At 59.3% G+C, this 55,625-nt stretch carries 60 protein-coding genes (2 of these 60 cut by a window edge); 29 read left to right on the top strand and 31 right to left on the bottom strand.

Annotated features, from left to right (window positions below; genetic code table 11):
• Window positions 1-424, bottom strand: the 5' portion of a protein-coding gene (locus GGD46_RS16760; RefSeq protein WP_184705842.1) for a helix-turn-helix domain-containing protein. It extends 497 nt beyond the left edge of the window; the window shows 424 of its 921 coding nt (coding positions 1-424); its start codon is at window positions 422-424; the stop codon falls past the left edge of the window.
• 262 nt (window positions 425-686) lie between these two features.
• On the opposite strand from GGD46_RS16760, the gene GGD46_RS16755 reads away from it, so the two are divergent.
• From GGD46_RS16755 to GGD46_RS16745, 3 genes are all read left to right on the top strand, one after another.
• Complete coding sequence (locus tag GGD46_RS16755; protein ID WP_184705840.1) at window positions 687-878, top strand: CopG family ribbon-helix-helix protein; 192 nt, start codon at window positions 687-689, stop codon at window positions 876-878.
• Window positions 866-1,126 (top strand): type II toxin-antitoxin system RelE/ParE family toxin, encoded by a 261-nt coding sequence (locus GGD46_RS16750; protein WP_184705838.1) that lies wholly within the window; start codon window positions 866-868, stop codon window positions 1,124-1,126. The genes GGD46_RS16755 and GGD46_RS16750 overlap by 13 nt, the downstream gene beginning before the upstream one ends.
• 180 nt (window positions 1,127-1,306) lie before the next feature.
• Entirely contained in the window at window positions 1,307-2,830 is a 1,524-nt protein-coding gene (locus tag GGD46_RS16745) for an amino acid adenylation domain-containing protein (RefSeq protein ID WP_184705836.1), read from the top strand.
• A gap of 67 nt (window positions 2,831-2,897) precedes the next feature.
• Here GGD46_RS16745 and GGD46_RS16740 read toward each other — a convergent pair whose 3' ends face one another.
• Window positions 2,898-3,302 carry a hypothetical protein gene (locus GGD46_RS16740; RefSeq protein WP_184705834.1) on the bottom strand — a complete coding sequence of 135 codons (405 nt, stop codon included), beginning with the start codon at window positions 3,300-3,302 and terminating at the stop codon, window positions 2,898-2,900.
• A gap of 290 nt (window positions 3,303-3,592) precedes the next feature.
• The gene (locus GGD46_RS16735; RefSeq protein ID WP_184705832.1) at window positions 3,593-4,222 is read right to left on the bottom strand and encodes a TetR family transcriptional regulator; all 630 of its coding nucleotides are present in this window, start codon (window positions 4,220-4,222) and stop codon (window positions 3,593-3,595) included.
• Between the two features lie 85 nt (window positions 4,223-4,307).
• Here GGD46_RS16735 and GGD46_RS16730 point away from each other — a divergent pair, with 85 nt between their 5' ends.
• The 3 genes from GGD46_RS16730 to rbsK all read left to right on the top strand — a co-directional run bounded on the left by GGD46_RS16730 (window position 4,308) and on the right by rbsK (window position 6,921).
• Window positions 4,308-4,964, top strand: coding sequence for an O-methyltransferase (locus GGD46_RS16730; RefSeq protein WP_184705830.1), 657 nt, complete (start codon window positions 4,308-4,310; stop codon window positions 4,962-4,964).
• Between the two features lie 252 nt (window positions 4,965-5,216).
• Entirely contained in the window at window positions 5,217-5,765 is a 549-nt protein-coding gene (locus GGD46_RS16725) for a VOC family protein (protein ID WP_184705827.1), read from the top strand.
• Between the two features lie 223 nt (window positions 5,766-5,988).
• A complete protein-coding gene (rbsK, locus tag GGD46_RS16720; RefSeq protein ID WP_184705825.1) occupies window positions 5,989-6,921 on the top strand; it encodes a ribokinase in 933 nt (310 codons plus the stop codon).
• A gap of 88 nt (window positions 6,922-7,009) precedes the next feature.
• Here the strand turns inward: rbsK and GGD46_RS16715 are convergent, their stop codons facing one another.
• Complete coding sequence (locus tag GGD46_RS16715; protein WP_184705824.1) at window positions 7,010-7,237, bottom strand: hypothetical protein; 228 nt, start codon at window positions 7,235-7,237, stop codon at window positions 7,010-7,012.
• A 206-nt stretch (window positions 7,238-7,443) separates the two neighbouring features.
• On the bottom strand, window positions 7,444-7,629 hold the full coding sequence (locus GGD46_RS16710) for a hypothetical protein (protein ID WP_184705822.1): 186 nt from the start codon (window positions 7,627-7,629) through the stop codon (window positions 7,444-7,446).
• 37 nt (window positions 7,630-7,666) lie between these two features.
• Between GGD46_RS16710 and GGD46_RS16705 the strand changes: the two genes are divergently transcribed.
• Window positions 7,667-8,182: a methylated-DNA--[protein]-cysteine S-methyltransferase gene (locus GGD46_RS16705; RefSeq protein ID WP_210325609.1), complete on the top strand. Its 516-nt coding sequence runs from the start codon at window positions 7,667-7,669 to the stop codon at window positions 8,180-8,182.
• Between the two features lie 496 nt (window positions 8,183-8,678).
• On the opposite strand, the gene GGD46_RS16695 is transcribed toward GGD46_RS16705, so the two are convergent.
• The 7 genes from GGD46_RS16695 to nadE form a co-directional block, all read right to left on the bottom strand.
• Window positions 8,679-8,921, bottom strand: a complete 243-nt coding sequence (locus tag GGD46_RS16695) for a hypothetical protein (RefSeq protein ID WP_184705817.1) — start codon at window positions 8,919-8,921, stop codon at window positions 8,679-8,681.
• A 137-nt stretch (window positions 8,922-9,058) separates the two neighbouring features.
• Complete coding sequence (gene alkB / locus GGD46_RS16690; protein ID WP_184705815.1) at window positions 9,059-9,709, bottom strand: DNA oxidative demethylase AlkB; 651 nt, start codon at window positions 9,707-9,709, stop codon at window positions 9,059-9,061.
• Window positions 9,702-10,340 (bottom strand): hypothetical protein, encoded by a 639-nt coding sequence (locus tag GGD46_RS16685; protein ID WP_184705813.1) that lies wholly within the window; start codon window positions 10,338-10,340, stop codon window positions 9,702-9,704. The genes alkB and GGD46_RS16685 overlap by 8 nt, the downstream gene beginning before the upstream one ends.
• Window positions 10,341-10,457: 117 nt before the next feature.
• Window positions 10,458-11,099: a DNA-3-methyladenine glycosylase gene (locus GGD46_RS16680; protein ID WP_184705811.1), complete on the bottom strand. Its 642-nt coding sequence runs from the start codon at window positions 11,097-11,099 to the stop codon at window positions 10,458-10,460.
• 129 nt (window positions 11,100-11,228) lie between these two features.
• Window positions 11,229-12,317, bottom strand: a complete 1,089-nt coding sequence (gene ada, locus GGD46_RS16675) for a bifunctional DNA-binding transcriptional regulator/O6-methylguanine-DNA methyltransferase Ada (protein ID WP_184705809.1) — start codon at window positions 12,315-12,317, stop codon at window positions 11,229-11,231.
• A 276-nt stretch (window positions 12,318-12,593) separates the two neighbouring features.
• Window positions 12,594-13,049: an ester cyclase gene (locus GGD46_RS16670; RefSeq protein ID WP_184705807.1), complete on the bottom strand. Its 456-nt coding sequence runs from the start codon at window positions 13,047-13,049 to the stop codon at window positions 12,594-12,596.
• Between the two features lie 246 nt (window positions 13,050-13,295).
• Window positions 13,296-14,111, bottom strand: coding sequence for an ammonia-dependent NAD(+) synthetase (nadE, locus tag GGD46_RS16665; RefSeq protein ID WP_184705805.1), 816 nt, complete (start codon window positions 14,109-14,111; stop codon window positions 13,296-13,298).
• Window positions 14,112-14,246: 135 nt separating this feature from the next.
• Between nadE and GGD46_RS16660 the strand changes: the two genes are divergently transcribed.
• The 6 genes from GGD46_RS16660 to GGD46_RS16640 all read left to right on the top strand — a co-directional run bounded on the left by GGD46_RS16660 (window position 14,247) and on the right by GGD46_RS16640 (window position 18,591).
• Window positions 14,247-14,639, top strand: a complete 393-nt coding sequence (locus GGD46_RS16660) for a hypothetical protein (protein WP_184705803.1) — start codon at window positions 14,247-14,249, stop codon at window positions 14,637-14,639.
• Between the two features lie 93 nt (window positions 14,640-14,732).
• The gene (locus GGD46_RS33800; protein WP_246806344.1) at window positions 14,733-14,960 is read left to right on the top strand and encodes a hypothetical protein; all 228 of its coding nucleotides are present in this window, start codon (window positions 14,733-14,735) and stop codon (window positions 14,958-14,960) included.
• Window positions 14,957-16,405 (top strand): TolC family protein, encoded by a 1,449-nt coding sequence (locus tag GGD46_RS16655; protein ID WP_184705801.1) that lies wholly within the window; start codon window positions 14,957-14,959, stop codon window positions 16,403-16,405. The genes GGD46_RS33800 and GGD46_RS16655 overlap by 4 nt, the downstream gene beginning before the upstream one ends.
• Before the next feature lie 13 nt (window positions 16,406-16,418).
• On the top strand, window positions 16,419-17,765 hold the full coding sequence (locus GGD46_RS16650; protein WP_184705799.1) for a multicopper oxidase family protein: 1,347 nt from the start codon (window positions 16,419-16,421) through the stop codon (window positions 17,763-17,765).
• A 35-nt stretch (window positions 17,766-17,800) separates the two neighbouring features.
• Window positions 17,801-18,280, top strand: coding sequence for a plastocyanin/azurin family copper-binding protein (locus tag GGD46_RS16645; RefSeq protein ID WP_184705797.1), 480 nt, complete (start codon window positions 17,801-17,803; stop codon window positions 18,278-18,280).
• 26 nt (window positions 18,281-18,306) lie between these two features.
• Window positions 18,307-18,591, top strand: coding sequence for a copper-binding protein (locus GGD46_RS16640; RefSeq protein ID WP_184705795.1), 285 nt, complete (start codon window positions 18,307-18,309; stop codon window positions 18,589-18,591).
• Between the two features lie 88 nt (window positions 18,592-18,679).
• Here GGD46_RS16640 and GGD46_RS16635 read toward each other — a convergent pair whose 3' ends face one another.
• From GGD46_RS16635 to GGD46_RS16615, 5 genes are all read right to left on the bottom strand, one after another.
• Window positions 18,680-19,957 carry an L-fuconate dehydratase gene (locus GGD46_RS16635; protein ID WP_184705793.1) on the bottom strand — a complete coding sequence of 426 codons (1,278 nt, stop codon included), beginning with the start codon at window positions 19,955-19,957 and terminating at the stop codon, window positions 18,680-18,682.
• Window positions 19,958-20,048: 91 nt separating this feature from the next.
• Complete coding sequence (locus tag GGD46_RS16630) at window positions 20,049-20,993, bottom strand: ABC transporter substrate-binding protein (RefSeq protein WP_184705791.1); 945 nt, start codon at window positions 20,991-20,993, stop codon at window positions 20,049-20,051.
• 92 nt (window positions 20,994-21,085) lie between these two features.
• Window positions 21,086-22,087, bottom strand: a complete 1,002-nt coding sequence (locus GGD46_RS16625; RefSeq protein ID WP_184705789.1) for an ABC transporter permease — start codon at window positions 22,085-22,087, stop codon at window positions 21,086-21,088.
• Window positions 22,084-23,604 carry a sugar ABC transporter ATP-binding protein gene (locus GGD46_RS16620; protein WP_184705787.1) on the bottom strand — a complete coding sequence of 507 codons (1,521 nt, stop codon included), beginning with the start codon at window positions 23,602-23,604 and terminating at the stop codon, window positions 22,084-22,086. The genes GGD46_RS16625 and GGD46_RS16620 overlap by 4 nt, the downstream gene beginning before the upstream one ends.
• 9 nt (window positions 23,605-23,613) lie before the next feature.
• Window positions 23,614-24,345, bottom strand: coding sequence for an SDR family oxidoreductase (locus GGD46_RS16615; RefSeq protein WP_184705785.1), 732 nt, complete (start codon window positions 24,343-24,345; stop codon window positions 23,614-23,616).
• A gap of 148 nt (window positions 24,346-24,493) precedes the next feature.
• Here GGD46_RS16615 and GGD46_RS16610 point away from each other — a divergent pair, with 148 nt between their 5' ends.
• The gene (locus tag GGD46_RS16610; RefSeq protein ID WP_184705783.1) at window positions 24,494-25,192 is read left to right on the top strand and encodes a FadR/GntR family transcriptional regulator; all 699 of its coding nucleotides are present in this window, start codon (window positions 24,494-24,496) and stop codon (window positions 25,190-25,192) included.
• Between the two features lie 172 nt (window positions 25,193-25,364).
• Here GGD46_RS16610 and GGD46_RS16605 read toward each other — a convergent pair whose 3' ends face one another.
• Both GGD46_RS16605 and GGD46_RS16600 read right to left on the bottom strand, forming a co-directional pair.
• A complete protein-coding gene (locus GGD46_RS16605; RefSeq protein ID WP_184705781.1) occupies window positions 25,365-26,369 on the bottom strand; it encodes a DUF4105 domain-containing protein in 1,005 nt (334 codons plus the stop codon).
• Between the two features lie 371 nt (window positions 26,370-26,740).
• Window positions 26,741-27,652: a LysR family transcriptional regulator gene (locus tag GGD46_RS16600; protein WP_184705779.1), complete on the bottom strand. Its 912-nt coding sequence runs from the start codon at window positions 27,650-27,652 to the stop codon at window positions 26,741-26,743.
• A gap of 115 nt (window positions 27,653-27,767) precedes the next feature.
• Here GGD46_RS16600 and GGD46_RS16595 point away from each other — a divergent pair, with 115 nt between their 5' ends.
• Together GGD46_RS16595 and GGD46_RS16590 are read left to right on the top strand one after the other, a co-directional pair.
• The gene (locus GGD46_RS16595; protein WP_184705777.1) at window positions 27,768-29,129 is read left to right on the top strand and encodes an MFS transporter; all 1,362 of its coding nucleotides are present in this window, start codon (window positions 27,768-27,770) and stop codon (window positions 29,127-29,129) included.
• Between the two features lie 34 nt (window positions 29,130-29,163).
• Entirely contained in the window at window positions 29,164-29,562 is a 399-nt protein-coding gene (locus GGD46_RS16590; RefSeq protein WP_184705775.1) for a DUF4440 domain-containing protein, read from the top strand.
• A gap of 162 nt (window positions 29,563-29,724) precedes the next feature.
• Here the strand turns inward: GGD46_RS16590 and GGD46_RS16585 are convergent, their stop codons facing one another.
• On the bottom strand, window positions 29,725-30,123 hold the full coding sequence (locus GGD46_RS16585; RefSeq protein ID WP_184705773.1) for a VOC family protein: 399 nt from the start codon (window positions 30,121-30,123) through the stop codon (window positions 29,725-29,727).
• A 94-nt stretch (window positions 30,124-30,217) separates the two neighbouring features.
• Here GGD46_RS16585 and GGD46_RS16580 point away from each other — a divergent pair, with 94 nt between their 5' ends.
• The 9 genes from GGD46_RS16580 to GGD46_RS16540 all read left to right on the top strand — a co-directional run bounded on the left by GGD46_RS16580 (window position 30,218) and on the right by GGD46_RS16540 (window position 39,555).
• Entirely contained in the window at window positions 30,218-30,931 is a 714-nt protein-coding gene (locus tag GGD46_RS16580; RefSeq protein ID WP_184705771.1) for a YafY family protein, read from the top strand.
• Between the two features lie 258 nt (window positions 30,932-31,189).
• Entirely contained in the window at window positions 31,190-32,224 is a 1,035-nt protein-coding gene (locus GGD46_RS16575) for an ABC transporter substrate-binding protein (protein ID WP_184705769.1), read from the top strand.
• Window positions 32,225-32,229: 5 nt separating this feature from the next.
• The gene (locus GGD46_RS16570; protein WP_184705767.1) at window positions 32,230-33,048 is read left to right on the top strand and encodes an ABC transporter ATP-binding protein; all 819 of its coding nucleotides are present in this window, start codon (window positions 32,230-32,232) and stop codon (window positions 33,046-33,048) included.
• Window positions 33,045-33,878 (top strand): ABC transporter permease, encoded by an 834-nt coding sequence (locus tag GGD46_RS16565; protein ID WP_184705765.1) that lies wholly within the window; start codon window positions 33,045-33,047, stop codon window positions 33,876-33,878. The genes GGD46_RS16570 and GGD46_RS16565 overlap by 4 nt, the downstream gene beginning before the upstream one ends.
• Window positions 33,879-33,903: 25 nt before the next feature.
• Complete coding sequence (locus tag GGD46_RS16560) at window positions 33,904-35,262, top strand: FAD-dependent oxidoreductase (protein WP_184705763.1); 1,359 nt, start codon at window positions 33,904-33,906, stop codon at window positions 35,260-35,262.
• The gene (locus GGD46_RS16555) at window positions 35,259-36,416 is read left to right on the top strand and encodes a CaiB/BaiF CoA-transferase family protein (protein ID WP_184705761.1); all 1,158 of its coding nucleotides are present in this window, start codon (window positions 35,259-35,261) and stop codon (window positions 36,414-36,416) included. Before GGD46_RS16560 ends, GGD46_RS16555 begins: the two co-directional genes overlap by 4 nt.
• Window positions 36,413-37,189, top strand: coding sequence for an enoyl-CoA hydratase-related protein (locus tag GGD46_RS16550; protein WP_184705759.1), 777 nt, complete (start codon window positions 36,413-36,415; stop codon window positions 37,187-37,189). Before GGD46_RS16555 ends, GGD46_RS16550 begins: the two co-directional genes overlap by 4 nt.
• 35 nt (window positions 37,190-37,224) lie before the next feature.
• Window positions 37,225-38,148 carry a LysR family transcriptional regulator gene (locus GGD46_RS16545; protein ID WP_184705757.1) on the top strand — a complete coding sequence of 308 codons (924 nt, stop codon included), beginning with the start codon at window positions 37,225-37,227 and terminating at the stop codon, window positions 38,146-38,148.
• A gap of 6 nt (window positions 38,149-38,154) precedes the next feature.
• Window positions 38,155-39,555, top strand: a complete 1,401-nt coding sequence (locus GGD46_RS16540) for an amidohydrolase family protein (RefSeq protein ID WP_184706230.1) — start codon at window positions 38,155-38,157, stop codon at window positions 39,553-39,555.
• An 18-nt stretch (window positions 39,556-39,573) separates the two neighbouring features.
• Here GGD46_RS16540 and GGD46_RS16535 read toward each other — a convergent pair whose 3' ends face one another.
• From GGD46_RS16535 to GGD46_RS16525, 3 genes are all read right to left on the bottom strand, one after another.
• Window positions 39,574-40,464: a dihydrodipicolinate synthase family protein gene (locus GGD46_RS16535; RefSeq protein WP_184705755.1), complete on the bottom strand. Its 891-nt coding sequence runs from the start codon at window positions 40,462-40,464 to the stop codon at window positions 39,574-39,576.
• Between the two features lie 20 nt (window positions 40,465-40,484).
• Window positions 40,485-40,826, bottom strand: coding sequence for a ferredoxin (fdxA, locus tag GGD46_RS16530; RefSeq protein ID WP_184705753.1), 342 nt, complete (start codon window positions 40,824-40,826; stop codon window positions 40,485-40,487).
• A gap of 288 nt (window positions 40,827-41,114) precedes the next feature.
• The gene (locus tag GGD46_RS16525; protein WP_184705751.1) at window positions 41,115-41,648 is read right to left on the bottom strand and encodes a dihydrofolate reductase family protein; all 534 of its coding nucleotides are present in this window, start codon (window positions 41,646-41,648) and stop codon (window positions 41,115-41,117) included.
• A gap of 46 nt (window positions 41,649-41,694) precedes the next feature.
• Between GGD46_RS16525 and GGD46_RS16520 the strand changes: the two genes are divergently transcribed.
• Window positions 41,695-42,249, top strand: a complete 555-nt coding sequence (locus GGD46_RS16520) for a TetR/AcrR family transcriptional regulator (protein ID WP_184705749.1) — start codon at window positions 41,695-41,697, stop codon at window positions 42,247-42,249.
• 84 nt (window positions 42,250-42,333) lie between these two features.
• Here GGD46_RS16520 and GGD46_RS16515 read toward each other — a convergent pair whose 3' ends face one another.
• A complete protein-coding gene (locus GGD46_RS16515) occupies window positions 42,334-42,912 on the bottom strand; it encodes a tyrosine phosphatase family protein (RefSeq protein ID WP_184705747.1) in 579 nt (192 codons plus the stop codon).
• 167 nt (window positions 42,913-43,079) lie between these two features.
• Window positions 43,080-45,185, bottom strand: coding sequence for a methyl-accepting chemotaxis protein (locus GGD46_RS16510; RefSeq protein WP_281414655.1), 2,106 nt, complete (start codon window positions 45,183-45,185; stop codon window positions 43,080-43,082).
• Window positions 45,186-45,632: 447 nt separating this feature from the next.
• On the opposite strand from GGD46_RS16510, the gene GGD46_RS16505 reads away from it, so the two are divergent.
• Window positions 45,633-46,784, top strand: coding sequence for a sensor domain-containing diguanylate cyclase (locus GGD46_RS16505; protein WP_313206306.1), 1,152 nt, complete (start codon window positions 45,633-45,635; stop codon window positions 46,782-46,784).
• A gap of 145 nt (window positions 46,785-46,929) precedes the next feature.
• Here GGD46_RS16505 and GGD46_RS16500 read toward each other — a convergent pair whose 3' ends face one another.
• Window positions 46,930-47,454 carry a hypothetical protein gene (locus GGD46_RS16500; RefSeq protein ID WP_184705745.1) on the bottom strand — a complete coding sequence of 175 codons (525 nt, stop codon included), beginning with the start codon at window positions 47,452-47,454 and terminating at the stop codon, window positions 46,930-46,932.
• 189 nt (window positions 47,455-47,643) lie between these two features.
• On the opposite strand from GGD46_RS16500, the gene GGD46_RS16495 reads away from it, so the two are divergent.
• On the top strand, window positions 47,644-48,309 hold the full coding sequence (locus tag GGD46_RS16495) for a TetR/AcrR family transcriptional regulator (RefSeq protein WP_184705743.1): 666 nt from the start codon (window positions 47,644-47,646) through the stop codon (window positions 48,307-48,309).
• A gap of 300 nt (window positions 48,310-48,609) precedes the next feature.
• Window positions 48,610-49,617: a cell division protein FtsZ gene (gene ftsZ / locus GGD46_RS16490; protein ID WP_184705741.1), complete on the top strand. Its 1,008-nt coding sequence runs from the start codon at window positions 48,610-48,612 to the stop codon at window positions 49,615-49,617.
• Between the two features lie 187 nt (window positions 49,618-49,804).
• Here the strand turns inward: ftsZ and GGD46_RS16485 are convergent, their stop codons facing one another.
• The 5 genes from GGD46_RS16485 to GGD46_RS16465 all read right to left on the bottom strand — a co-directional run.
• On the bottom strand, window positions 49,805-50,920 hold the full coding sequence (locus GGD46_RS16485; RefSeq protein ID WP_184705739.1) for a branched-chain amino acid ABC transporter substrate-binding protein: 1,116 nt from the start codon (window positions 50,918-50,920) through the stop codon (window positions 49,805-49,807).
• Window positions 50,921-51,260: 340 nt separating this feature from the next.
• Window positions 51,261-51,812 (bottom strand): hypothetical protein, encoded by a 552-nt coding sequence (locus GGD46_RS16480; protein WP_184705737.1) that lies wholly within the window; start codon window positions 51,810-51,812, stop codon window positions 51,261-51,263.
• Entirely contained in the window at window positions 51,805-54,636 is a 2,832-nt protein-coding gene (locus GGD46_RS16475; RefSeq protein WP_184705735.1) for a 2Fe-2S iron-sulfur cluster-binding protein, read from the bottom strand. Before GGD46_RS16475 ends, GGD46_RS16480 begins: the two co-directional genes overlap by 8 nt.
• Window positions 54,633-54,899, bottom strand: a complete 267-nt coding sequence (locus tag GGD46_RS16470; RefSeq protein ID WP_184706224.1) for a sarcosine oxidase subunit delta — start codon at window positions 54,897-54,899, stop codon at window positions 54,633-54,635. Before GGD46_RS16470 ends, GGD46_RS16475 begins: the two co-directional genes overlap by 4 nt.
• 9 nt (window positions 54,900-54,908) lie before the next feature.
• Window positions 54,909-55,625, bottom strand: partial view of a sarcosine oxidase subunit beta family protein gene (locus GGD46_RS16465; protein ID WP_184705733.1) — the 3' portion only. 537 nt of this gene lie beyond the right edge of the window; 717 of the gene's 1,254 nt are visible here — the last part of the coding sequence; its start codon lies beyond the right edge, outside the window — the gene reads right to left on this strand; it ends in the stop codon at window positions 54,909-54,911.

Raw genomic sequence — 55,625 nt, 5'->3', positions numbered from 1 at the left:
CTTCGCCAAAGCGATGCACCATCTCGTTGCGCGGCAAGTGGATCGAAACTTGGCTCGAACGAATGCCGCGATAGAGGAAACGCGAGGGACGGACGGAATCCACCAGAAACATGTCGCCGGGCTCCAGATCGGCCACCCTGCCATTTTGTTCGACACTGCACTGTCCGGTATCCTGAACGAGAAGAAAGAAGTGCTCGCCAGGATCCTGACGGATCGCCTTTGCGCCGCGCTCGACATGCTTGCTGGCATCGAGCCCGACGATTGCCGTCTCGAAAAGCCCCATGCGTCGGGTGGCGACATCTCCGGCGACGATGCCTGATGAGAGTGTCGGCTCAAGGGTAAACGCACCGCAGATCCTACGGATCTCCGCCTCGAGCACCTCGACCGGCACGGGTGTATGAACCGGCGTGAGCAATGACTGCATCGTCCCCTCCCTGGCCTATGCAGAATGTCTTGATCCGCTTTTAGCACAATTTTCTCGAAAACATCTGAATTTTTGTGCCGCTTCAGACCATGCGACAGACAGAAACGGCGGGAGGATGCATCAAGCGAGATTTCGGGAGCGGATTGGAGAAGATGAGAAAGAATCGGACGCGACAAGAACTGTGACTTGGAGCGATCTGGAGAGCGAGGAAAACGGGGACTAGTTTATTACTAGGTATTACCATGTGATATGGGGTTCGGAGATGGCGACGTCCTTGAAGATCGACGGTGGCTTGAAAAGCCGCGTCCAGCAGCTTGCCAACATACGCCGACGCTCGGCGCACTGGATCATGCTCGAAGCCATACAGCAATATGTAGACCGCGAAGAGGCCCGGGACTGGTTGAACAATTGGGGTACGGACGACGAAACAACGGTGCCTGAGTGCCACAAGTGATTGTCACCGAAGGCGCGGCGCAAGGGTTGGAGCGTTGCCGCCGCTTCCTGATCGGCAAGGCGCCGGAAGCAGCAAGGCGTGCCGGTCAGGCAATTGAACGGCAGCTCCTTCTCCTTGAGAGAATGCCTGAAATCGGCCGCCCCGTCGAAGTAGAGACACTGGAATGTCGTGAACTTCTAATCCCGTTCGGTGAATCCGGCTATGTCGTACTCTATCGCCATGAGCCAGCGAAGGAGGCGGGGTACTAGACACGGGTGTGCCAGGGACGACGGACCGGCTGCCGCGATTGCCGAACTGAAACGGCGGCTTGTCAATCTGCAAAGAGCGCGGCGGCGGCGGTTCGTCTATGGTCGCGCATGCATCTCGTCAGTCGCGCACCAATACATCTGGCCGCGACGTCGTGCCTCTCTCCAGGACCGGAGCCATATATGACACTCGACCAACGACTTCTTGTCGCAGCGAGACGATTTCGAGACAGGCCTGCAATCAACGTCGCCGGCGTTCGCGCCTCTTATGAGCAACTGTTTCTGTCGGCTATCGACATTAGCGAGGATTTGCGTCTCGCCGGCATCCGACCGGGCCAACTGGTTGCCCTATGTGCCGAAAGGACCTTCGCAGCCTACGCCTCCGTGCTGGGCATTCTGCTAGCCGGCTGCGGCTACGTACCCCTCAATGTCACTTTCCCCGCGAGCAGAAACAGGCAGATCCTGTCTTCGTCGCAGGCCGTTGCCCTGGTCGTTGATGAGACCGTCAAGGTAGAACTTGAAAAGCATGTCGGCGTCGCACCGCTAACCCTGCCGATATTGAAGGCCATGCTCATTCCAAGATCGGGCACGCCAGGCGCCGAACTCAACGACTTCAGGTCTCTTGGTGCGCTTGCCGGCCAAACAGTGGCCTATCTCCTGTTCACCTCCGGAACGACGGGCGTGCCGAAGGGCGTACCGATCAATGCCGGAAACCTCGAAGCCTATATCGATGCCGTTCATGAGCTCATGCCGGTCGACAGCAGTGATCGGCTGCTGCAAGCGGTCGACCTGACCTTTGATTTGTCTGTGCATGACATGATGATGTGCTGGCTGCATGGGGCTGAATTGTTCGTTGCGCCGCAAAACGGCGCCATTCTCGCCCCTCGCACAATTCGCGCCAACAACCTCACGGCTTGCCTGCTTGTACCTTCGGCGGCAGCCAAATCAGCCGAATTCGGGCTTATTGCGCCAGATGCCATGCCCTCCCTCAAATATAGTCTCTTTGCCGGCGAGGCCTTCCCCGTCTCCCTCAGCCGGAAATGGCAGGCGGCCGCACCAAATGCGACGATCTTCAATATGTATGGCCCCACCGAGGGCACAATTCACACCTCCTACTATCGTGTCGATCCGGAGAATTATTTCGACGGAGCCGTGACGCCGATCGGCTGGCCGATAGGAAAACAACGCCTTTCGATTAGAAGCGAAGATGGCGCCGAGGTCGCCCATGGCGAGACCGGTGAGATCTGGCTCAGCGGGCCGCAAATGACCGCAGGCTACTGGCAGGCCCCTGCGCTAGACGCGGAAAAATTCGTCTCCGATCGTGACGGGCGCTGGTATCGGACCGGTGATGCCGGACGGCTGGATGCGCGGCATGGGGTGATCTTTGCGGGCAGGCTCGATCGACAGATCAAGATTCGCGGATATCGCGTCGAACTTCAGGATATCGAGGCAGCCCTGGCATCCGCATCGCAGAGCGAGCGGGTAGCCGTTGTCACCTGGCCTCGCAGCGACGAAGGATCTGTCGAAGCCATCATTGGCTTTGTAGCGGGGGCGAAGCTCGATATCGGCAAAGTCAAAGAGAGGCTGTACCATCTGCTGCCTCCCTATATGCTTCCCGGCGAGATCCAGCTGATCGAAGACCTCCCCCTCAACGTCAACGGCAAGATCGACTATCGCCACCTCGAACAACGGCTGGCCGAAAGATAGCCCGCGCGACAGTGCAATAACCGGCACGCGGGATTCGAGGGCATCTGCTGAAGATGACAGGCTGAGACTACTGTACCAGCTTGCAGTTGGTCAGTCTGATCGTCATGGCCTCGGGCACATAACCTTCGTTCAGGCATTCGAAGGTAAGGGCATTCGAAGGCTCGAAGGGCTTTATCTCGCCGCCATCATACTTGCTCTTGAGAGGCGCCTGATCGGCCGGGCTGAACGAAAGGTCGAATTTCTGGCCATCGCTCTGGATGCCACCGAAGAAAGTCCCTTTGGGATCGGTGCCCATGCGCACGACATAACCGTCGAAAGCGAGTCGCTTGTGATCATATTTGGCTGCGGCAGCTTTCGCGTCCTTGAGATAGGCGCTGACCACCTGAAAATATGTCACGGTCTTGGTTGGCGCAGCCGCAAAGCCTGCCGATGGAAGGAGGCAAAGCAATGCGATCGAGAGAAGTCGCTTCATTACGTACTCACACTTCAGATTCTGGGTTGCCATCGGATCGGCGCAAATTCATCCGATCGATTCGCAAAACTACTATCACAGGGTTGCGCACGTTCGAAAGCACGCACCTATGCGTGCCAGCAACTGATCCAAGTCCTAACCACAGATATGGCCAATGATTACAAACATTCTGGGACAGGCATGGATCATGTTGGCACGAGATTCTGTGATGGGGTCATTGCCCGTCGCATGCGGCTTGCGGTTGGGTGCGCAAACTCCATCGCATCATGCAATGGCGTCGCTTTGCCAGCTTAGTATGGCTCCAGCGCGTCAACATAGGCGCAGAGCATGTCTGCCATGGCGCCGGCATAGGCATCGATCTCCTTCTGCGCCCTCAATCCTTGCGAATATTCCTTGCCGACCGTGGTCAGTGTTGTCGAAATCAAATCGCCGACAATGTCGCGGGCACTTTCGGATAAATTGGGAAGCAGCTCCAAGATGAAGCTGTCGAAAATACGATCTGCCTCGGCCCTGAGCGCCCGCGCCTCCGGGGCATCCCGGTAGAGCGGGGCTGCATCGGCAAGCGCCATACGCACAGACGCCTCCTCACACTCGGACCGAACAAACTCATGCACGAGGTGTCGCAACCTATCCTTTGGCGGCTTCGCGCTTTCGAGAACCCCACGGAGCATCTCGGTGGAACGTCGCCATTCGTCGCTTTGGAGCCGGAAGAGAATCGAAGCCTTGTTGGGAAAGTACTGGTAGAGCGAACCAATACTCACCCCTGCCCTTTCCGCGACGCGGGCCGTGGTGAAGCGTTGGGCGCCTTCCGCCGTCAAAACCTGAACAGCTGCCGTCAGAATGGCCGAAACGAGCTCGTTCGAGCGGCTCTGTTTTGGCTCTTTTCTCGTGGAAATTCGGGACGTTAGGCGCTCACCCATCAATCCGCTCACCAATGCGATTAGAAAATGCGAATGATTATTCGTATTTCTGCCTCCAGCACAACCCCATGCTATGGAGACCACCATGAACACCCTTTCTTCCGCTCCCTTCTGCTCCTTGCTTGATCGCTTGTTCGCAGAGGCCGATGCTGCCACGAGCCCCGCCATCAGAGCTTTCACTTCCGAAGAGCGGGCCGCGCTGACGACCAGCAAGACGCAATACCTCGATCTCTATGCGCAGCTGAAAGATCTTTGGTTGCCCGTCTCGCGCGAAACGGGCGAGCTTCTCTATATGCTGGTCCGGGCGACGGGCGCGCGAACAATCGTCGAGTTCGGAACTTCCTTCGGGATCTCTACCCTCTTTATTGCAGCGGCTTTGCGTGACAATGGCGGCGGCCGTGTGATCTCCAGCGAGTTCGAAATGAGCAAGATCGAGAGGGCGCAGCAAAACCTTGAGGACGCAGGTCTTGCCGATCTGGTCGAGATTCGCGCCGGAGATGCAATGGAGACGCTTCGACAGGACCTTCCGGAATCCATCGATCTGTTGCTGCTCGACGGCGCCAAGGCGCTTTATGCCGACATTTTTGAGCTGGTCGCACCGAAGTTGCGGACAGGCGCACTGGTCCTCGCCGACGACGCGGAAATGTGCCCCGAATATCTGAGCCTCATCCGCACCACGAAAGATCGCTATCTATCCCTTCCCTTTGCCGGCGACATTGAACTGTCCGTGAAGCTTGGCTGATATGACGTGCCCTCGCCCGATTAGGGCCTCAGGACGGTGCCCCGGCATGTCGTCCGTACACACGCCGCCGGCAGCTACAGAAACGATCATCAACCTTCCCAGATCACGCGATCCAACCGGAAGCTGGCCGCCCTCGCTCGGCAGTTGCACATTCGCCATTCAGGAGGAAATATAGGCGCAGATAAAACCGGTTCTCAAGCAAGGCGGCGCAGGCGCTGCCTTGGCCTTTGAGTTCCTTGATGGGAGAAAAGCATGACAAATACAGCGAGCCGAGGATTGCCAGGCCTTTTGGGGCAGGATCATACGGGGGTAACGGTTCCTGACCTCGACGAGGCGCTGGATTTTTTCGTACGGGTGCTCGGCTGCAAACATGCATATACCTTCGGCCCAATCGCCGATGAAGAAGGCGACTTCATGCATCAGGCACTGGGCACGCATCCGCGAGCCCGCATCAAGCGCGCTGCGCTCATCCGCATCGGCCACGGCTCCAATCTCGAGCTTTTTGAATATGAGGCACCCGACCAGCGTCACCTCGAACAAAAGAACAGCGATATAGGCGCCTTCCATGTCGGGCTCTATGTCGAAGACATCCAGGCCGCCAAGGCCTATCTCGACGCGCAGGGCATTGCGACACGTCTTGGTCCCCTTACCATGAATGAGGGGCCGCATGCCGGGCAAAGCATTCTCTATTTCCAATCGCCCTGGGGCCTGCAACTGGAAGCGATCAGCTATCCGAATGGCATGGCCTATGAAAGGACAGCCGACACCATCCTCTGGTCACCCAAGTCTCCGGGAGCATGATCCCCTGAGAGAGCTCAAGGCGGGATGGGCTACGTCCCTCCAACTATCGTGATATCGAACGCCTTGCGAACAGAATCTTTGGCGGGTCAACGAAGACCTTGGCTCGAGGATAACCGAACCAAGGAGTGGAGATCATATCTTGCGCCGGCGGCGCAGCACTGGCATGTCAAGATAAGGCGAGAGGGCGGCCCCACCTCGCCCTGAAGTTATGGGGAGGAAATTGATGGATCGCGCCGATGTGGTCGTGCTTGGGACTTTCGTGGCCGATTTGGCCTTCAAGGCAGAGCGTATGCCGGTCGTCGGCGAGACCCTGCTTGGCCGTGGCTTTGCCATGGGTCCTGGTGGCAAGGGATCAAACCAGGTCATAGCCGCAGCTCGTGCCGGCGCTAAGTCGGCGATGATAACCCGCATCGGTCGCGACGCTTTCGGGGAGATGGCGCGCAAGACCTGGGAACAGGATGGAGTCACGACGTCACACGTTTTGGTCGACGACATTAGCCCCACAGGCGCAGCATTTATTTTCGTGTCAGCCACGAATGGTGACAATGCGATTATCGTCGAAAGCGGCGCGGCGGCCAATCTGAGCGTCTCCGACATTCGCGCGGCCCAACCGCTGATCGCCAGTGCAAAAGTCTTCGTCACGCAGTTCGAACAGCCGATTGATGCCGCGGTCGAGGGGCTCAGACTTGCTCGCGAGCATGGTGTAACGACGGTGCTCAATCCGGCGCCGGCACTCCCCGTGGGTGACGCCATATATGGCTATTGCGATTTCGTCACGCCCAACGAAACCGAGGCCGCCACCTTGACGGGGATCGACACAAGCACCGACGAGGGCGCATTGAGGGCTGCGACAAGCCTCGTCGAGCGCGGGGCGCGCAATGTGGTTGTTACGCTGGGCGCAAAGGGCGCATTGCTTCACGGCGCGGTTGGAACGCATTTCGTGCCGGCTTTTGATATTTCTAACGTCGTTGACACAACCGGCGCCGGCGACGCCTTCAATGGCGGGTTTGCGGTCGCGCTGTCAGAGGGACGTCCTCCTCTCGAAGCGGTCCGATTTGGCGCAGCTGTGGCAGGCCTCTCGGTTCAGAAGCCAGGTACGGCACCATCGATGCCGAGGCGCTCCGAGGTCGATGCATTCCTGCGCGAAAGGTCGTGATGGGCTTGGCGACGTTCGGACATCGGCAGCGAGAGCCTGTGAGCCGAACCGTCTACTGTGATACGATCATTGGCGATGTCCTTAAGGCTCACAGCCGGAAATTGCGAACTGGGAATTCCACGATTCCAGCGGCGGCCGCATGGTCGGTCGCTACCTCTTCGTTGCGCTCCGCTTGTTCGCAGGCACGCCTCGCCTCTCCTGTCTGACCGATATTGGACAGGACTGTGGGCCGCATCATCATGCGCAACAACTCGGGGCGCAGCCCATCGCCGCGCTCTGCGGCAATCAAGTGCAGATTGTATAGCAGCATCGTCATTGTGATGTTCTCCCTCTATGGCAGACCGGCATCCGGTCAAACCGCACATACACTCTGAAGGGCTTGCCGCTTCTTCACGCGCGGTTGCTCCCATGTGTGAAGTGACACCCATCCGCGCATTCGTTGCGATCCGCAGCATACCTTCGGCAACCGTCACGCATTCGCGTACCGATTTGCGCCGAACCGGATGCACGTCGGAAGACGGCCTAAGCTTCCACGAGGGAAAGCACGATCTGAATCTTGCTTTCAAATTGAAAATTGCCGCGCCGGCAGAGTGGTGGCCGCCATTCAATATTCGATTTGAAAGCAAGGATCGGAGAGAGGTCCGCGACGTCAGCTTCTATGGGTGGAGCGCGATAAACCTGGAAGGCATTGACGATGCGCGAACTCATTCGCTTCGCCTGGGGGATCAGTTCCCTTGGAGATTTTGTGGCAGCGACTTCCGATAAGGGTATTGTGGCTCTCGAATTCGGTACGATGCGCAGCGCAATGGAAGATGCATTGCGCATGCGTTTTCCGGATGCGGACCTGGAGCGGCGCGAGGGGGAACTTGGTGACCTGATCGAGGCGCTGGCGAATGCGATCGAGGATCCAGCCGCCTGGTGCGACTTGCCCCTGGATCTGCGCGGGACGCCAGACGAGATCAAGGCTTGGCTTTTGCTGCGGGACATTCCTGCCGGTCAGACGACGAACTATGGTGCCATCGCCGCCAAACTCGGGACGCGGGACGCAAGAGAGGTCACGGCGTCGATTGCCAACAATCCGATTGCAGTTCTCGTGCCGTGCCATCGTGTCATCAAGAAAGATGGTTCGATTTCGGGATATCGCTGGGGTGTTCAGCGCAAACGTCGCCTCCTTCTGCGTGAGCGACAAGCCCCGGGGGAAACGGGTGCTTTCCGCACGCGCGGCACGGCACTTGAGAAAGGGAAGACGCCCACGAAATGACGATGCCAGATCCCCGAATGGCATCGACTTGAACGCCGATCTAAATGACACAGATGGGGCTGCGAGTAGACAAAGTGTATGGGAGCACCAAGCGGATGTGGAAAGCTGCATTTTTTATAATGATGAACATTGGCCTTGCGGCACCTGCCATGGCGATAGAGCGATATGATACTCGGTCGCATAGCTGCGAAGACGTTCAAGCGCTGTTGGCGCGCGATAAGCAGGCGATATTGCGCTTCACGTCGCGCGATGGCAGAACGACGATGTACGACCGCTACGTGGCGACTTCGGCCCAATGCGGCCCCGGCCTGTATGGTGTTCGCGTCACTATTCCCGCATCCAACGGCATGTGCCAGGTCGTGAGCTGCCGTTCGCTCAGTGAATTTGCGCCTTGAACGGCCAGTTTTCGCGCGGCGGCGGTCAGATCGACAATCTGAACCTCACCGTCAAAGGCGAGAAAACACTCAGGCACCATCTGAGGTCGGAGCACACTCCATCAGGCAAGTCGCAGGATTGTTGTTTCGGCAAGAACAAATATCTCCCCGGAGTTAAACCGAACCTCGATCTCTCCATTTTCGAGGATGTTCCATACTGCGCAACCATCTGCCGCGATTTGCACGACATAGGATAGAACCAGTGCCTTGCCCGGATTATCGGCGGCGAGCGTAACGAGAACATCAATGCCCTCTGCACTCTCCGGAGGCGCATGGTCACCCTGTGTATTGCCACGAAAAGGCATGTGTCGGCGTCCTTGTCACCACGATCGCCCGCCAGGCTCGAAGCATGTCTGACGGTGGTCTCCGTGGCACCGCATCTGGCCATAAGGCACGCCTGTCATCACCATGCTTGTGTCCTCAACGGAAAAAGCTCGAACTGCTACAATGCACCTCGAAAGGTCAAATTGACGCGCATTCTTCCAAGAACGTCATGCACCCCTTCCTTTAGCGCCGTCACGCCGTGATAACATAGCCGCGAGGCTCCGCCCCAGACGGCTACGTCACCGTGGCGCATAGCGAATTTCTTGACGGGATCGTCGCGCTTGAGTCCGCCGAACTGGAATATTGCCGGCAAGCCTAGAGATATCGACACGATCGGCTTTGCGAAATCGCGCTCGTCCCTGTCCTGATGCAGAGAAAGACGAGCCCCGGGCTCATAGCGATTGATGAGGCAGGCGTCGGGGCGAAATGCGGGATAGCCTGCCCGGGATGCGCAATGGACCGCCAGGTCGAGAAAACATGTCGGCATTGCTGGCCAGGGACGTCCCGTTTCGGGGTCGTTGCGATCGTAGCGATAGCCGGTCCGGTCGGTCACCCAGCCAGCCTCTCCACAATTCGTCATGGCCACCGACATGGTAAAGCCGCCCGGCGTCACCATGTGTCGAAACGGTGCCTGCAGGGTAATCTCGTCGAGTGCGGTAAGCACCTCCGTCTCAAACGCGAGAGCCGCGCTACGCAGCAGCACGGCCCCTTCCGCTAACGGCTCAAACGGAGGATCAGCAGGAGCGATAGTATCAAACAAATCAAGCATGACCTTGCTCATCGGAGTTGGTGGCGATCGTCGGATGAAAGAGCGGCACATAGCCTGCTCGTAACGCCTTGACTGTCGAAGGTGGCGTCAAAAGCCATTCGGCGCTTTTGAGGGTTTGCGGTCGGGCATATCCTTCGTTTGTCCAACGATATGCGCAGCCGCCATGCAACGTGAATGCTTCTTCTCCCTGCGCGATGACCGCACCGTTGGGCAGATCGGACAGCATTGTCACACGATGCAGGCGCTTGGCCCGACGATCGAGGCGTTCGGCATGCAACACCGCGTCTATTCTCCGGGCAGATGGAAATGCCTCGCCGGTACCGATTGCCCAACATGCACGATAGGCCTCGGCGGCAGGGCGCCTGCACAGAAAGCAGGGGCGATGACCGGCGGCAAGCGCGACCGCTTCGTCGAGGAAAAACAATTCGGTCCAGCTTCGTGTCGCCATAACCTCGCGATGCTGCCCCTTATAGCTACAGCTGCAGACCAGCCATGCTTTCGATGCCCAGCGCTTTCTAAGCAGGGTCCTCGTCGAAGGATCATGGATAATGCCACGATTGCCGGTGAACATGCCACGTTGCGAGATGGCGACGATGTCGCCAAATGGCGTCACGCGGTTTTGCAGGTGCATGGCATTCTTCCCTTGCTGGCACCTCGGATAGGATAATCATGATTGGGCCTTGCCATCCGCCGCTCGCGGTACATCGCCTGGCAAGCCGAGCAGGCAAATTTGCAATTGCCATAGGTCCTACTTCAGCACATTTCCACGTTCACGCGGCATACGCCAAAGATACCACGCGGCGACGGTGCGGTGTGGCGACCAGGCCTCCGACAGCTTGCGCAGTTCCTTGGGCTTGGGCTGCTCCGGTAGCGACTTCAGCGCGCGATAGCCTTCGCGCACGCCGAAATCGTCAGCAGGCAGGACATCCGTGCGTTCCAAAGAATACATCAGGAGCATCTCGACGGTCCAACGCCCGACGCCTTTGATACTGATCATCCGTTCGATGAGTGTCTCGTCATCCATCGTGACGGCAAGCTCATGACTGGGCACGATGCCCGTCAGCGCGCCTTCGGCAATCGCCTTGATCGTTGCAACCTTGCTCGCGGAAAAACCACAGGCCCTCATTCTATCGAAATCGGCGGCAATCAGCTCTTCCGGACGCGGGAACTCGCGATCGTCGAACAATGCTTTGAGACGCCCGATGATTGCATCACCGGCCTTGGCCGTCAGCTGTTGATAGGCGATTGCCCGCACCAGCGCCTCATAGGGCTCGCGAGCGGCCTTTGGATCGTGCAGGCAAGGCCCGACGAGACGAATGAGCCTCGCCCAGTCGTCGTCGAGATTTGCAAGAAATGTAGCCGAACGATCATAGTGCGAAAACAGATTCATCAGGTGCACCGACCTCCATATGTAAGGGCATTGGCCGACCGTCTGCGACAGAGGTGGACATGATTGGTTTCAGCTTCACATCATTTCGATATGAGGCCAGCCGCTTATTCGGGATAGGAGGTGTAATCCTCATACCGATGCCGTCTTCAGCGCTTCACGCTCAAGGAGCGCGCGCTTGCGATCCACACCCCAGGCATATCCGGAAAGCGCACCATCGTTGCGCACCACCCGGTGGCAGGGTATCGCCACGGCGAGATTGTTGGCAGCGCATGCGCCCGCGACCGCTCGTACGGCCTTCGGCGCGCCGATGCGGCGTGCAATCTCCGCGTAAGACACATGATTGCCAACGGGAATTTCCTGCAAGGCCTGCCAGACGCGCCGCTGAAACGCCGTCCCGCGCACGTCCAGGGGCAGATCCAGGCCGACAAGCGGATTCTCGACAAATCCCACGACCCGCGCGATCAGTGCCTCATAGTCGCGGTCAGCGCCGATCAGATGAGCTTTCGGGAAACGATCCTGCAAGTCGCGAACCAGCTCGTCAGGATCGTCACCCAAAAGGATCGAGGCGACGCCCTTTTTGCTCGAGGCAACCAGGATTGCCCCGAGCGACGTCTGTCCGACCGCAAACTTGATCTCCTCATTTTCGCCGCCACGACGATATTGTGTCGGTGTCATGCCAAGCATGCCCGTCGATTTTTCGTAAAAGCGACCACTCGAATTGAAGCCTGCATCATAGATCGCCTCGGTGACGCTATTGCCAATATCGAGACTCTCGCGAACCTTCTTGGCCCGGTCGGCTGCGGCGTAGTCCTTTGGTGTGAGGCCTGTCGTCGATTTGAAGAGGCGATGAAAGTAACTCGGGCTGCGGTCCAAGGCACCGGCCAGCGTCTCGAGGGAGGGCTCCTCTTCGCTGTCTTCGATCATACGGCAAGCCCTTGCGATGAGCGCCGCATTCCCAGATTCGAGCGATAGACCGTCGGGATTGCAGCGTTTGCACGGACGAAAACCCGTTGCCCGGGCGCTTTCCAGCGTGTCGTGGAGTGCGACATTCTTTGGGTTCGCCGCGCGGGATGGGCAAGATGGGCGGCAATAGACGCCTGTCGTCGAAACAGTGTACCAAAGCTCGCCATCCGCCGCCTTGTCGCGCGCCACGATGCGTGCCCAGCGTGGATCGTCTGCCACCGGAAGCCTCCGGGAAAGCGGGAAAATCGTCGCCATACTGATCATTGCCGTCTTTTCGTGTCGTTGCAGATTGAGTTCGACCCCAAGCCGTACCCATCACCGCAATCCTTGCTTTCAAATGGGACTGTCGACCACCCGATTCTTGCGACCAAGGCATATGGTTTGCGCGGGATGGAGGGAGCGCCGGATAGCCATTGCATCAATGTTCCCCAAGATTTTGCACCAGGCGCGACTTGCTGCTGAAGCCTCTCCCTGGATGGGTCGCTCTGCTTTGGAAATATGGCGCCGTGCCCGAGCAGCACGGCACCATGTTTACCCTCTGGTGGCACTGACAAGACCAAGCTGGGTCATCGCCGTCAGACCATCATCCAGGCCGATCTCTTCGACGATCTTGCCGTCGACGACCTTGAGGACGGTCGTACCGGTAAACCGCATCGTGCGACCGGTCGCTGAGGGCAGGACGCCGATCAGGAAATCACCGAATGCTGGACCGGTATGCGTGCCGCCGCCTTCCCACTGGCCAACCACATAGTCGCCTTCGGCGATCAAATCAGCGGTGCCCCAGAAGTTGAGGTCGGGGAACGCAGCCCGAAAGTCGGTCATGAACGCCTTGATGTCGTCGCGACCGCGACGCGGCTCATGCAGTGAGTACTTCAACAGCATGTCGGGCGCTGCGATCTCATCGATAACGGCAAGATTGACATCCTTGCCCCAGAACTCGGTAAACCAGCGGCCGACAATGGCCTTGTTATCATCTTGCCTGCTCATAATGACGGATCCCTTCGTCGATCTTGATGGATCATCGAAACCGCTCGATGACCTGACAAAAGGAATATGTGAGCAGGAAAGGCGCCGAACTCCGCTTCTTGCCCTTAAACGGAAATGTCGAAGCAAGCGCAGAGGTCAGCGTTGCGCCGCGGGCATTGGCGGCAGCAGTTTCGCACGCAAGGCCACTATGCAGTCTTGCTGGACTTGCCTTTGAGCCGCGCCCGTAAACTGGACGGCCTTGATCGATTAAGGGGTGACCGGGAGCGCACGTTTGTGCCGCGAGTTTCGATAGGTGGTCAGGATACGGTCGTATGCCCGTCCATCGATAGACCGCCCTTCCAGAAAGTCGTCGATCTGATCGTAGGTCACCCCATAGGCGTCCTCATCAGGCCGCAAAGGAGCATTCGTCTCCAGATCCGCCGTCGGCACCTTGAAAATCAGGCTGTCCGGTGCGCCCAGCACCTTGGCGACGGCTCGGACGCGGCGCTTATTCAGCCCGGCAAGCGGAAGGATGTCGGAAGCTCCGTCGCCGAACTTCGTGAAGAAGCCCATGAGCGCTTCGGCCGCGTGGTCTGTGCCAATGACGAGGCCACGAATGGCGCCAGCGATTGCGTATTGAGCAATCATCCGTTCGCGCGCCTTCACGTTCCCGTGATGAAAATCCTCACGCTCGCCTCCAAGAATACCCGGTGCGTCACGCTTGATCTCGGCAATCATGGCGTCGGCAGCCGGCTTGATGTTCACCGTTACGGACCGGTCGGGCCGGATTGTCGCCAGGGCGGCCTGCGCATCGGCTTCATCCGCCTGCACGCCATAAGGCAACCGCATCGCGACGAATTCGCAGGCATAACCGCTGTCACGCAGCCTGCTTACTGCCGCCTGCGCGAGAAGAGCCGCCGTGAGGCTGTCGATCCCGCCGCTGATGCCCAGAACATAGGCCCAGGCGCCGCTATTGCGTAGATAATCCGCCAGGAATGCCGTGCGTCGCTCGGCTTCCGCCCCGGCGTCAAACTGCGCGGCCACGCCCAGTTCTTCGATAATCGCGGCTTGCTCGTCCTGCATCCAGGTGCTCCCTCATGAAATTCAAGAGGCTTGATATCTTGAGGAACGGCTTCGGATCAAGTCATCGCGGCACACCACGAATCTTGGTCGCGGTCGATCTTGAAAACGGCAAGGTTTGATTGTAGCGATGTCGACATGGGAAAAGCCTATCGAATCGCACTGAGCAAATTGCTTCTTGTCGTGCGGCTAGCGATGATCGTATCGCTGGCGGGCTATACGCTGTCCAACGCAAATGCAGCCATGCATGGATCGGCATTTCCCGAGATCCGCGCCGAGAGGCAGATGGATCATGGCGATCATCGCACCACGCAGGCCGATCTTGCCGGCGACCATCATAGCGATGCATCCGATCTCGGTAAGAACAAGGCCGGCAAACAGGAATGTTGCAAGGATTTCTGCGTCAGCTTCGGCATTGTTTGCGGTGGTTATGAGGTCGGCGGATTTACCGTGTCTTCCGTCCGGCAATTCATCGACGATCGGCATATGCTTGGCGAGCAGCCCAATCTCGATCGCCCCCCGAATATCTAAATAGGATCTGCCCGCATCTGACGGGTTCGCATGGCCTTTGCGGAGAGTGTTTCCGCGGATGCCATTGGCAATTTCCTATCTGGATTTCTAAAGATGAGACCTTCCATTGTCGTGGTGGGGCTGCCTCTATTCGTGGGCGGCTGCGCATCCACTTTTCCTCCTGACGTCATCGCATCGGCGGGTGTCGAACAGACACGCTCTGTCACACCTGTCCGATATCAATCCCCGGTCTCGGGTTATGTTTTCCGCACACCGACCGATCCAAAACCGTGGCGCCGGCAGAATGATCAGCAGTCTCCGATGAAGGGAGATGCGTCATGATCCCAATTCGAAGACTTGTAGCGACTTTGGCATTCCCAATCATACTCGGCGGCTGCGTCAGCGGCGCCGAGTATGCCGGAAAGCAAGCTGGTTTTTCGACCGTGTCGGCGACAACCAGATCCGTAGTCGTAAAAGACGCCATCTGGGTGCAAAACCAGGAACAGGCAAAGGCACTGACTGCTCGCACCAAGGTGCTTCTGTCTCGCGAGAAGACGCTTGGCGTCGAAACGGCGGTTCAGATCGCGCTCATCAACAATAAGGGCCTTCAGGCCGCCTATGCCGATCTCGGCGACAGCGCCGCCGATGCGTGGCAGGCGACCATGCTACTCAATCCGACGGCTTCCGTTGGCCTGAAGGGCATTGGCACGCCTGAGCTTGAGGCGTTCAGGACAATCGAGGGGGCACTCACCGCCAATATCCTCGCGCTGATCACCAAGAAGCGGGATGTCGCGCTTGCCGACACACGTTTTGAGCAGGCGCAGCTGAATGCTGCGCTCGCGACGCTCGGCCTTGCCGCCAACACGCGTCGTGCCTGGATCACGGCGGTAGCGGCCGACGAGAATGTCGCCCAGTTGCAGATAGCACAGACATCCGCCGATGCGGCTTCCGAGCTTGCAGAAAAGCTCGGCGAAACCGGTGGAATGGCAAAAGGCGCCCAGGCGCGTGAGCATGCATTTGCAGCCGAACTCGCCGGCGAAACCGCTAAGGCGCGCCTGGCCGCACGGCTCGCAAAGGAAGACCTGACGCGGCTACTCGGACTTTGGGGAGCAGACACGAGCTATCGCCTGCCGAACCGGCTGCCATCCCTGCCAAAGACGATCGCCCAGCGCGATACGATCGAGGCGAATGCCCTTCGCAACCGTATCGATCTGAAGGTCGCTCGATTGGAGCTCGAGGCCTCCGCGCAGTCCTACGGCCTGACGGAAGCAACCCGCTATGTCACGGATCTGGAACTCGTGACCGGGCTTGAAGCAGAGCGAAGCCGCGAGGATGGGGTAAGGAAGGTCGATTTCTCCGGATCGGCGGAGATAGGCTTTGCCATTCCGATCTTCGACACCGGCAAAGCACGCATGCGGAAGGCAGAGCTCGCCTATATGCGCTCGGCCAACCAGCTCGCGGAAAAGGCTGTGACTATCCGCTCGCAAGCGCGATCGGCCTACCAGGCCTATCGATCGAGCCTCGATATTGCACGTCACTATCGCAACAACGTCGTGCCGCTACGCAGCCGTGTCGCGGAGCAATCACTGCTCACCTACAACGGCATGATCACAAATACGTTCGAGCTGCTCACCGATACGCGTGAGAAAATCAACGCCACCCTGCTGTCCGTCAACGCCAGACGCGACTTCTGGCTCGCAGACGCCAATCTCGCGCCCGCCATTTATGGCGGCGGACCTTCGTCGGCAGCCGCAGAACCGGCCATGGCCGCCGGCTCCGACGAGTAGAAAGGAAATCTCGATGTTCAACAGAAGACAATTGTTCGGAGCGGGAGCGGCATTGCTGGCCGCCGGCGCCTGGACCAAGACCTCCGCCATGGGCCTGCCGGATGCCGCCACCATGGCATCGGCCGACATGCAACCTCCCATCCACCCGACCTCGGGGCCGGACTACCAGCCGGTCGTCACGCTCAACGGTTGGACCCTGCCCCACCGCATGAATAACGGTGTCAAGGAATTCCATCTTGTGGCCGAGCCTGTCGAGCGGGAGATGGCCAACGGCATGACGGCCTATCTTTGGGGCTATAACGGCCAGTCGCCGGGCCCGACGATCGAAGCCGTCGAAGGTGACCGCGTGCGCATCTTCGTCACCAACAAGCTGCCGGAGCACACGACTATCCATTGGCACGGCATGATCCTTCCGTCGGGCATGGATGGGGTCGGTGGCCTGACGCAGCCGCATATCCCTGTCGGCAAGACCTTCGTCTATGAGTTCGATCTCGTGAAGTCTGGCACCTTCATGTATCACCCGCATTCGGACGAGATGGTCCAGATGGCTATGGGCATGATGGGCTTCTTCGTCATCCATCCGAAGGACCCGAAGTTCATGCGGGTCGACCGCGACTTCGTCTTCCTCCTCAATGCCTACGACATCGAACCCGGCTCCTACGTGCCGCGCGTCATGGAAATGACCGACTTCAACATGTGGTGCTGGAACAGCCGTGTCTTTCCCGACATCAGTCCGCTCGTCGTCTCAAAAAATGACCGCGTGCGTGTCCGCGTCGGCAACCTGACGATGACCAACCATCCGGTCCACATGCACGGCTATGATTTCGAGGTGACATGCACGGATGGAGGCTGGGTTCGACCGGAAGCGCGCTGGCCCGAGGTCAGCATCGACATACCCGTTGGCGCCATGCGGGCCTATGAATTCGACGCGAAATACTTGGGAGACTGGGCAATCCACTGCCACAAGTCACACCATACGATGAACGCCATGGGACATGATATTCCGACCTTCATCGGCACCGACAAATCGAAGCTCGCGAAAAAAATCCGTAAACTCCAGCCCGACTACATGCCCATGGGCACCAAGGGCATGGCCGATATGGGCGAAATGGAGATGCCCATACCCGAAAACACGATCCCGATGATGACCGGCTGGGGGCCGCATGGCCCGATCGAAATGGGCGGAATGTTCTCGGTAGTGAAAGTCCGCGAAGGCATCTCCGCGGACGATTACGCCGACCCGGGCTGGTACGAAAACCCTCCGGGAACGCAGGCCTGGGAATGGACCGGTGAACTGCCGGACCAGACCAGAGCAAAGGATGCCAAGACCCAGATTACCCCGAAGCCGCATCACGGATAACGGCCGGATATTTCACAACCATGAAAGGATCTCACATGAAGACATTCGCAATCGCAATCATCGTCGCAGCATTTGCCGGCCCGGCATTGGCATCGGGAACGCATGCTGGCGGTCATGAGGCAAAGATGGCCGTCGGCGAGCCCGGCGACAAGGCCAAGGTAACGCAGACCATCCGCGTCACCATGAAGGAAACCGATGACGGCAAGATGCTCCTTCAGCCGGCAGTCATCAAGGTCCGCAAGGGACAGACGATCAGGATCGCACTCAAGAATGCCGGCCAGTCCGACCACGAATTCGTGCTCGACCAGGAGGACAAGATCCTTGAGCACAAGGCCGTTATGGCGAAATTCCCCGAGATGGAACATGCCGACGCCAACTCGATGCGGTTGGCGCCCGGTGCATCTGGCGAAATCCTCTGGAAGTTCACCAGCGACGGCGAGTTCAAATTCGCCTGCCTTATCCCCGGCCACTATGAGGCGGGCATGCACGGCGACGTATCGGTATCCGCCAATTGAAACTTTGAGAGATAGGAGACATCAGTATGAAAAATCTGGTCAAAATTGCTCTTGCCGCCGCCCTCACCATCAGTGCCGCCGCAGGCGCCTATGCGCAGGAATTTACCAAGGGCGTGGTCACAAAGATCGATGCCAAGACGAACAAAGTCACGATCAAGCACGAGCAATTGAAGAACCTCGACATGCCAGCCATGACGATGGTGTTCCGCGCCGATGATCCCGCCATCCGCGCGAAACTGAAGAAGGGCGCGAGCATCGAATTCGTTGCCGAGCGAGTGGACGGTAAGCTAACGGTTACTCAAGTTAAATAACGTGCAGCGGCTGGGCGCCAACGGTGCCCAGCCGCATCCGGTTCCGATCAAGCGACTGGATAAGCCGTCAGTCCTGGCCGGATTGGCCTCAACCAGCCTTGAAGCGATAGTCTTCGCGCGACTGTGCCTTCATCTCGATCGAGAAACCCGGTGCAGCTGGCGGCATATAGGCTGCATCCTTGATCACGCATGGATGGAGGAAATGCTCGTGCAGATGATCGACATACTCGATGACCCTGCCCTCTTTCGTCCCGGAAACGCAGAGATAGTCGATCATCGACAGGTGCTGGACATACTCGCAAAGCCCGACGCCGCCGGCATGCGGCCAGACCGGCAATCCGTATTTGGCAGCGATCAGCAGGACAGCGAGAACCTCGTTGAGGCCGCCCATGCGGCAGGCGTCGATCTGCACGATGTCGATGGCGCCCTCGGCGATGAACTGCTTGAACATAATGCGGTTCTGGCACATCTCGCCGGTTGCGACCTTCATCGGCGCGATTGCCTGGCGGATCTTGCGATGCCCGGCAACGTCATCCGGGCTTGTTGGCTCTTCAATGAAGAGCGGCTTGGAGAATGCCAACTGGCTCAACCAATCGATCGCCTGCGGCACATCCCAAACCTGATTGGCATCGATCATCAGGTTGCGGTCGGGGCCGATAATCTCTCTGACGATCGTCAGGCGGCGGATGTCGTCCTCCAGATCGCGCCCGACCTTCATCTTGATGTGATTGAAGCCGGCATCGATCGCTTCCTTGCACAGACGCCGCAGTTTTTCCTCCGAATAGCCCAGCCAGCCCGCCGATGTCGTATAGCAGCGATATCCCTCGCGCTTTAAGGTCGCGATCCGGTCGGCCTTGCCGGCTTCCGCCCGCTTCAAAATATCGAGCGCCTCGTCCGGTGTCAGGACGTCGGTCAGATAGCGGAAATCCACGATCTTCAGGATTTCTTCAGGCGTCATATCGGCCACAAGCTGCCATACGGGCTTGCCTGCCTCTTTCGCCAGCAGATCCCAGATTGCGTTGACGACCGCACCAGCCGCAAGATGCATGGCTCCCTTGTCCGGACCGATCCAGCGCAACTGGCTGTCGCCTGTCAGCCGGCGCCAGGCTGCACCCGGATTTGCACGGACCTCGTCAAGATCGAGCCCGACGAGAAGATGACGCATGGCCTCAATCGCCGCGCAGCAGATCTCGTTGCCGCGGCCAATAGTGAAGGTCAGCCCATGTCCATCAAGACCGCGATCGGTTTCCAAGATGACATAAGCAGCCGAATAGTCAGGGTCCGGATTCATCGCGTCCGAACCGTCCAGATGCTGCGAGGTCGGAAAGCGTAGATCTAGCACCTTCAGATCGGTGATGACGGTCATAAATATCTCCTGGGGCGACGGCGACGCCCGGCACATCTGGCCGGATGCGGATAAAGAGGGGCACCGGCCCTGGCCGGCGCCCCGTTTGCGATTACTTGTAGAGAACGGCGGCGATCTTCGGATCGTCGATGTTCGACTTGTCGTACCAATAGAAGCCGGTATCGATATGTTTGGTCAGCTTCTCACCCTTGGTGGCTTTCACCGCCGCCTCGACGGTCTTGTAGCCGATACCGACCGGATTCTGGGTGATGGAGCCGGCGATCGTTCCATCCTTGATCGCATCGATCTGACCGGCACCGGAATCGTAGCCGATGACCACAACCTTGCTTTCGGCTTCCTTCTTGCCGATGGCGACGCCGAGCGCTGCGCCCTCATTGGTGCCGAAAATGCCCTTGAGCTTCGGATGCGCCTGGATGATCGCCTTGGTGATGTCGGCCGATTTCGTGTGGTCGCCGCCGCCATACTGGATGTCGACGATGGTGATCTTCGAATACTTGGCCGCAATCTCGCCCTTGAACCCTTCGACACGATCGACGCCTGTGGTGCTCGTCTGATCGTGCCCAACGATTGCGACTTCGCCCTCGCTGCCGATCAGCTCAGCCATCTTGTCGGCGGCAAGCGCTGCCGACGCCTTGCTGTCCGTCGAGGCCGTGGTCAGCGGATAATCGCTATCGACGCCGGAATCGAAGGCGATGATCGGAATACCTGCATCCTTGGCCTGCTGGACCAGCGGAATGGCGGCCTGGCTGTCGAGCGCCGCAAGGCCGAGAGCAGCGGGCTTCTTGGCAAGGGCCGCCTGGATCATGTCGAGCTGCTGGTTGATGGCGGATTCGCCCTCAGGTCCCTCATAGCTTACCGTTACGTCAAGGTCCTTGGCGGCCTGTTCGGCGCCCTGGCGCACGGCCTGCCAGAACTGATGCTGATAACCCTTCGAGATCAGTGCGATATAGGGCTTGTCAGCGGCCTGGGCCATGCCGACGGTGCCGAGGAAAGCGGCTGCGGACATAAGCCCGACAATAGTACGTCTAGTAATCATAACTCCTCCTGTGGGTTAAATTCGATGGGCTTGCATGCGGGCGTTCTGCCTCTTTTTGACTGTCTTAACTCTCGACGGGGGCAGTCGGGCGATCAGGCCTTCCTGCGCCAGAAGATGTCCGAATAAACAGCGAGAATGATGATGAGCCCGGTCACCATGACCTGCTTTTCGGAGGCCATGCCGTAGAGGCGCAACCCGTATTGCACCACGCTCATAACGAAGGCGCCGATCATGGTGCCGAGCACAGTCCCACGTCCTCCGGCAAGCGAGGTCCCGCCGATGACAACGGCGGCGATAGCATCGAGCTCGAAGCCCATGCCCTGTGCCGGCTGGGCAGAATTGCCGCGCGAGGCAATGAGCAGTCCTGCGATCGCACAGATGCCGCCGGCGACCGCGTAGACCGCCATTTTCCAGCGATCGACATTGACGCCCGACAGGCGCAGCGCCTCTTCGTTCGAGCCCAGCGCAAAGATGAAGCGGCCGAACAGCGTGTTGGCGAGGACGAAGGCGACCACGATCGCGACGATCGCCATAATCAAGGCGCTGTTGGCGATCGGCAGACCCGGAATGATGTCCTTGATGATCGAGCCGCTGGCAATCTGCTGGAATTCCGGCGACTGGGTAAAATAGATCGGCTTGGTGTTGGTGATCTGGAGCGAAAGCCCCTTGTAGATCAGCATCATGCCAAGCGTGGTGATGAAGGGAGGGATCTTGGCATAAGCAATCAGGAAGCCGGATATGCCACCGCACACCACGCCGGTGAGGATCGCGCCGACCACGCCAAGCGGCATCGGCAGGCCGAGCCAGGTGATGAACACACCGGCTGCAACCGCGCAGAAGGTCATCAACGTACCGATCGACAGGTCGATGCCGCCGGTGATGATGATCATGGTCGCGGCTATTGCAAGCGTGCCGTTGACGGCCGTCGAGGTGAGAATGTTGGTCAATGTGCTGACCTGAAGGAAATCCTCAGGCTTCACTGCGGCGAAGAGGACGATCAAGACGACCAAGCCACTGAAAGCCAGAAGCTTCTGTCTCGAATCGGAAAACCGTTCTTTCAGCGTTCTCTCGTCGCCGTCGACGTTCGAGGTCATTTGCTTCTTCCTTCTGTGATGGCGCCGTCGCGCAGCGTAGCCAGATGCATGATCTCCTCCTGGGAGGCCCCTGCCGGCAGAAACCCCGTCAGCCTGCCCTCGCACATGACGGCAATGCGATGGCTGAGCCGCAGGACCTCGGGCAATTCGGACGAAATGACGATGATCGCCTTGCCCTCTGCGGCAAGCTCGTTCAGCAGGCGATAGATTTCAGACTTGGCGCCGATGTCGATACCGCGTGTGGGCTCGTCGAAAATCAGAATGTCGCAATCGCGCAGCAACCATTTTGCAATAACCACCTTCTGCTGATTGCCGCCGGACAGGAAGCGTACTTCCTGGCGATCGGAAGGCGTCTTGATGGCGAGGTCGCCGATATAGCGCCTGGCGATGCGCTGCATCGCGCTTTCGTTCAGAAGGCCGCCGCTTCGCACAAAACGCGACATGCTTGCCATTGCGATATTGTTGCGGACGTCCATGCCGACCAACAGGCCGTAGCGCTTGCGGTCTTCTGAGAGATAGCCAATGCCGGCCCGCACCCCGTGTTGAGGCGAGCGGATGCGCACGGGCTTGCCATGCACCAGCACCTCTCCGGAAACCAGCCGGTCGGCGCCAAATACGGCCCTCGCGACTTCCGTGCGGCCAGCCCCCATCAAGCCGGCGAAGCCGAGAATCTCGCCACGTCGCAGCGTGAAGGAGACGTCGCGCACCATCGTTCCGCGATTGAGCCGCCGCGCCTCGAGTACGATCGGGCTTTGCGAAAGATCCGGCGGGGTTGCGAGCTCACTGGTGATTTCCCGCCCGACCATCATCGAGATGATCTTGCCGACCTCAGTGGTCTTGGCATCGACGGTATCGACGTAGGAGCCGTCACGCATGACGGTCACCCGATCAGCGATGCACTTTATTTCGTCCATCTTGTGGGAGATGTAGACAATGCCGACGCCTTCGCTCTTCAGCCGATTGATGATGTCGAAGAGGTCGTTGACCTCAGCATCATTCAGAGCCGCCGTCGGCTCATCCATGATCAGGATTCGCGACCGATAGGAGAGCGCCTTGGCGATCTCGACCATCTGCTGCTTGGCGATCGTCAGGCTCTCGACCATGGCCCTTGGGTCGAGATTGAGCCGCATCGAGCGAAATATGTCGCGGACCCGCTCATTGAGCTTGCGCTCATCGAGCAGCAGTCCGAAGGCACGACGGGATTCACGTCCGATCAGGATATTCTGGGCCGCCGTCAGATGCGGCATCAGAATAAGTTCCTGATGAATGATGCCGATGCCGGCGTCCCGCGCCTTTGCCGGTGAGTTGGTGTCGAACTTCTGACCGTCGATCGTTATCTCGCCTGCATCCGCCTGATAGATGCCGGCGAGTATCTTCATCATCGTCGACTTGCCGGCGCCATTTTCTCCCATAAGCGCATGCACTTCGCCGGGGCGCAGCTCGAAGCGGGCATGCTGGAGCGCACGCACGCCCGGGAATGTTTTGTCGATACCGGTCATGGAGACGAGAGCGTTCATCTTATCGCCTCAAGCCGTCCAGCCGCCATCGATGACATGGATTTGTCCAGTCGTGTAGGTCGCGCCGGCGAGATAGAGGGCAAGATCCGCAACCTCTTGCGCGGTCCCGATGCGGCCGATCGGCTGCCGGGCGATGAATGCGCGGCGGGCCGTCTCATAGTCGCCGGTCGCACGCAACCGCTCCTGTAGTGACGGGCTGTCAACCGTGCCGGGACAGATCGCGTTGCAGCGAATGCCGTGCGCGACATAGTCCCCGGCGATCGATTTGGTCAGCCCGATCACAGCTGCCTTACTGGCCGAATAGACAAAGCGGTTCGGAACGGCTTTCACCGACGATGCGACGGTCGCCATATTAATGATCGCGCCATCCTTGCGCTCGATCATGCCCGGCAATACCGCCTTGATCGTGCGCACCTGAGCTTTCAGGTTGAGATCGAGCGCGAAATCAAGTTCGGCCTCGGTGCTTTCAAGGATCGTCCCGCCATGAACCACGCCGGCGCAATTGAACAATATGTCGATGCGGCCGATCTCGGCGACTAAGGTGTCCACCGCCGCCGTATCCAGAACATTCAAGATCCGCGTTTCTATCCCGGATAGGCCGCCCAACTCGTCGAGCACATCCTTGTTGATATCGGTCGCATAGACGCGGCCGCCAGCGGCGGCAAAGGCCAGAGCGGCGGCGCGGCCAATACCTTGCGCTGCAGCCGTCACGAGACATGTCTTGCCCGTTAGATCCGTCATATCCGCTCCTCCGCCAGACAGCCTTTTCGTGTCGCTGACTGCTCAACTACGGTACAGCCACCTTGCTGTCAAGTGGCCTGACCACCAGGAAGGTAAGTTGACAGCGAACTTCGTTTCTTCCAAATATCTGCGATCAGCGGGACACCACATGACTATGAAACTTCAAGCCGTATCGAACCGGAAACTATATCTTCAAATTGCAGATCAGATTCGCGAGCAGATCGCCGACGGTACCGCACGGCAGGGCGATCAGCTTCCGTCCGAGCGCGAGCTTGCTTCGAGCCTCGGCGTATCCCGACCGACAGTGCGAGAGGCACTGATCGCGCTTGAAGTTGCCGGATTAATCGATGTACGCGTCGGCGTCGGCGCTTTCGTCAGCGCCCCGAACCAACCCGTCAACAGTCTTCCAGAAACCGGTCACTCGCCGCTTGAGGTCATGGCCGTGCGCCGCCTGCTGGAACCCGCGGCTGCCGCTTCAGCGGCTGAGAATATCGACGAAGCCGGAAAGGCAAGACTCGTCGCGATCGCCAAGCGGATGCGCGCGGAGACGAAGAGCGGCTCCTGGTCTCCCGAGAACGACCGCGCGCTGCACCTGACCGTGGCTGAGGGCAGCGGCAATGCGCTGCTACGCGAGTTGCTGGATCAATTGTGGAATTCCAGATCGGATGATGTCGACGAAAGGTTCCACCGGCATCTTGCCGATATGGAGAGTGTCCGCCAGCATATTATGGCCGACCATGATCGCGTCGTGAAAGCCATCGTCGCTGGCGATCGACAGGCGGCACGGGACGCCATGGACGCCCATCTCGCCTTTGTCGAAAACGCCATGCTGACCATCTGGGATTGAACCGCAGATTGGAGCCTGTCGGCACTGGCCTCTCCGGTTATTTTACAGAATGCGCTGCAATGCCGGTCAGTCTGCAACAGGCTGTTGTTGGTGACCGGCGAAAACAAAGGCGCTCGCGGCTGAGCAAGAGTGACAAAGCGAGACCGAACGCGCTCGCAAGGTGATCTCGCCGCTATTTGTTCGGGTCCGGCACTCCCTCTCTGATTTTTGCCGAAAAACCCGGCATCAGGCCAAACGCCTTTGCCCGCTCGTTGATGCGCGAACGCTCGCGTAGCTCCGCCAGCGGCAACCTGGTATCGACACGCTGCTGATCGTAGAGATAGCCGGGCAGATAACCATTGACCAGCAGACGCCAGTCGTTCGGCACATTGGCGCCGACGAGTCGTAAAATCCGAACGATTGCCGTCGTGCAATTGGTCGTGATCGAATTGTAGAATTGCGGTTCGGCGGCAAGCGCATTTGCGTCGTTGACATAGCCGACCAATATCGCCCGAATATCTTCGGGCGGCACCTTCAAGCGATAGAGATACACGTCCTCGCCGCGCACGTTGATGCGCAGGCCGATGACGTCGCGTTCGTCGGCTGCAATCACGATGAGTGTATCGGTCTTGAAAGCATCGGCAATCGGCGAATAGGATCCGCCCACCGGATACCTAACTTCAATGGACCAGGCAATCTGTTCACCGTCTTCGAAGCCGAAGCTCATCATCGTATGCGCCATGGTGGGGCCGGCCCAATAGGACATGAACAGGTCGACGCTGCGCAACTTCGACAGATCGTAGCTGCGCGTTTCCCATTTTTCGGTATGGTCGGTCTTGGAACGCCAGTCGAAATTGCGCACACCGGTCAGAACCAAGCGATCGCCTTCGATCTTGCCGGTTACTTGCTGCGCATCCTCCGGCTCGAAGGTGACGTCATGTGGCGGCGTGATGGTGCTCCACCAGATCAGAACCGCGGCAAATGTAGCGGCAAAGATGACAAAGACGAGCCAGCGCAGTCTCGTAAACAGGGCAATGAGTGTCAATAATCCGAAGATGCAAAAGAGCGCGGCAACGGCGATGGGGCCGGGTTGCGGCATCTGCAGGCGGTAAAAAGCTGCGAGCGCCGTCCAGATGCTTGCCAGGAGCACGGCCAGAAACAGGAACGTAACGACGACAAAAAGACCAAAGCGGCGCATGGAAACTCCGAGATGTGACATCGTCTTGTATTACCACGGCCACGCGACTTGCGTCGTAGGATCCGCAAGTGTTGCAGGGACGTGCCGAAAATGAAAGCTGGACGCCACAACAACCCTACGCGCTCTTTTGTGGACCATTCGCCGCCAGGGCGCAATTCCGACAACAGCTGTCCCCAGCAGATGAAAGCGTCGGCCTCAGCTGTGATGCGACCGAGGGGGCAGGACATCCGGCCATGCCTCGCCTAGCCAATTTCCTTGGATTTGATTGCCAACTGCCGGGCATCCGACGGAGTTTTTTGAGGCGTGCCGCCACCTGATCGGGAACCAGAACATGGTGTGGAGTAACGATCGCTTTGCGCGCCATGGCGAAGTCAACGGCCGACATGATCCTTGAGGAAGCGGAGCCAGGCCCGGATTTTCTGCGGAACCACGGGTACGGGCAGATGCATCGCGTAGATCTGCTGATCGGGGAAGCGATAGGATGGCAAGACGTCGACCAGCGCTCCGCTGCCAAGTTCCGGCGCGACGAACCAATCCGGCAGAAGCGCAAGCCCTGCGCCCGAGACCGTCAGTGCCTTGACCACCGATGCGTTATTGACCAGAAACCGAGACCTGCGCGGCACCTCGAACGGGCATTCGCGCCCGTGACTATCGAACATGGTCCAGCTCTTCACATGTTCGACGGTGGCATTGCTTATGTGCGGCAGCATACCCAACATCGCGGGAGTGTCGACAATGCCCCGCTCAAAACTGGCAATGAGCCCGGGCGAAGCAACTGGCCTCAGCCGATATGTTGCCAGGTGCACACCCGCATAGGGCGACGTCTGGAATTGTTCGTTGCGCCCCATGCGGATCGCCACATCGAAACGCTCTCGCAATAGATCGACATTCGTCGAGCCCGCTTCGAACTGGATATCGAGATCCGGATGAAGGGCGGCGAATTTCTGAAGCGCCGGAGCGATCACGGAGGCGCCATATTCCACCGTTGATGTCAGCCGCAAACTCCCGCTCAGTCCCGTTTGGGCCATGCGCGCCTCGGAAATCGCGTCGTCGGCTTCGTTGAGGATGCGAAGGCAGCGCGCATAGAATCGCTCACCCGCATCGGTAAGGGCAAGGCTGCGCGTGGTGCGATGGAGAAGCGTGACCCCCAATTCGCTTTCAAGCTGCTTGACATTGAAGCTGACGGCAGCTCTGGCCTGATTGAGCTTCCGGGCGGCAGCCGTGAACGATCCCGTTTCCACGACAGCACGGAAAACCGTCAGTCGATCAAGACTAACACCCATTGTTTTCCTCCAATTGGTAAGAATTTTCGACAGATGATGTCGAATTGTATCGCCTATGCGTGCAACAGGAAAGGAAATATCCGGGTAAGCGTGATCTCAATCAAAGGCTTTCCCCTTGTCTGTCCGCTCCCGCATAGCCACCCTTTACCTCCTGGGCTTCGCTGTCGATCTCGCCAACATGTTCATCTTCAACGCCGCTCTGCCAGCACTGCAACGAGAGCTCGACGCATCGGTCGCGCAGCTTGCCTGGGTCGGCACCATCTACATGCTCGGCCTGACGGTCGCGATTCCTGTGGGGAGCTGGCTCGCGCGCCGCGTCGGTGAGCGTCGCGTCTTCATCTCCTCGCTGCTCGTCGTGGCGGCAGGCGGCATCGGCGGAGGTACCGCCACCGGGATTGCAGCACTTCTCGCCTGGCGACTGGTACAGGGTTTGGGCGGCGGGCTGCTCGTACCGGTCGGTCAGAGCATGGCCTATCGGGCTTACCCACCGCAGGACCGCGCCCATCTGACGGCGGTGGTCATGACCGTTGCACTGCTGGTGCCGGCACTCTCACCCGCCATCGGTGGCATCGCCGTGGATCATCTGTCCTGGCGCTGGGTATTCATCTGCATTGCACCGCTTGCTGCGGCGATTGCTGCCCTGACCCTTGTCTGGGCGCCAACTGACAGACCAAGCGAATCCAGACCAGCGCTTGACATTGCCGGCTTCCTGCTGAGCGCCATCACCTTGTTCTGCCTGCCCCTTGGATTGACCCTCATTAGCCAAGCAGGAAGCGCCCCTCACGCTGCAGTCGCGCTTGCAGTCGCGATCGCAGCGGGCGCAGCCTATGTCCATCATGCGCTTCGCTCGCGCGAGCCGCTGCTCGATCTGCGCCTGCTGTCCGATCCGATGCTCAGAACCGGCAGCATAATCTATCTCTGCGTACCGGGCGTGTTCACGGGCGTGAACCTGGTCGCCTCGCTTTACCTGCAGAATCGTTTGGGTCTGACCGCCACCGAGACCGGAATGCTGATGCTTCCATGGGCCGGCGCATCCTTCGTCGCGATCATGTCAACCCGGCGGCTATTTGCGTCGCAAGGCCCAAGGCCACTCTTCCTCGCTGGAATTGTTGTCACGTCGCTTGGCGTACTGCTGTTGGCCACACCATTTGCCGGGCTGCCGATGGTGAGAATTTTATCCTTTGCCGCTATGGGCTTCGGAGCGAGCCTTTGCACGAGCACGGCGCAGACGGCGGCCTTCACGTCAGTCCGGACGGACCGGATGGCGGAGGCAAGCGCGCTTTGGAACATCAACCGGCAGCTCAGCTTCTCGCTCGGTGCAAGCGTGCTCGGCGGCTTGCTCGGGCTGCTTCTCGCAGGAAGCGACAATGCGGGCGATCCTGCGCCGTATCGGTCCTGCTTTGTGATTGCGGCCCTTCTGATCGTTCTTCCATTGCCCTTCGTTCTGCGCCTGCAATCCGGCGACGGGCACGCCTGATCATCGTCCAACCTCATCCGGCAAGGAGCCTGATATGACTGACACCAACAAACTGTTCGAGGAAATCATCGAGACCTGTGCGGCAATAGAAGCGTGGTTCACAGCGGAGGCGCAGCCCGCAGATCTCGCCCTGCTGCTCGACCGTTTCTCACCAGAGTTTCGCATGATCACCATGCAGGGGGGCGTTCTCGACAAACAGGCCGTGACCGATTTCTTTGGCCCGCTGCGCGGGAAAAGCCCAAAGCTGCGCATAGTGGTCGACGAAATCGAGATCGTCAGGCAATGGACTGACGGGGCTTGCCTCACCTATCGCGAAACGCAATCGGATGCAGATGGAATTCAAAGCGTCAGACGCTCGACCGTCGTGCTCGAAGCACTCCCCGACCAACCACCACGGTGGCGGCATCTGCAGGAAACACAGGTCTCGGCCTAGGTCAACTCGACGTGACCCTCCGACAGTGTTTGATGGTGGTCGAATGACGAGTATGCGACGGCAACCTTACGTATCGAACGCTGGCGGATTTGCTTGCATACTCGGTCGGAACATGAAGAGGGCGGCGCAACAGCCGCCCGCTTCTTCGACGATGGTCCGATGTCAACGGGTGGCAAAACGCTGCTTGGCGGCATCGGTGACGGGCGTGTAAAGACTGACAAGCGTGCCTTCCGGATCGCGCAATTGTGCCGCCTTGTTGCCCCATGGCATCATTTTCGGCTCGTGCACGATGTCGGCCCAGTCCTTTAGCCGCAGGAAATCGCGATCGACGTCATCGACCTGAAACTCGATGATCAGCGAGCGATTGGCTCGGGGCTCGGCACTTCCCTCCTTGAACAGGGCGACAGTCTCCGCGCTTCCGATCGCAAGCGCGGCGGCGGGGGTAACGATTTCAGCAAAGACGGGTGCCAGCCACTCGGCCTTCTGGCCGGTGAGTGCTTCATAGAAGCTGACGACCTTCTTGATGTCTGCTGCGATCAGGCGGGTGGATGCTAGTTTCATCGGCTACTCCTTCGGCGCGTAAGATGCTGGGCGCCTCGAAGACCCTTGTCGCACGGGCCTGTTGCCACCATACTGGCAGCAGGAGTCAGTAAGCATGCGTCGTGCCGATCGTTTGTTTCAAATCATCCAGATCTTGCGCAGGTCGAGCAGGCCGGTGACCGCTGCTGCACTGGCGGAGGAGCTCGAGATCTCGAAACGCACGGTTTATCGCGATGTAGCGGATCTCATGAGCCAGCGGGTTCCGATCGAGGGAGAAGCCGGCTTCGGATACATCCTCTCGTCCGATTTCGACATGCCACCGCTCATGCTGACACGCGAAGAGATCGAGGCGGTAATGCTCGGCGCACAATGGGTGGCGGGACGAGCCGACAAGGCTCTTGCCAACGCCGCTCGCGATGTCGCTGCGAAGATCGCCGCGATGGTTCCCGAACACCTGCGCCCCTACATTGTCGAACCGAGCGTCGGCGCCAAGCCCGCAATCCAGCAACCCGAAGAGGAGAGCATCGATCCGTCGCTGCTTCGGGCCGCCGTGCGCGAGGGGAGGAAACTTCGGCTGCGCTACCGATCGGACGCAGGTGAGGAAACGCTGAGAACCGTATGGCCCGTTATCCTCGGCTACGCGGAGACCAGCCGGATTCTGGTGGCGTGGTGCGAGCTGCGCCAGGGTTTTCGCCATTTCCGCACCGATCGGATCCTTGCAGCTGACATGCTCGAGGAAGGGCATGGCCTTCGTCCCGGCGAGCTGCGCCGCCGCTGGTCTTCCTGGCGAGATGCGAGCCTACAGCAATCCAAACGCACCGCAGATTGAGTGGCAGGAGCAATCGCCGATCCGGCCCCCTTGCAAGTCTCGCCTCATGCCGTCCGTGGAATAAGAGTTAAGGCGGCATCCCACCCATCAGATGCCCCATTTGTCCAATGTCGTCCATAAGGGATAGCGTTGCCGTTTCGGCAATCGATAATACGCATAATTGTTCTTTATTAGAACGCTAAATTCCCGCATCATCACATCATTGGTGGATAACGAGACGAAAAGTCCGATCGCCCAATCAAAAGGGGAACTGTCAGAATGTCTCAATTCATGATGAATCGCCGCCGTTTTCTCTCCAATGCTGCGTTGGTCGGAGGCCTCGCCGCAACCCAAACTTTCGTTGGCGTCCGTGCCGGCAAGGCGGCCGATGTCGCCGAGGTTCGCATGCAGCTCGGCTGGCTTGCTTCCAACGGCCTGCTGGGCGAGGTTACCGCGCAGAAGAAGGGTTTTTTTGCCGAACAGGGCATCAATCTCACCATCATTCCCGGCGGCCCGAATGTCGATGGCGTCGCCGGCGTTGCCGCCGGCCAATCCGCGATCGGCCAGATCTCCTCAAGTCCGTCAGTTATGCTCGCCCGTTCCGCCGGCATGCCGGTCAAGGCGTTTCTTGCCGGATACCGTAAGCATCCATTTACATATTTCTCGTTGAAGAAATCACCGATCCGTGAGCCGAAGGATATGATCGGCAAGACGATCGCCACACAGCCGACCGCATTCATTCTTCTGCGTGCCCTCCTCGCTCAAAACGGTATTCCGGAGGACAAGGTGAAGATGGTCAATATGGGTTCCGACATGAACCAGCTGATCACCGGTCAGGCCGATGCCGTAACCGGCTGGGTGACGAACACCAATGCGCTGAAGGTGCTCGGAGACGAGCGCGTCGACATGATGCTCTGGGATGCGGGCCTGAAGCTCTACGCAAACGTCTACTACACGACCGACGAGCAGCTCGACAAGCATTCCGACGTGCTGGTGCGCTTCACCACGGCCGCCGCCAAGGGCTGGGGCTATGTGCGCGACCATCCGGAAGAAGCCGTCGACATGCTGGTTGAGGCCTATCCCAATCTCGACAAGGCGAGCGAGCTCGGGGCCGTCCATTCAGTCATCGACTTCTCCTTCGGCGACAGCACCAAGCAGACCGGCTGGGGCGCGATGAACAAGGACAATTGGGCCGCCCAGATCAAGGCCTATGCCGATCTCAAGCAATTTACCGGTGCCACACCGACCGTCGACGACGTCGCCACCATGGCGATCCTCGACGCGACATCAGAAATCCGCAAGCAGATCGGGTGACCGTCATGATGAGCGCCGCTACCATCCAACAGCCGCAGCCGCTTCCAGCACCCGAAACGGCGAGACTTGCCGTCTCCGTTCGCGATCTCGACATTCGCTTCGGCGACAAGGGCAACGAATTCACCGCCCTCTCCAATGTCTCGGTCGACATTCCGGAAGGGTCGTTCGTCACCATGCTCGGGCCGTCGGGTTGCGGCAAGTCGACCCTGCTGCGCTGCATTGCCGATCTCGTTCATATCAGTGATGGTGCGGTTTCGGTATTCGGTCGCCCACCACGCCAGGCACGCGAGGGACGTGACTTTGCCTTCGTTTTTCAGGAAGCGACATTGCTGCCGTGGCGCAGCGTTATCGACAATGTCCGCCTTCCCATTGAAGTGGGCAAACACGACAAGAGTTCCTATGCCGACCCCATGGAACTGCTGGCGCTTGTCGGCCTGAAGGGGCGCGAAAATGCCCTGCCGCACGAATTGTCCGGTGGTATGCGCCAGCGGGTCGCCATCGCCCGCGCCCTTGTGACCAAGCCGCGCATTCTTTTGATGGATGAGCCATTCGGCGCTCTCGACGAAATCACCCGCGACAAGCTCAATGAGGAACTCTTGCGCATATGGCGCGAGACGGGCACGACCATCGTCTTCGTCACCCACTCCATCCCAGAGGCCGTGTTCCTCGGCGAACATGTGCTGATGCTTCAGGCGCACCCGGGCAGGGTGAAGGAATATATGAAGGTCGACCTCCCCTATCCGCGCGCTCTTGCGATGCGCGATACGGTCGACTTCATCAAGGTGACCGCGCATCTGCGCTCGCTGCTGGAGGAATGCATATGAGCAATGCCGTCCACTCCGACATTGGCCGCATCGCCAATGCGCCGCGCAAGGTCGCCATCCTCGACGCAACCGTCGGCGTCGTTTCCTCGCATATGCCGGCAATCCTTGCGGCACTTGGCTGCATCGCGCTGTGGCAGGCGGTCATCTGGATTTTCAAGATCCCGACCTTCATGGCGCCAAGCCCACTCGACGTCCTCTATGCGTTTCGCGACAATGCCGCGACGCTCACCAGAAACGTCCTGCCGACAGTGCTTGAGGCCGTTCTCGGCTTTATCTTCGGCAATCTCATCGCTATCCTTTTGGCGATCTGGTTCGTCCACAGCAAAACCGCGGAAAAGGCCTTCTATCCGATCGCCGTCTTCATCAAGGCGATCCCGATCATCGCGCTTGCGCCGATCCTCGTCTTGATTTTCGGCAACGGCGTTGCCCCGAAGATCATCATTGCCGGCCTCATCTGCTTCTTCCCGACGCTGGTCAACATGGTCCAGGGACTTCGCTCGGCAAGTCCTGCGATGCTTGACCTGATGCGGGTGCTATCGGCCAGCAACTCCGAAATCCTCTGGAAGGTTCGCCTCCCCAGCTCGCTGCCATTCCTGTTCGCCGCCCTGAAGATCGCGGCAACCAGCAGCGTCATGGGAGCAATCGTGGCGGAGTGGATCGGTTCCAGCTTCGGGCTCGGCGCGCTCATCATCGAGGCGACTTATAATTTCCGCTCGCCGCTGCTTTACGCAACGGTTGTCATCGCTGCACTTTTGGCCGTGATCCTCTTCTTCATCGTCTCGGTTGCCGAGGCGAAGATGATCCGCTGGAAGCCGGCCGGGCAGCACTGAACCCAAAAACATCGAGGAAACACCAATGGAACAGGTTATTCACCAGCCTGCACGGGATATCCGTGTCGTCGATCGCTCCGATGTGGTTGTCGTCGGCGGGGGGCCGGCCGGGATTGCAGCAGCGGTGTCAGCGGCGCGCAACGGCGCAAGCGTCACTCTCCTTGAGCGCTATCCTTATGTCGGCGGGCTTGCTGCCGGCGGAATGGTGTTGGTGCTCGACGACATGATCAACGAGCTTGAGATCACCGTGCGCGGCATCTGCATGGAGATGATCGAGCGGATGAAGCGTTGGGGGCTCTGCGTGACGCCGACCGACCGCGATCGCCTGATCGAATTTCGCGACACACCGGAAGCCTGGCAGCGATGGGCACGCTGGGGCCTCTTCGACTTCCATACGCAGTCGATGCCGCATCCGATCTGCTTTTCGGCAGCCTTCGATCCCGACGCGTTCAAGCGCGCCGCCTATGACATGATCGGCGAGGCCAAGATCAAGCTTAGAACCCATAGCTGGTTTTCCTCGGCAATCGTCGAGGGTGGAGCAATCAAGGGCGTGATCTGCCAGACGAAGGAGGGCATGCAGGCGATCCTCGGCGATGTCGTCATCGACACGACAGGCGATCTCGATGTCGCGGCAAGCGCCGGCGCGTCCCATGTCGACTCCAACTTCATCCTGACGACGGTGTCGCGCTGGGGCGGGGTCGATACGGAAGCGGCGGAGCGCTTCGAGCATCAGGAGCCCGAAGCTTTCAAGGCGCTCGATCACGAAGCCAAACGGCTGATCGGCGGGTGCTGGTCCTTCTGGTGGCTGAAGACGCCGCTGCCAGGCGTCGTCTGGCTGAACTGCCCGCATATGCCAACGCTAAGCGGCCTCAAGGTCGAAGACCTGACCAAGGCGGAGATGGAAGGCCGCGCGCGGATCGCCAAGCTGCTCGACTTTGCTCGCGAAAAGATGCCGGGCTTCGAAAATGCCTATGTCGTCGATTTCGCGCCGCAGACCGGTGTGCGCCAAACGCGGTTGTTGCAGGGCGATTATGTCGTGACGAAGGACGACGTCATGACCCGCCGCCATTTCACCGACACGGTCTGCCGCGGCCGCGACTACTACACGCCCTATCGCTCCATGCTGCCGAAGGAGGTCGACCAGCTGATCGTTGCTGGCCGGCACTATTCGGCAACACCGCAGGCGCAGAAATCCAGCCGCGAGATCCCCCCCTGCATGGCAATGGGCGAAGCGGCAGGTGTCGCCGCAACCGTTGCCCTCAACGCCGGGACGACCGTGCGCAAGGCCGATATCCGGGCAATTCAGAAGCAGATGCGGGCCCAGGGCGCCGATCCCGGCGACATTCCCTCGGAAAACGCGACATATTTGGAGGCAGCAGAATGACGACTTTACCCCTCGACGGAATCCGCGTGATCGATTTCACCCAGGTGATGCTCGGCCCCTCCTGCACGCAGGTCCTGGCCGACTATGGCGCCGAGGTCATCAAGATCGAGAAGGTGAAGATCGGCGACCTCTCGCGCTGGTCGCTCGGCTCAGATCCCGACGGGCTCAACAACCCGGTCTTCTGCTCCTTGAACCGCAACAAGAAGAGCCTGGCCTTGGATCTGAAAGAGGTAAGCGCCCGCAAGACAGTCCAGGCGCTGCTCGAAACGGCCGATGTGGTCGTCAACAACTTCCGACCTGGCGTCATGGAGCGCATGGGTTTCGGCTATGAAGACCTGAAGAAGATCAATTCTCGCCTGATCTATGCTGTCGGTACCGGTTTTGGGCTGACCGGCCCCTATCAGCACAAAGGCGGCCAGGATGTACTGGCGCAGGCGGTTTCCGGCGTCATGCGCCGCAAGTCAGACAACAGCCACCCAACGTCGATCTATGCGACGCCGCTCGCCGATTATTCCGCCGGCATGCATCTCGTCCAGGGCATTCTGCTCGCCCTTTTACAACGCGACAAGACAGGCGAAGGCCAGCAGGTTGCCGTCAGCCTCTACAACTCCATGATCGCCATGCAGATGCAGGAAGGCACGACGCATCTGATGCGGCAGAGGGATCTGAATTGGGGGGCCTTCCCGCTGACGGGCGTCTTCGAGACGACGGACAGCGCAATCGTCATGGTCGGCGCCTTCAAGCCAAATCCCTTGCGCGACATCTGCGAGGCGCTCGAGATCGAGGACCTCTCGCAATATCCGCAATACAAGGATTTCGATGCACAGATGGCGCGGCGGCCGGAGCTGCAGGCCATCTTTCGTGAGAACTTCGCCAGGAACAGTACCGACCACTGGATCGCACGGCTGGAAGGCGTCGACATCCTCTGCGCACCCGTGCGTTCGCTGCCCGAGGCACTCAAGGACGAGCAGACCATTATCAATAAAATGATCCTCGAGGCAGGAGAAACCGCAGCCGGTCCGATCCGACTGATCGGTTCGCCGATCGACATGTCCGCTGCCCAGGTGACCGTGCGGATTTCGCCACCGCAGCTCGGACAGCACAATGACGAGATTCTGGCCTCGCTTTCCGCAGTACAGGGAGACGCGGCATGAGCGTCTCCTTCACAATAAAGGACCGCGTCGCCCGCGTCACGCTTGATCGGCCCGACCGGATGAACGCCGTCGATGCCGAAACCGAAGCGGAACTTGAGGCGATCTGGACAGAGATCGAGAGACGCGACGACATCAGCTGCGTCGTGCTGACCGGCTCCGGCGAGAAGGCCTTCTGCGCAGGCGCCGATCTGAAGGGCGGCAGCGGCAGTTCGGGTGTCGACTACTGGACGGTCGGTCGGGAAAACGGGTTCGGCGGCCTTGCCTTCCGTCGCTCGCTCGACGTGCCCGTGATTGCCCGCGTCAATGGTTATGCACTTGGCGGTGGATTCGAGATGGTGCTCGGCTGCGACATCGTCATCGCCGTGGAAACGGCACGCTTCGGTCTGCCTGAAGCTCGCGTCGGCCGCATGCCGCTCGATGGCGGCATGGTGCTCCTCCAGCGCAAGATCCCTTTCAACCGCGCCATGGCCGTGATGCTGACCGGTCGGCAGTTCAGCGCGCAGGAAATGGCAAGCTATGGCATCATCAACGAGGTTGTGTCGGCTGCCGAACTCGATGCCGCCGTCGATCGCTGGACCTCCGACATCGTCGCCTGTGCGCCATTGTCGCTGCGCGCCATCAAGCAGACGGTCAATCGCACCGCACATTTGAGCCCGGCCGAGGCTCAAGCGCTCAGGACGCCGGCGCTCATCAAGGCGTTGAAAAGCGAGGACGCCATGGAAGGTGTAGCGGCATTTCGGGAGAAGCGAGCGCCCGTTTGGCGCGGCATATAGGCGTGCTATAGCTTCGAGATCGCCGAGGGCTTTTCATGCATGCCAGCATCCTGAAGTATTTTGCCGAGGTCGCGCGCTCCGGATCGATCCGTAAGGCATCCGAGGAGCTGCATGTCGCGACCTCGGCCGTCAGCCGCCAGATCAAGAAACTGGAAGACGAGCTCGGAACCCCGCTGTTCGAACGCTTTTCCGATGGCTTACGGCTGACATCGGCCGGCGAAATCGTGCTGCGCCACGCCAAGGAGACGCTGCACGAATATGAGATCATGAAGTCCAATCTCGGCGATCTTCACGGCAAGAATACCGGCCGCGTCCATATCGCCGCCCTGGACAGCCTGGCGATCCAGTTCCTGCCGGAATTCGTCTCCGGCTTTCACAAGAAGCATCCGGCCGTCGACTTTCGCATCCGCACCGATAACTACAACAATATATTCCGCTTTCTCGCCGAAGGTGACGTCGACATCGGCGTCACCTTCGATCTTGCCCGACCGCACGACATGAAGCTGATCCATGGCGTGCGCATGCCGTTGATGGCGATCGTCGCCAAGACACATCCACTTGCCCGGCAAAAGTCAGTGACACTGCAGGAATGCGCCCAGTTCAACATGCTGCTGCAGCTCGACAATGAAGTGATGAGTTCGATGATCGCAGTCGAGCTCGGCGCGCTCAACCGCGTAGGACGCACACTTGTCGCGACGAACAATCAGATGATGCTGAAGCCGATGATCCTTGCCGGCGAAGGTGTCGCCTTCTTCACACCGCTCGGGCTGCTGCGCGAGCTGGAAGCCGGCGATGCGGTCGCGCTCTCGATCGCTGGATCGAAGCTGCAGGACCTCGAAGTCGGCATCGTCGTCTCGCGCCGTCGCCAGCTCACCCATGCAACACAGGTCGTCGCCCAGTCGATGGGCGAGGAACTGTCGAAATTCGCCGGCAAGATCAACACGCTGGTCTCACGATGAAGGGAAATACCCATGTCCGTGCGGTTGCTGCTCGACCCGGGCCATGCCCCCGCCGAGCGATGCGCTCAAAAGGCTGACCTGCCGCCGACGCTCCAATCCGTTCCTCTCAAGCCCGGCGATCTCATCCTCCCCTCGCCCGTCAATGCCCATGACCATGGCTATGGCATTCGCACTCTCGATTTCAGCGCCCCTGATGACGCGCTTGAGGTATGGATACCGGGCCTCAGACTTCGACCGCGCACAGATCCCTACCTCGAAGCGCTCGTCGCTTTCGGCCGGCTCGCAAAAACTGGGATCGGCGCGACAATGCACTGTCACAACTCCCTGAATGCCGACCATCTGGTCGATGAGGCGGGCGCGGTCATGCGAGCCGCTGGCGATGTCGGCATTCGGCTTGCCCTCTCCTGCCCGCTGCTCGACCATGACGCATGGGCCTATGATGGCGGTCCGCAGCGATTGCAGCCTTTTCTGAGCGAAGATGACTGGCATGCGCTTTCCGGAACCATTCCCAATTATGCATCCGTCGAAACACAGCTCGCCGCTGTCGAGGCCGTTGCCGCGGCAAATACGAGCCCACTGGTCGACGTGCAATATGGACCTATCGGGCCGCAATGGTGCTCGAACGCGCTTCTAGAGGCGATTGCCGAGGCTTCGGCGCTTCATGGCCGACGCATTCATATGCATCTGCTTGAGAGCCCGCGTCAGCGCATATGGCTTGATCGACGTTTTCCCGATGGTATCGTCCCTTATCTCGACAGGATCGGCTTCCTATCGCCGCGTCTCGCCATTGCCCATGGCGTTCAGCTGCGCCCGGATGAACTGGAGCTGCTTGCCGAACGCGGCGTGCAACTGGTCAGCAATCCCTCGGCCAATCTGCGCCTGCGCTCGGGTATTGCTCCGATCGCATCTACGATCGAACATGGCGGCCTAGCCTTTGCCATCGGCCTCGATGGCACCGGATTGGACGACGATCAGGATCTATGGCGGGAAATGCGGCTCCTCTACCTGCTTCAGGGCGAATGTGGCCTGACCCGCGAGCTGACGGCGGGCCGCCTGTTCGACGCGGCGATCAAAGTCGGCCGCCGGGTGATCAATGCGACGGATGCGGCGGACTTCACGATCGTCGATTATCAGGCGCTGATCTCCGACGCACTGTTCGACGATGTTGACGAAGCGGAAATCCTGTTGAACCGCATGAGTGCACGCTATGCCACCCGACTTGTCGTTGCCGGGCGGGAGATCATGCGCAACGGCGAGCTCTCGCGCGTCGATTTCGATGCAGCGCGGGCCGAACTCGTATCACAGGCGAGAGCCGATCTGCCGAGGCTCGAAAGGCAAAGGCCGCTCGTCCATGCTCTGTCCGCAGCAACCCGCGCCTATTATGCGTCTTGGCCCGGTGTCAGCTGAAACCGAGCCAAAGCAAGATCATGCGTCAGCTAGGGCCCTGACATGCAATGTATCGAGAGCGTCGAGCCTCTTCCTGTCTGTGATCGTCAGCTGCGGCGGCATGACCTTGTTCCAGACTGCATTCCCGGTGCGCCTGCCGACAAGATGCTTGACCGCCGGAATGAGAGGATGGGCGGCGATTGCACGCCGCAGGCCACCGACCTCGTCCAGCAGCCCGGCATTTTGCTGATCCCGCCACAACTGCTGTGACGAGAGAGGATCGATATTCACCGTTGCGGAGATGCAGCCAGCGTAACCATCACGATCGGCATCAGCAAGCACCGCCTCGCTGCTCGGGAACACGCCGAAGCCCTCAATCTTTGCAAGCTCGCGAGCATAGCCGAGATTGCCGGAGCTATCCTTCGCCCCATGAATCCGCTGCGGAAATGCCTGCGCAAGGCGGGCAGACAAAGCCGGCGAGAATTCGATGCCGGTCAATTGCGGGAAGTTGTAAAGGTAGATCGGAATAGGTGTTTCCGTCGTCATTCGCACAAGCTCGGCAAACCAGGCAAACAGACCATCTTCCTCAACCGGCTTGTAGTAATAGGGTGGTAGGACGAGAGCCGCCGCAAAACCGAGATCGAAGGCCCGGCGGGTCAATGCCACTGTCGTCTGAAGATCGGGCGTACCGGTACCGACCATCAGCCTCCCGCCGTCCAATCCTTGAGCGGCCTTGGTCATAAGGGCGCTCCGCTGGTCAGCCGAAAGGGAATTGGCCTCACCTGTCGTGCCGAGCACGTTCAGGAAGTCACAACCATTGGCCAGGCACCAGCGGGCATGCTCGGTGAAGGCGCCGGCATCGATGTCGCCATGATGGTCGAAAGGCGTCGGTACGGCGGCAATTACGCCGGCAATCCGGGTCTGCGTCATGAAAGGCTCCTCCCAGTATACTAGTGTCGATTTTCAGACTGGCCGCGATAGGCCGCAACGAAAGGATGATCGAGGTTGGTCGTACGGCTCTTGTCCCAGCCGCCGGGCGCGCGCCAGCCTGTGACATCGTCAGCAAAGAAGTCGCGATTGACGTCACGCAGGAAGAGCCGCTCCGCCGGCATCTCCTCGTCCCATAAGATAGCGTCGACCGGACAGACGGAAAGACAGAGGCCGCAATTGATGCATTCCTCGGGCTGGATGTAGAACATCCGACCGCCCTCGTAGATGCAGTCGACCGGACATGCGACCGTGCAGGCTCCATCCTTCGTATCGATACAGGGTTCGGTAATTACGTAAGCCATGATGCTCGCCTCACAGCGCTCTCAAGGGCGCTTTCCGCAAACTATGGCAAACAAGGGCGTTCTGAAGAAGCGCTGATTTTCGCCTCTTTCATTGCCGAAACGGCAACGCACCAGCTCACCGAATGGCCAATCGGAACCCTCCTCACCATTGATGACTCTGTACGCTGTTTCGCGACAGGCTATCCGGGCCAGGACGGACGTTCGGTAGCTGCACTCTGGCCAAGTTTTCGACAGAGTCGTCAAGAGCGGCATTCCCACAGTGGCAACCTACCCGCTCTTTAGGACCATTTATCCGACGTCCATTCTATAGTGCAGCCGCACGCAACCCTTGTCGATCGCCTTGGCACTGACAAGCTTCGGACTTGCGCGAAAGCCGGTAGACGGAAAGAGCGGTCGACCGCTGCCGAGTAATTCGGGCATGACATAAATTTCGATCTCGTCGAGTGCGCCTCGTTCCAGGAAAGCCATCTGCAACTGTCCGCCGCCGAGCATCCAGACGTCTCCATCCGTCAATGCGCGCAACTCGGCAATGAGAGCATCGACATCGCTGCGAAGAAGGAGAACTCCTTTGGGATCATCGATCGGCCGAGACGTAACCACCATGACGCGCTGGTCGCTGTAAGCCCAGGGCGACGGATCCTTTGCGATGAAATCATAGGTGCCGCGCCCCATGACCACGGTGCCGATACGTTTGAGGAAGGTGCTGTAGTCGTGCTCGCCGAGGTCCATGCCCTCATATTTGAAAAGCCATTCAAGGTCGTCGTTTTCGGCGGCGATCATCCCGTCCAGACTGGTTGCGATATAGCCCAGAATTCTCGCCATACTTTTCTCCCTTGATTAATAACTAAATATACATTTATAAATAAACATGCCAAGACACAAGACGATTTCCGACGAGCGCTTGCTCGATATTCTTGTCGAACTGATCGTGGAGACAGGGCCTGACGGCCTTACCTTCGCAAGAAGCGCCAAGGCCTGCGGCCTATCCCCCGCAGCCCTTGTGCAACGCTATGGTGACAGGGAGACGCTTGTCGAAGCGATCCTGATGCAGGCCTGGGAAAAACTGGAAGCAGAGACGGCCGCCGCCGATGCCGAAGCAGCACCGACACCGGAAGGTGCCGTGAACCTTCTTATGCGCCTGATGCCTGCAGAGACCGCCGAACGTGATGCGACTGACGGATTGCTGCTGTTGAGGGAAGACATACGCAACCCCAAATTGCGAGCCCGCGGTGCAGCCTGGCTTAGCAACCTTGCCAAGGCGCTCGGCCGTCGCCTATCCGACAATCCGAAGGAAGCAAACCGCCTTGGATGGGAGATGGTCGCTCTGTGGCAGGGCGCCCACACGGTTTGGGCCTTTACACGCCAGGAAACGGCAGCCATCGCCATTCGGCGGATGCTGAATGCCTGGCTCGCGCGTCTCTGAAGGACGAACTATCTCCGACACAGCTGGAGGATGCGCGACGCGCGCCGACTTGCCGGTGCGCGGCGTCGACAAGTCTCAAGCGCCTTATAGCGCCATATCGACTTCGGCTTGACGGCCAAGCCTGTTCATCCACTCGCCGAGCTCCGGCTGAAGCTTGATCTGGCGCCCATAGTGGCGGCGCAACGCCGCCGTCAACTCGCCACGGCGGCCAAGCTGCTCGTCCGCAAAGGCGATCATCCGCGAGTTCGGCCAGGCCTGTGGGCGGATCTTTGCAAGGAGAGCAAAGAGCGCCTCGGCCGGCTCATCCGGATTGGCCTGCGCCATCAACGTCATCATTGCCGCCGTCGAACGGGAGACCCCCATGTGGCAGTGCACCAGAACATGGCTCGACGCCTCGCGGTCGGCGCGAGAGAGGAAAGCCTCACCGAACTTCAGAACCTCTGCGACGTGATCGGGCGCCGGCATGATCTGGCCAGAAATCTCGGCGATGATGTCATGGAAACGCAACGTGGTGCGGACATGATGCCCATAGGCGGCAAAGGCGTCAAGCTCGGCCCGGTCGGGATCAATGATCGACAACACATGCGTCACCTTGCGGGCACTGTGTGCAGGCAATTCCTCGATGCCGCATATGGTGAGTTCCGGTGCATGAGCCACTTGCATTTCTCGTCTCCTAAAATCGCTCGCTATCGTCTGAGATAGCGCACGCCAATAAAAAAGCGCCCCACCATGAAAGTGAGGCGCTCGACTTTACTTAGCAAAGTGCTCGGCGGTTCAACAGGCATATTCTGCCAATTCGGCAGAAGAGCTGTGAGACAAACGCACCATGCCTACGCGGCTCGCACCATCCGCGAATGCGTGGCTTGCAGGGCGGCACCAGCGCCATTGAGCTGGAACTGAGCCAACAGGGTGTTGAGCGCCTGTGCTTCGACGGCAAGCCCGTGGCTTGCCGCCGTCTGCTCTTCCACCATGGCGGCATTCTGCTGCGTACCCTGGTCCATCGTGTTCACGGCGGTGTTGATTTCCTGAAGACCGGTGGACTGCTCTCTGGCGGCAAGGACGATCGCATCGACATGGGCATTGATTTCCTGCACCTCGCGAACGATCGCTTCCAGTGCAGCACCGGTCTCGTCGACCAGAGCAACACCCGATCTCACCTGGTCACCCGAAGTCGTGATCAGCGCCTTGATCTCTTTTGCCGCATTGGCCGAACGCTGCGCCAATTCGCGCACTTCCTGAGCGACGACGGCAAATCCCTTGCCGGCCTCGCCGGCCCGGGCAGCCTCCACGCCGGCATTGAGCGCCAGCAGGTTGGTCTGGAAGGCGATATCGTCGATCACGCCGATGATGTTGGAGATTTCGCCGGAGGACTGCTCGATCCCCTGCATAGCGGAGACCGCGCGACGCACGACTTCGCCGGATTTTTCCGCCCCGGTGCGCGCACGCGCAACAAGCAAGCCCACCTCCTCTGCTCGGCGGCTGGAATCCCGCACCGTCGTGGTGATCTCCTCCAACGCCGCCGCGGTTTCTTCGACGGAGGCCGCCTGCTGCTCGGTGCGCCGTGCCAGTTGGTCGGCAGAGGCGCGGATCTCGCTGGCGCCGCCGTCAATGGCCATCGCCTTTTCGCCGACGGTCGACATTGCCTGGTGTAGCTTCGAAACCGAGTGGTTGAAGTCATTGCGCAGCCGGTCGAGATCTCCGGCGAACGGCGTTGCGATGCGCGAAACCAGATCGCCATCGGCAAGCCGACCCAAAGCGTCTGCGACGGCATTGACGGCAAGGTTGATGTTCCGAGCTTCTTCCGCTTTGATCGCTTCGCGCTCGCGTCGTTCCTGCTCGCTCAATGCCTCGTTTTGCTCGGCCTCCCGCGCGAGACGTCCCCGTTCGATGATGTTTTCTCGGAAGACGGCGACAGCTGCGGCCATCTGCCCAACTTCATCCACTCTGTCTGCATCCGGAATCTGTTCAGAGACGTCACCACGGGCAAGCTTGCTCATCATTCCCGTCATGCGAACGACAGGCTTGATGACCAGCGTCGAAAGAAGCAGATAGAGCACGCCCAACATGGCGAGAACGCTGACGCCGGTGCCGATCGCCGCAGCGACCCGAAACTTGTCGATAGCCGCATAGGCGACATCGCGGTCAACGATGAGACAGAGATACCAATTGCTTACGGGCAGCCCCTTGATCGGCATGAACTTGACGAGAACGGACTTGCCACCCAATTGGGTTTCCATGACGCCCCTGCCGTCGATGGAAGGGGTATTCTGCGGAAACACATCGGTCAGCGATTTGGACACCAGCGCGCCGTCCGGATGAACAAGCACCGTTCCCGAGCTGTTGACTAGGAAGGCCGAGCCCATGCCGCCAAGATCGACCTGCCCGATCATGCCAAGCAATCCCTTCAGCGGAAAATCGGTACCGGCGACACCAAGAAGCTTGCCATCGCGCTTGACCGGAATGGCCGCGCTGATGACGAGCGCATTGGTAGAGGCATCCTTATAGGGATCGGTCAACAAGGGAGCGTCAAGCTTGACCGCATCCTTGTACCAGCCGCGCTTGCGCGGGTCGAAGCCCTTCGGCATCTCACCGGCTGGCAAGCGGGCAAAGCTTCCGTCAGCTTCATTGCCGAAATAGACCATTGCGAATTCCCGCGACATCAACGGATTGTCGAAGCGACGCAGAATGTCCTGTTCGCTATCCGATTTACGCGCAACGTCGGCTGCAAAGTCGGTCAGCATGACACGGGCATTCAGCCAGTTTGCGATCCCCGTCGCGGCAAGCTCGCCCGATGAGTCAATCTCTGCGGCAACGCCATTGGCAATGGTCGTGCGCTGAAGATTATCGATATAGACCGAGAAGCCACAAAAGGCGGCGATGACCGCCAGCGATGCCGCCAGCAGGATCTTGGTCATGAGATTGAGACGTGTTCGCAAAGAACCCCCCTATAGCACTACCGGTTCGCGCGCGGTTCATTCGCACGACATTGGCATGTCTGTGTTTGGAATCATGCCGTCATGGCAGTGTCGGAGCGAAGACACTCCAGATTCCGAACTATTAGAAGATGGTTAAAAATCGTCTAAATATCGCGACAGTATTCCCCGCCCGTCACTTGACGGAAATGGATAGATTGGCAATATTTCTGCGGTTTTTCCTAACCAGGGACCTCAACAGCAAAATATAATTATCGGTTGTACTTCTGTATAGATTTAATCCTTGATTGCCGCTACCGGGCCATTTCTCCCACAGAGCGCGACAATCATGTACCTGCGGTTGCTTTAGTTGACGACGCACCAGAATGGTGTTTCAGCAGCAAGCGGATCGAAGTTGCGGTGAGAACAGGCTGGAAGATCTGCTCGACCCCTTTCTTTACGGGGATTCGCGTGGTCCGTCTCGAATGGGGGCATTGCGAATTCTCATCGGAGATTAACGATTTCAGGGTAGGGATTGTCGGTAGAGGCGCATACTCACAAGTCGGCGAAAACATGGAAAATTCAGCAGAAGACACTGAACTGAGCCTCCATTCCAGTCGCCATCTAGCATCTGCGCCACAAGCCGCCTTCTACGCCTTGCTGGAGCGCCTCCACTCCGTCTTGAAAGGCCCATTCGACAGACGAGCTGTCTGGCAATTGCGTCGGCAGATCGATCAGCAGACTACCCTGCTCCGTGAGGTGGAATCCGCATTGGCCGGTGCAGAACTCTTCGAGCGCGCCTCGGTGACCGCGTCCATGGGCATGTGGCAGTGCAAATTGCCGGGCGATCAACTGACCTGGAGCAACGGAACCTATGATCTGTTCGGCCTTCAACACAGCCGCGGGCTTGTGCGCAGCGATATCTTAAGAAGCTATACCGAGGAATCGCTGGTCCGGCTGGAAAAATTGCGCAGTGAGGCGATTGAAAGCGGTTCCGGCTTCAAGCTCGACGCCGAGATCCGGGGACCAGATATCGGAAAGAGATGGATCAGAATATTCGCGACGGTTGAACGTCGGAATGGCGAGCCGCTCGTGCTTTTCGGCATCAAGCAGGATATTACCGAGGAAAAAGCAGCCTTCGAGCATATCCGGCATCTTGCCGAACATGATGTGATGACAGGTCTTGCCAACCGCACTCAATTTCAGGTGCAACTTACCAAGATCTGCCATGGATCAGGGGGAGCGCTGATGCTCATTGACCTCGACCAGTTCAAGCAGATCAACGATACGCTCGGGCATGGCGTCGGGGACGAATGCCTGATCGAATTCACCCGTCGACTGACAACCATATGTCAGAACGCCGATCTGATTGCCCGCATTGGCGGAGACGAATTTGCTGTCCTCTTCAGCCCCGCTATCGACCGGTCTGCCATTGAAACTGTAGCAAAGCGACTGGTGAGCGCCGCAAAGGCGCCGATGAACTGCTCCGGATCCAGCTTCAGCATCGGCGCGTCGATTGGGCTTGCCTTTGCGCAGGGAGAGACGCCGACTGCGCTCTTTACAAAAGCGGATCAGGCGCTCTATGCGGCAAAAGCGTGCGGCGGCGACACGTTTCAGGGATGAGGAAATCCAAGGCTCGATGCCGGTCGTGCTCTTGATCCATCGGTGCGAGAGTTTCCCCGATCCGGTCTGCAGATATCATCAAGGTTCCGACAGAGATTGCCGCCGCTTGCTTGCGCTCGACCGCAATCTCTGAGTGCTCGACAGGCTAAGACGACATCGCTCCGCTCTCCAGGATGCGGTCTTTTTTGTGCCTGCTATGTAGGAGCAGGTAAAGCGAGGCGAAATGGGTGAGCATGAGCAGTGGTACATAGATGATCGGGATCGCATATGCGGCTCCCAGCTGCCCCGACAGGCTCGGAAGGTCGAAACGCGCGCCATGATAGTAGTCGACCAGAATATCCACCATTCCGACAAGATTGTATCCGATGACGAGCGGCCAGAAGACAGCAGGTAGCCTGATCGTCAATAGCGCGAGAATAGCCAGGATCCCAGTTGCGAAATCGCCATAGGCGGCGAACGTGGCGAATTCAGCTGGCAGCGCAGACCCTACGACGCCGGGGACAATGAAGACGAGACCGAAAAAACGGAAACCGTGAAGGACTGCGATCGCGCGTTGCGCCTCGACATGATCCATCGTTCTGAGCCTTGGCCAGAAATACGCGCTGAAACAGAGCAGCCATGGAACGTAGCCCAAAACGAGATGTATGCTGAAGATCACTGCAGGTGACATTGTTCAGAAACTCCCAGTTGGCGTTGCTTACCGGTGCCCCGATCCTTCAGTCATGAGACCGCGCCCGATCTCTGCTATGTGCGAAAGGCTGGATTATCTTATGAGGCAGAAAGTCGTTTCCACATTTGGTACTGTCTCGTACCATCCAATCTGGTACCTGGCGGTACCAATGTCAAGCAAGGAAGATCAATGGCGCCGTCAGGATCGATACGAAGTAAAGGACGAGGCGGCGAAGCCGCGGTTCGCGAGCGAATTCTTGAGGCCGCCTTCACAGCATTCACACAGAACGGATATGCGGCGACCAGCACACTCGAAATCGCCACGCAGGCACGCGCATCGAAACGGGAGCTCTATTCGCTCGTTGGCAACAAGCAGGAAATGCTTGTCGCCTGCATCCGAAGTCGGGCCGGGCGGCTGCAACTTCCCGCCGATCTGCCGACCCCACGCGATCGCGAAACCTTCGCGGAGGTCCTATCGTCTTTCGGCGCCCGGCTGGTTCACGAAATAAGCGATCCAACGGTTATCGCAATCTTCAGGCTGGCAATCGCCGAGGCGGCCCGGGCGCCCGAGGTCGCATTGACGCTCGACACGATTGGCCGCGAGGCGGCGCGCAGCGCATTGCGCCGGATCATGCTCCTGGCAACGCAGGACGATCTGCTTGACGGCACTCCCGCCGAGCGGGCCGAGCAATTCCTTGGGCTTCTATGGGGCGATCTGCTGATCGGCCTTCTGCTGGGTGTCGCAGAGCGCCCGCAACCGATGGAGATCGCGGCACGCGCGCGCAATGCTGCGAGTACCTTCATTCAACTTTACGCCGGCCGAACCAGGCCGCCAGCAATCACGCCGGATCCATAAGGCGCCGGGCACGCTGATCGCAACGCACCTTGGCGTCGGACGAAACAACATGGGCCGCCATCAGTCTTGAACAAGTAAGCCATAGAGAGCATCAGAGATATCTGCGGTTGTAACTGATTGCTCGTCCGGCCATACTCCGTGATCGAAGGAACAACCCGTTAAATTGTGGGGATGGCCGGTTTTCGCCGCAATGCGCCCATGTTACGCGCTACCATCGGTCTCTTTCAGCGAATCGCCAAGGTGTCTATTTAGGGGCTTCAAGCGATCCCGTTTGAGTGACCTGACACAATGGAGTTCTTCATGGCCGACATCCGCTCACCAATATCTGGGGTCATTCCCAAGATTTCCATCGTGGGGGTCGGTGGCGGTGGCGGCAACGCAATCAACAACATGATCGCCGAAGAGCTGCAGGGCGTCGAGTTCATCGCCGCGAACACGGATGCGCAGGCGCTTTCGACCTCGAAGGCGACACGACGTATTCAGCTCGGAGCTCAGGTCACCGAGGGTCTTGGCGCAGGTTCCCTTCCCGAGATCGGTCGGGCGGCGGCGGAGGAAACCATCGATGAGATCATGGATCATCTCCACGGAACGCATATGTGCTTCATCACCGCTGGAATGGGCGGCGGCACCGGCACAGGGGCTGCTCCGGTCATCGCCAAGGTCGCGCGCCAAGCAGGTATTCTGACGGTCGGCGTCGTCACCAAGCCCTTCACCTTCGAAGGCAATCGCCGCATGCGCACCGCCGAAGAAGGGATCGAGCGGCTCCGCGAGAGCGCCGATACCGTCATCGTCATTCCCAATCAGAACCTGTTTCGCATCGCAGACGCCACCACGACCTTCACCAATGCGTTCATGACCGCCGATCGTGTTCTTTATGCTGGCGTGAGCTGCATCACGGATCTGATCGTCAAGGAAGGTCTCATCAACCTCGATTTTGCCGACGTCAAAACCGTCATGCGCGGCATGGGCCGCGCCATGATGGGAACGGGCGAAGCATCGGGTCCGGGCCGCGCCTTGAAGGCGGCAGAGGCTGCCGTTGCCAATCCGCTTCTGGACGATATGAGCATGAAGGGTGCAAGAGGCGTACTGATTTCGATTTCCGGCGGAATGGATATGACGCTGTTCGAGGTGGACGAGGCTGCCAGCCGCATACGCGACGAGGTTCTCGATGACGCCGACATCGTCGTCGGAGCGATCTTCGATCGAAACCTCGACGGCGTATTCAGGGTGTCGGTCGTCGCGACCGGGTTGGATCGTCCCGGAGCATTCGCCGGACAGCCGGAGCGCGTCGGCGCGAATTGGCAGTAAGCTACAGTCCAGAATAAACGATAAGGGCGGGATCTCCTCTGATCCCGCCCTCATTCTTGCGAACACGAGCTTGTTCGCGACTGTAATGTGCACACGCGGCCAGGAAGAGATCTTCACAATATGACCGCGTCGCATCTGGAGTTCGATGCCGCACGAACGCGGCATCGGTTATTTGTTCGTTGCGATCTTATTTGGCGATCGGGGCGTAGGCGCCATTGCTCCAGCGGTTGATGTCGTAGCTGGCATTCTTCAGGTCGCCCTTCTCGTCGAAGGTGACCGTTCCAACGACGGTGTCGATCGACTTGCCGTTTTTAAGGGCAGCAGCAACCTTGGTCGGATCATCCGAGCCCGCACGCTCGATACCCTGTGCAAATGCCTGAATGACGGCATAGGAGAATAGGGTAAAGCCTTCCGGCTTGAAGCCGCCGGCCTGGATCTTCGCAACCGCTTCCTTCGCCTCGGGCTTTGACTGCGGATCGGACGGGAAGACGAACAGCGTGCCTTCTCCAGCCGGGCCTGCAACCTGCCAGAATTCCGGCGAGGCAATGGAATCAGGCATGATCAGCTGGAACTTGTAGCTCGCCTCGGCAGACTGGCGCAGGATGAGGCCGGCCTCCGGATGGTACCCGCCGAAATAGACGACATCGACCTTTGCGTTCTTCAGCTTCGTGACGAGGGCGTTGTAGTCCTTTTCGCCAGGATTGATGCCCTCATACATGATTTCCTTGAGCCCGGCCTTGTTCATGGTGGCGCGGACGGCATCGGCAACACCCTGCCCATAGGCGGTCTTGTCGTGCAGGATCGCGACGTTCTTGCCGGCATATTGCTTTGCGATCCAGGGACCGATGAAGGCGCCCTGGGCATCGTCACGCGTGTAGAGACGCATGATGTTGGTCCAGCCCTTGGCGGCGGCCTGATCGGTCAGGGCGGGGTTCGACGATGCCGGGCTCATCATCAAGGTGCCGTTCTCGGCATAGATCGCCGAAGCCGGGATGCTCGAGCCCGAGCAGGCATGGCCGTCGACGAACTGTACACCATTTGCGACAATGCGGTTGGCCACCGAAACAGCCTGCTTCGGGTCGCACTGATCGTCTTCGAGCTGCAGCTTGATCTTGCGGCCAAGCACGCCGCCCTTGGCGTTGATTGCGTCTGCTGCCGCCTGCGCACCCTGCTTGAACTGATCGCCGATGGTCGCAAGCGGACCTGTCAAAGGTCCGGCAACAGCAAAGGTCAGATCGTCGGCCCGCGCCGCGGTACCCATCAACAGACTGATCGTCGTGCCAATAATCAGAAATTTGTTCATTCACTCATTCCCCTTGTTATAGCCGCATGGCGGCGCCTCCTATCGGAGGCCAACTCCCTCGTCGCTTCCGTTTTTCGAGCTGCTTGTTCTGCGTTGCGCTCTGAAAGTGACAACATCTTCATATGACGTGTAAACAGTGATGTCCAATATCCATTTTAAGTGGATTTCCTCTATAACCCTCCATTCGAAACTCCCCGGATCATATTCGCCGTCAAATGCTTCCGCTCCCCGTTGTCGCGCTATAAATTGGCCCGGAACGGTGGCCTGTAACCGCTGGCACCGGCTTTAATGCAGCGACCGGGATACAACCTGTCAGCCTCCATCCGCGTCGCAGGGTTTCCTAAGCCCTGCCCGCCTCTATCGGTGTCAGGCGGCCGAGTTCCTCGAACCACTGCCAGAGATAGCCGGCCAAACCCCGATCTATGTGGAGGCGTATCGTGCTCTCGTCGCCGAAGCGATAAAGGTAAACATTTGCGCCGGCAAAACTGACCGCGGCGCTGCGCCCAGGCTCAGTGAGCGGCAGCGCAGTCGCTCGCTTGACGATTTCGATCGCGCCCTGCCCGGCGATTTCGAAGGCGACGAATGCGCCGCTCATTGACGTAACGGCATAGCCGTCGTCATGCCAGCCGGGCACGAAGGCCTCCGCATTGTCCGAGACGATCAGAAGGCGTTCGCGCGCCAGGCGAAGCGAAAAGCGCGTGCCGGTCACAAGGCCCAATGCTCCGGCCCCCTCGGAGCACACCCCCGCAATGCCTGCTGCCCTGTCGAGGGCGCCACTCACCATGAACTGGGCGCCGACATCGACGGTGCGAACAAGAGCACCGGCAACCTCGGCCCGGTAATCCTCCGCTGGAAGTGGTCTCCAGAGCTGCATCACACCGGGCTTAAGCATTGAGCCGTTCTCCCTTTACATCAAAGGCGCATGGTGGCGCGACGCGTGCATTGCGTGTCTTTCCCAGATGTTGAATCTGAATGATTTCGCCATGACGCGATGCTCCGCGCTCGATCAGGGCAAGCGCAATCGGCCGGTTCAATACCGGGCTGGAATAGCTGGAGGTGACGTAGCCGATGCTGCGCTTGCCGGACACGGTCGCCTCAATCCCGTGCGCTCCCGTCGCCAAGGGCGTATTGCCTTCCAGGACGTCCAGGCCGACGAGCTGCTTGCGATCCTGCCGCCGCGCCTCTTCGGAAAAAAGCGATCGGCGGCCGATGAAATCGACGGGCTTCTTCGCAAGGGGCGTGGATACTCCCAAATCCATCGGCAAGGTCAGGCCATCCGTATCCTTGCCGATCACGATGAAACCCTTTTCGGCGCGCAGCAGCATCAGAGCTTCGAGCCCAAGCACAACCGCATCGAAAGCGCGGCCTGCCTCCTGCAGTCGAGACCATAGCGGCGCCGCGCGATCGGCGCGGATCGACAGCTCGTAGCAGCGGTCGCCGGTGAAGCTCACCCGGGTGACGCGGACATTCTCCGGACCGAAACGGCCCCAGCTGGTTGCCATATGCGGCAGAGCCTCGTCATCGAGAGATAGTCCAAGATCGACCGCTTCCAGCAGCGCGCGCGACCTTGGGCCCGATACCGTCAGTGTCGCGGTGTCGGCCGTGGCGTTGTGAATGAAAAGCTGGTTGCGATCGAACCGATCCTGGCGCCACTCCTCAAGGAGTGCATGAACGCCTGTTACATGCGACGATGAACACGACACCAGGAACCGGTTCTCCTCGAGCCGGACAAGCACACCATCATCATAGACGACCCCCGCCTCGTTCAGGATCAAGCCATAGCGGCAGCGCCCCGGCTTCAACGTCGACATGGTGTTATAGTACACGAAGTCGACAAACTCCGCTGCCTGAGGGCCTTGAACCTCGATCTTGCCGAGGGGCGATCCGTCGAAAAGCGCCACGGTCTTTCGAGCCTTGGTCGCCTCGAGTTGAATGGCGGCGTCTTCGGTCATGTCGCCGTACCAGGCAGGTCTGAGCCAGCCGCCATATTCGCGAAGATTTGCGCCTGCTGCCCGATGCTCATTTTCGAGCGCCAGCCGTCGCGGTGGGTTCATGAGCGGCCCGCCACGCATTCCCGCCAATGAAGCAAGCGGCACGGGCGTAAATGGCGGACGGTAGGTTGTCGTGCCGACTGCTGGGATGGCGCGATCGGTAAGCTGCGCCATCAAGGCAAGACCATTCAGGTTTGATGTCTTGCCCTGATCAGTCGCCATGCCGAGCGTCGTATAGCGTTTGAGGTGTTCGACCGACACGAAGTTCTCGCGTGCCGCAAGCTCGATGTCCTTGACGGTGACGTCGTGCTGCAGGTCGAGCCAGACACGACCCGCCATCCCCGGCTGCGGCCATGCCGGGGCGATTGCAGAATCAGGAGCCTCGCATCCGACCTCGGGAATGGCTTCGATCGCGACACCGATCTTGCTCAAGACGGCCGCGGCGCTCTGCAGCACGTCTTGCAAGCCAAATCGACCGTCTGCAGCACCTGCAATCAACACCCGATCAACCTCATCGCCGGCGATGAAGGAAAGCAGGGTGTCGTCAAACCGAAGCTTCCCACGCGCCTGACAATAGAGATGCAATGTCGGCGTGAACCCGCCGGATGTAAGAACTGCATCCGCCACGATCCTCGTGCCGTCCTCAAGTGTCACGGCGCTGACCCGGCCCCTGCCGTGGGCCGAGGCAAGCCGCTGTCCTTTTCGATAGTCGACGACCGTAACCTTCGACCCGGCCGCCGCCAATGCCGAGGCGACCTCCTGGGTGTGGCCATTGTTGCCGGCGATCACAACATGTCTTCCGACCGCCACTCCATGGCGACGCAGATAAGAAAGTCCGGCCTCTGCCGACAGGATCCCCGGAAGGTCATTATTGGCAAATGACAGAGGCCGCTCGATGGCTCCTGTCGCCAACACTACCGTCTTCGGCCGGATCCGCCACAGCCGATCCGTGCCGTCTTTCCGGCGTTCATTCAGTCCGATCAACATATGATCGTAAACACCGAACGCCGTCGTGCGCGGCAGCAGGCGCGTGCCGAGTTCAGCGAGCCTTGCGACGACTTTGGTAATCCATTCCACGCCTGCGATGCCGTCGATGATGGCGGACCGGTGAAGCAGGGCACCACCAAACTCATGACCGTCGTCGCATAGAATGACTGACTGACCCGCCTCTACCACCTTGAGCGCCGTATAGAGGCCGGCAGCACCACCGCCGATGACAAGCACATCGTAGCTCTCATTCACCTGTTCTGCATAGCGCGGCAGATCAAGGTTCGGATCAAGCACGCTAAGGCCGGCCATATTGCGAATACGCGGCTCGAAGAGATGCCAGTCCGGCCACATGAAGGTCTTGTAGTAGAATGCCGAGGGGATGAAGCGTGCGAAACGATCGAGGAACGCATTCCGGTCCCTCGCCGCAGTCGGACTGGCATTGACGCTGCGCACGATCATGCCATCGACGGCAAGTTCGGTCGTTGCGCGGCAGTTTCGGATGGTAGAAGGCGCAATCACATCGACGATCGCGTTCGGCTCTTCGACACCCGCACCCCAGATCCCCCGCGGGCGATGATATTTAAAGCTGCGTCCGACGATACCGATCCCGTTTGCAAGAAGCGCGGAGGCGATCGTGTCGCCGGCAAAGCCATGAACATCCTCGCCGTCGAAGGTGAAGCGGATCGGCTTCGACCGGTCAATACGGCCAAGACTGTCGATGCGATGCGAGGTCATGACTGCGCATCTCCTAGAAAAGCAGCAGACGAGACCACGGCATGGGTCACGGTATCGCGATCCATTCGGAACATCTCGCCGCAGGTCATGTGCATCCACACCTCCGAGGCCGGCCCTTTCTGATTGTTGCGCAAGTACAGATAGGAGGACCAAGTCTCGTCGCTGACGTCAGAGCCTTCCGGCCGTATATTGCCGGAATCGCCTCCGAAGTGAAACTCGCTCTCGCTGCGCGGACCGCAGAATGGACAAGGAAAAAGCTGCATCATTCCCCCTCAATGCGCGATGCCGGAACCGGCGGCCTCGTCGATCAACCGGCCCTTTGCAAAGCGGTCGAGATCAAATGGTCGACTGATGTCGTGATGCCTGCCGGTTGCGAGCAAGTGGGCAAGCAGCGTCCCTCCCGCCGGAATTGCCTTGAACCCGCCGGTTCCCCAGCCGCAATTCAGGAAAAGGCCGAGAAGCGGGCTCTCACCAAAGATCGGTGAACTGTCGGGAACCACGTCGACGATCCCCGCCCATTGGCGCATCAGCTTGAGTTGGCGGAAGCTCGGAAACATCTCGAGCAGACCGGAAATGACGGTCTCAAGCGTTGGCAGATTGCCGCGCTGGCCATAGGAGGGAACTCGGTCCAATCCACCACCGATGACCATCTCGCCCTTGTCGGACTGGCTGACATAGACGCCGGTCGCCGGCGAGAGAACGACGCAATCGAGCGCCGGCTTTACCGGCTCGGAAACACAGGCCTGAAGCGCATAGGAGGTGATCGGCAGGCGGAAGCCGGCTTTTTCGGCAAGGACGCTCGAATGCCCGGCAACGGCCATGCCCGTTCTTTCAGCGCGAATGTCGCCCTTCGAGGTTCGCACGCCACGGCAGCGTCCGCCTTCGATGATGAATTCGCTGACCTCGCAGTTTTGAATAATATCGACGCCGAGCGTATCGGCCGCGCGGGCATATCCCCAGGCAACGGCATCATGCCGCGCTGTCCCCGC

Source organism: Martinezella lusitana (assembly GCF_014207095.1).
GTDB lineage: Bacteria > Pseudomonadota > Alphaproteobacteria > Rhizobiales > Rhizobiaceae > Rhizobium > Rhizobium lusitanum_B.
This window is presented reverse-complemented; position numbering and strand designations above follow the sequence as displayed.

Bases quoted from the DNA above. Each gene is read 5' to 3' on its own strand.
- GGD46_RS16755 (WP_184705840.1), top strand. From the start codon at position 687: ATGGCGACGTCCTTGAAGATCGACGGTGGCTTGAAAAGCCGCGTCCAG.
- GGD46_RS16745 (WP_184705836.1), top strand. From the start codon at position 1,307: ATGACACTCGACCAACGACTTCTTGTCGCAGCGAGACGATTTCGAGAC.
- GGD46_RS16740 (WP_184705834.1), bottom strand. From the start codon at position 3,302: ATGAAGCGACTTCTCTCGATCGCATTGCTTTGCCTCCTTCCATCGGCA.
- GGD46_RS16735 (WP_184705832.1), bottom strand. From the start codon at position 4,222: ATGGGTGAGCGCCTAACGTCCCGAATTTCCACGAGAAAAGAGCCAAAA.
- GGD46_RS16730 (WP_184705830.1), top strand. From the start codon at position 4,308: ATGAACACCCTTTCTTCCGCTCCCTTCTGCTCCTTGCTTGATCGCTTG.
- GGD46_RS16725 (WP_184705827.1), top strand. From the start codon at position 5,217: ATGACAAATACAGCGAGCCGAGGATTGCCAGGCCTTTTGGGGCAGGAT.
- rbsK (WP_184705825.1), top strand. From the start codon at position 5,989: ATGGATCGCGCCGATGTGGTCGTGCTTGGGACTTTCGTGGCCGATTTG.
- GGD46_RS16715 (WP_184705824.1), bottom strand. From the start codon at position 7,237: ATGACGATGCTGCTATACAATCTGCACTTGATTGCCGCAGAGCGCGGC.
- GGD46_RS16710 (WP_184705822.1), bottom strand. From the start codon at position 7,629: ATGAGTTCGCGCATCGTCAATGCCTTCCAGGTTTATCGCGCTCCACCC.
- GGD46_RS16695 (WP_184705817.1), bottom strand. From the start codon at position 8,921: ATGCCTTTTCGTGGCAATACACAGGGTGACCATGCGCCTCCGGAGAGT.
- alkB (WP_184705815.1), bottom strand. From the start codon at position 9,709: ATGCTTGATTTGTTTGATACTATCGCTCCTGCTGATCCTCCGTTTGAG.
- GGD46_RS16685 (WP_184705813.1), bottom strand. From the start codon at position 10,340: ATGCACCTGCAAAACCGCGTGACGCCATTTGGCGACATCGTCGCCATC.
- GGD46_RS16680 (WP_184705811.1), bottom strand. From the start codon at position 11,099: ATGAATCTGTTTTCGCACTATGATCGTTCGGCTACATTTCTTGCAAAT.
- ada (WP_184705809.1), bottom strand. From the start codon at position 12,317: ATGGCGACGATTTTCCCGCTTTCCCGGAGGCTTCCGGTGGCAGACGAT.
- GGD46_RS16670 (WP_184705807.1), bottom strand. From the start codon at position 13,049: ATGAGCAGGCAAGATGATAACAAGGCCATTGTCGGCCGCTGGTTTACC.
- nadE (WP_184705805.1), bottom strand. From the start codon at position 14,111: ATGCAGGACGAGCAAGCCGCGATTATCGAAGAACTGGGCGTGGCCGCG.
- GGD46_RS16660 (WP_184705803.1), top strand. From the start codon at position 14,247: ATGGGAAAAGCCTATCGAATCGCACTGAGCAAATTGCTTCTTGTCGTG.
- GGD46_RS33800 (WP_246806344.1), top strand. From the start codon at position 14,733: ATGAGACCTTCCATTGTCGTGGTGGGGCTGCCTCTATTCGTGGGCGGC.
- GGD46_RS16655 (WP_184705801.1), top strand. From the start codon at position 14,957: ATGATCCCAATTCGAAGACTTGTAGCGACTTTGGCATTCCCAATCATA.
- GGD46_RS16650 (WP_184705799.1), top strand. From the start codon at position 16,419: ATGTTCAACAGAAGACAATTGTTCGGAGCGGGAGCGGCATTGCTGGCC.
- GGD46_RS16645 (WP_184705797.1), top strand. From the start codon at position 17,801: ATGAAGACATTCGCAATCGCAATCATCGTCGCAGCATTTGCCGGCCCG.
- GGD46_RS16640 (WP_184705795.1), top strand. From the start codon at position 18,307: ATGAAAAATCTGGTCAAAATTGCTCTTGCCGCCGCCCTCACCATCAGT.
- GGD46_RS16635 (WP_184705793.1), bottom strand. From the start codon at position 19,957: ATGACCGTCATCACCGATCTGAAGGTGCTAGATCTACGCTTTCCGACC.
- GGD46_RS16630 (WP_184705791.1), bottom strand. From the start codon at position 20,993: ATGATTACTAGACGTACTATTGTCGGGCTTATGTCCGCAGCCGCTTTC.
- GGD46_RS16625 (WP_184705789.1), bottom strand. From the start codon at position 22,087: ATGACCTCGAACGTCGACGGCGACGAGAGAACGCTGAAAGAACGGTTT.
- GGD46_RS16620 (WP_184705787.1), bottom strand. From the start codon at position 23,604: ATGAACGCTCTCGTCTCCATGACCGGTATCGACAAAACATTCCCGGGC.
- GGD46_RS16615 (WP_184705785.1), bottom strand. From the start codon at position 24,345: ATGACGGATCTAACGGGCAAGACATGTCTCGTGACGGCTGCAGCGCAA.
- GGD46_RS16610 (WP_184705783.1), top strand. From the start codon at position 24,494: ATGACTATGAAACTTCAAGCCGTATCGAACCGGAAACTATATCTTCAA.
- GGD46_RS16605 (WP_184705781.1), bottom strand. From the start codon at position 26,369: ATGCGCCGCTTTGGTCTTTTTGTCGTCGTTACGTTCCTGTTTCTGGCC.
- GGD46_RS16600 (WP_184705779.1), bottom strand. From the start codon at position 27,652: ATGGGTGTTAGTCTTGATCGACTGACGGTTTTCCGTGCTGTCGTGGAA.
- GGD46_RS16590 (WP_184705775.1), top strand. From the start codon at position 29,164: ATGACTGACACCAACAAACTGTTCGAGGAAATCATCGAGACCTGTGCG.
- GGD46_RS16585 (WP_184705773.1), bottom strand. From the start codon at position 30,123: ATGAAACTAGCATCCACCCGCCTGATCGCAGCAGACATCAAGAAGGTC.
- GGD46_RS16580 (WP_184705771.1), top strand. From the start codon at position 30,218: ATGCGTCGTGCCGATCGTTTGTTTCAAATCATCCAGATCTTGCGCAGG.
- GGD46_RS16575 (WP_184705769.1), top strand. From the start codon at position 31,190: ATGTCTCAATTCATGATGAATCGCCGCCGTTTTCTCTCCAATGCTGCG.
- GGD46_RS16570 (WP_184705767.1), top strand. From the start codon at position 32,230: ATGATGAGCGCCGCTACCATCCAACAGCCGCAGCCGCTTCCAGCACCC.
- GGD46_RS16565 (WP_184705765.1), top strand. From the start codon at position 33,045: ATGAGCAATGCCGTCCACTCCGACATTGGCCGCATCGCCAATGCGCCG.
- GGD46_RS16560 (WP_184705763.1), top strand. From the start codon at position 33,904: ATGGAACAGGTTATTCACCAGCCTGCACGGGATATCCGTGTCGTCGAT.
- GGD46_RS16555 (WP_184705761.1), top strand. From the start codon at position 35,259: ATGACGACTTTACCCCTCGACGGAATCCGCGTGATCGATTTCACCCAG.
- GGD46_RS16550 (WP_184705759.1), top strand. From the start codon at position 36,413: ATGAGCGTCTCCTTCACAATAAAGGACCGCGTCGCCCGCGTCACGCTT.
- GGD46_RS16545 (WP_184705757.1), top strand. From the start codon at position 37,225: ATGCATGCCAGCATCCTGAAGTATTTTGCCGAGGTCGCGCGCTCCGGA.
- GGD46_RS16535 (WP_184705755.1), bottom strand. From the start codon at position 40,464: ATGACGCAGACCCGGATTGCCGGCGTAATTGCCGCCGTACCGACGCCT.
- fdxA (WP_184705753.1), bottom strand. From the start codon at position 40,826: ATGGCTTACGTAATTACCGAACCCTGTATCGATACGAAGGATGGAGCC.
- GGD46_RS16525 (WP_184705751.1), bottom strand. From the start codon at position 41,648: ATGGCGAGAATTCTGGGCTATATCGCAACCAGTCTGGACGGGATGATC.
- GGD46_RS16520 (WP_184705749.1), top strand. From the start codon at position 41,695: ATGCCAAGACACAAGACGATTTCCGACGAGCGCTTGCTCGATATTCTT.
- GGD46_RS16515 (WP_184705747.1), bottom strand. From the start codon at position 42,912: ATGCAAGTGGCTCATGCACCGGAACTCACCATATGCGGCATCGAGGAA.
- GGD46_RS16500 (WP_184705745.1), bottom strand. From the start codon at position 47,454: ATGTCACCTGCAGTGATCTTCAGCATACATCTCGTTTTGGGCTACGTT.
- GGD46_RS16495 (WP_184705743.1), top strand. From the start codon at position 47,644: ATGGCGCCGTCAGGATCGATACGAAGTAAAGGACGAGGCGGCGAAGCC.
- ftsZ (WP_184705741.1), top strand. From the start codon at position 48,610: ATGGCCGACATCCGCTCACCAATATCTGGGGTCATTCCCAAGATTTCC.
- GGD46_RS16485 (WP_184705739.1), bottom strand. From the start codon at position 50,920: ATGAACAAATTTCTGATTATTGGCACGACGATCAGTCTGTTGATGGGT.
- GGD46_RS16480 (WP_184705737.1), bottom strand. From the start codon at position 51,812: ATGCTTAAGCCCGGTGTGATGCAGCTCTGGAGACCACTTCCAGCGGAG.
- GGD46_RS16475 (WP_184705735.1), bottom strand. From the start codon at position 54,636: ATGACCTCGCATCGCATCGACAGTCTTGGCCGTATTGACCGGTCGAAG.
- GGD46_RS16470 (WP_184706224.1), bottom strand. From the start codon at position 54,899: ATGCAGCTTTTTCCTTGTCCATTCTGCGGTCCGCGCAGCGAGAGCGAG.